The 56753-nt window shown below is 71.6% G+C and carries 53 protein-coding genes and 3 pseudogenes (2 of these 56 cut by a window edge); 40 read left to right on the top strand and 16 right to left on the bottom strand.

The window, feature by feature from the left end:
• The 17 genes from ABT245_RS20880 to ABT245_RS20960 all read left to right on the top strand — a co-directional run.
• Positions 1-308 carry the 3' portion of a hypothetical protein gene (locus tag ABT245_RS20880; RefSeq protein ID WP_351735649.1) on the top strand. It extends 289 nt beyond the left edge of the window, so the window shows 308 of its 597 coding nt (coding positions 290-597); its start codon lies off the left edge, out of view; it ends in the stop codon at positions 306-308.
• Between the two features lie 358 nt (positions 309-666).
• Positions 667-1089, top strand: a complete 423-nt coding sequence (rpsP, locus tag ABT245_RS20885; RefSeq protein ID WP_351735651.1) for a 30S ribosomal protein S16 — start codon at positions 667-669, stop codon at positions 1087-1089.
• Positions 1090-1094: 5 nt separating this feature from the next.
• Positions 1095-1334 carry an RNA-binding protein gene (locus tag ABT245_RS20890; protein WP_003973401.1) on the top strand — a complete coding sequence of 80 codons (240 nt, stop codon included), beginning with the start codon at positions 1095-1097 and terminating at the stop codon, positions 1332-1334.
• 92 nt (positions 1335-1426) lie between these two features.
• On the top strand, positions 1427-1990 hold the full coding sequence (gene rimM / locus ABT245_RS20895; protein WP_351735653.1) for a ribosome maturation factor RimM: 564 nt from the start codon (positions 1427-1429) through the stop codon (positions 1988-1990).
• Positions 1987-2820, top strand: coding sequence for a tRNA (guanosine(37)-N1)-methyltransferase TrmD (gene trmD, locus ABT245_RS20900; protein ID WP_351735655.1), 834 nt, complete (start codon positions 1987-1989; stop codon positions 2818-2820). The genes rimM and trmD overlap by 4 nt, the downstream gene beginning before the upstream one ends.
• A 136-nt stretch (positions 2821-2956) precedes the next feature.
• Positions 2957-3307, top strand: coding sequence for a 50S ribosomal protein L19 (gene rplS, locus ABT245_RS20905; RefSeq protein WP_121890862.1), 351 nt, complete (start codon positions 2957-2959; stop codon positions 3305-3307).
• Positions 3308-3352: 45 nt separating this feature from the next.
• A complete protein-coding gene (gene lepB, locus ABT245_RS20910; protein WP_351735658.1) occupies positions 3353-4051 on the top strand; it encodes a signal peptidase I in 699 nt (232 codons plus the stop codon).
• Positions 4044-5135 (top strand): signal peptidase I, encoded by a 1092-nt coding sequence (gene lepB, locus ABT245_RS20915; protein ID WP_351735660.1) that lies wholly within the window; start codon positions 4044-4046, stop codon positions 5133-5135. The genes lepB (ABT245_RS20910) and lepB (ABT245_RS20915) overlap by 8 nt, the downstream gene beginning before the upstream one ends.
• Complete coding sequence (gene lepB / locus ABT245_RS20920) at positions 5023-6003, top strand: signal peptidase I (protein ID WP_351735662.1); 981 nt, start codon at positions 5023-5025, stop codon at positions 6001-6003. Before lepB (ABT245_RS20915) ends, lepB (ABT245_RS20920) begins: the two co-directional genes overlap by 113 nt.
• A gap of 213 nt (positions 6004-6216) precedes the next feature.
• Positions 6217-6984 carry a signal peptidase I gene (gene lepB, locus ABT245_RS20925; protein WP_351735664.1) on the top strand — a complete coding sequence of 256 codons (768 nt, stop codon included), beginning with the start codon at positions 6217-6219 and terminating at the stop codon, positions 6982-6984.
• Positions 6974-7498, top strand: coding sequence for an NUDIX hydrolase (locus ABT245_RS20930; protein ID WP_351735666.1), 525 nt, complete (start codon positions 6974-6976; stop codon positions 7496-7498). Before lepB (ABT245_RS20925) ends, ABT245_RS20930 begins: the two co-directional genes overlap by 11 nt.
• A 56-nt stretch (positions 7499-7554) precedes the next feature.
• Positions 7555-7863 (top strand): DUF2469 domain-containing protein, encoded by a 309-nt coding sequence (locus ABT245_RS20935; RefSeq protein WP_003965949.1) that lies wholly within the window; start codon positions 7555-7557, stop codon positions 7861-7863.
• 182 nt (positions 7864-8045) lie between these two features.
• Complete coding sequence (locus ABT245_RS20940; RefSeq protein WP_351735668.1) at positions 8046-8453, top strand: YraN family protein; 408 nt, start codon at positions 8046-8048, stop codon at positions 8451-8453.
• Position 8454: 1 nt separating this feature from the next.
• Entirely contained in the window at positions 8455-10068 is a 1614-nt protein-coding gene (locus ABT245_RS20945; protein ID WP_351735670.1) for a YifB family Mg chelatase-like AAA ATPase, read from the top strand.
• Positions 10065-11225: a DNA-processing protein DprA gene (dprA, locus tag ABT245_RS20950; protein ID WP_351735672.1), complete on the top strand. Its 1161-nt coding sequence runs from the start codon at positions 10065-10067 to the stop codon at positions 11223-11225. The genes ABT245_RS20945 and dprA overlap by 4 nt, the downstream gene beginning before the upstream one ends.
• Positions 11226-11517: 292 nt before the next feature.
• Positions 11518-12360, top strand: a complete 843-nt coding sequence (whiG, locus tag ABT245_RS20955; protein ID WP_351735674.1) for an RNA polymerase sigma factor WhiG — start codon at positions 11518-11520, stop codon at positions 12358-12360.
• A gap of 118 nt (positions 12361-12478) precedes the next feature.
• A complete protein-coding gene (locus tag ABT245_RS20960) occupies positions 12479-13036 on the top strand; it encodes a TetR/AcrR family transcriptional regulator (protein ID WP_351735756.1) in 558 nt (185 codons plus the stop codon).
• A 417-nt stretch (positions 13037-13453) separates the two neighbouring features.
• On the opposite strand, the pseudogene ABT245_RS20965 reads toward ABT245_RS20960, so the two are convergent.
• Positions 13454-14083: pseudogene (locus tag ABT245_RS20965) on the bottom strand (murein hydrolase activator EnvC family protein); the annotation flags it as partial.
• Between the two features lie 565 nt (positions 14084-14648).
• Between ABT245_RS20965 and rpsB the strand changes: the two are divergent.
• From rpsB to ABT245_RS21015, 10 genes are all read left to right on the top strand, one after another.
• Positions 14649-15602: a 30S ribosomal protein S2 gene (gene rpsB / locus ABT245_RS20970; protein ID WP_351735676.1), complete on the top strand. Its 954-nt coding sequence runs from the start codon at positions 14649-14651 to the stop codon at positions 15600-15602.
• 159 nt (positions 15603-15761) lie between these two features.
• Positions 15762-16598, top strand: coding sequence for a translation elongation factor Ts (gene tsf / locus ABT245_RS20975; protein WP_351735678.1), 837 nt, complete (start codon positions 15762-15764; stop codon positions 16596-16598).
• Positions 16599-16787: 189 nt separating this feature from the next.
• Positions 16788-17546 carry a UMP kinase gene (gene pyrH / locus ABT245_RS20980; protein WP_351735680.1) on the top strand — a complete coding sequence of 253 codons (759 nt, stop codon included), beginning with the start codon at positions 16788-16790 and terminating at the stop codon, positions 17544-17546.
• Between the two features lie 145 nt (positions 17547-17691).
• Positions 17692-18249 (top strand): ribosome recycling factor, encoded by a 558-nt coding sequence (gene frr / locus ABT245_RS20985; protein WP_351735682.1) that lies wholly within the window; start codon positions 17692-17694, stop codon positions 18247-18249.
• The gene (locus ABT245_RS20990; RefSeq protein WP_351735684.1) at positions 18249-19433 is read left to right on the top strand and encodes a phosphatidate cytidylyltransferase; all 1185 of its coding nucleotides are present in this window, start codon (positions 18249-18251) and stop codon (positions 19431-19433) included. Before frr ends, ABT245_RS20990 begins: the two co-directional genes overlap by 1 nt.
• Before the next feature lie 157 nt (positions 19434-19590).
• Positions 19591-20697, top strand: coding sequence for a dual-specificity RNA methyltransferase RlmN (rlmN, locus tag ABT245_RS20995; protein ID WP_351735686.1), 1107 nt, complete (start codon positions 19591-19593; stop codon positions 20695-20697).
• 317 nt (positions 20698-21014) lie between these two features.
• A complete protein-coding gene (locus tag ABT245_RS21000; protein WP_351735688.1) occupies positions 21015-22088 on the top strand; it encodes a thiamine ABC transporter substrate-binding protein in 1074 nt (357 codons plus the stop codon).
• 53 nt (positions 22089-22141) lie between these two features.
• A complete protein-coding gene (locus ABT245_RS21005; RefSeq protein ID WP_351735758.1) occupies positions 22142-23779 on the top strand; it encodes an ABC transporter permease in 1638 nt (545 codons plus the stop codon).
• The gene (locus ABT245_RS21010) at positions 23779-24798 is read left to right on the top strand and encodes an ABC transporter ATP-binding protein (protein ID WP_351735690.1); all 1020 of its coding nucleotides are present in this window, start codon (positions 23779-23781) and stop codon (positions 24796-24798) included. The genes ABT245_RS21005 and ABT245_RS21010 overlap by 1 nt, the downstream gene beginning before the upstream one ends.
• 25 nt (positions 24799-24823) lie before the next feature.
• Positions 24824-25621, top strand: coding sequence for a maleylpyruvate isomerase family mycothiol-dependent enzyme (locus ABT245_RS21015; protein ID WP_351735692.1), 798 nt, complete (start codon positions 24824-24826; stop codon positions 25619-25621).
• A gap of 61 nt (positions 25622-25682) precedes the next feature.
• Here the strand turns inward: ABT245_RS21015 and ABT245_RS21020 are convergent, their stop codons facing one another.
• The 6 genes from ABT245_RS21020 to ABT245_RS21045 all read right to left on the bottom strand — a co-directional run bounded on the left by ABT245_RS21020 (position 25683) and on the right by ABT245_RS21045 (position 31399).
• Positions 25683-26387 (bottom strand): LAETG motif-containing sortase-dependent surface protein, encoded by a 705-nt coding sequence (locus ABT245_RS21020; RefSeq protein WP_351735694.1) that lies wholly within the window; start codon positions 26385-26387, stop codon positions 25683-25685.
• A 220-nt stretch (positions 26388-26607) separates the two neighbouring features.
• A complete protein-coding gene (locus tag ABT245_RS21025) occupies positions 26608-27015 on the bottom strand; it encodes a VOC family protein (protein WP_351735696.1) in 408 nt (135 codons plus the stop codon).
• A 104-nt stretch (positions 27016-27119) separates the two neighbouring features.
• Entirely contained in the window at positions 27120-28550 is a 1431-nt protein-coding gene (locus ABT245_RS21030; protein ID WP_351735698.1) for a hypothetical protein, read from the bottom strand.
• On the bottom strand, positions 28532-29272 hold the full coding sequence (locus tag ABT245_RS21035) for an ABC transporter ATP-binding protein (protein ID WP_351735700.1): 741 nt from the start codon (positions 29270-29272) through the stop codon (positions 28532-28534). Before ABT245_RS21035 ends, ABT245_RS21030 begins: the two co-directional genes overlap by 19 nt.
• A gap of 241 nt (positions 29273-29513) precedes the next feature.
• Positions 29514-30896, bottom strand: coding sequence for an aspartate aminotransferase family protein (locus ABT245_RS21040; RefSeq protein WP_351735702.1), 1383 nt, complete (start codon positions 30894-30896; stop codon positions 29514-29516).
• Positions 30881-31399 carry an Lrp/AsnC family transcriptional regulator gene (locus ABT245_RS21045; protein ID WP_351735704.1) on the bottom strand — a complete coding sequence of 173 codons (519 nt, stop codon included), beginning with the start codon at positions 31397-31399 and terminating at the stop codon, positions 30881-30883. The genes ABT245_RS21040 and ABT245_RS21045 overlap by 16 nt, the downstream gene beginning before the upstream one ends.
• Before the next feature lie 169 nt (positions 31400-31568).
• Between ABT245_RS21045 and ABT245_RS21050 the strand changes: the two genes are divergently transcribed.
• Both ABT245_RS21050 and ABT245_RS21055 read left to right on the top strand, forming a co-directional pair.
• Positions 31569-33017, top strand: coding sequence for a gamma-aminobutyraldehyde dehydrogenase (locus ABT245_RS21050; protein WP_351735706.1), 1449 nt, complete (start codon positions 31569-31571; stop codon positions 33015-33017).
• Positions 33018-33152: 135 nt separating this feature from the next.
• A complete protein-coding gene (locus ABT245_RS21055; RefSeq protein WP_351735708.1) occupies positions 33153-33284 on the top strand; it encodes a hypothetical protein in 132 nt (43 codons plus the stop codon).
• Here ABT245_RS21055 and ABT245_RS21060 read toward each other — a convergent pair.
• From ABT245_RS21060 to ABT245_RS21085, 6 genes and pseudogenes are all read right to left on the bottom strand, one after another.
• Complete coding sequence (locus ABT245_RS21060) at positions 33277-34146, bottom strand: carbohydrate ABC transporter permease (RefSeq protein ID WP_351735710.1); 870 nt, start codon at positions 34144-34146, stop codon at positions 33277-33279. The two genes, ABT245_RS21055 and ABT245_RS21060, sit on opposite strands and share 8 nt — an antisense overlap.
• Positions 34143-35102: a carbohydrate ABC transporter permease gene (locus ABT245_RS21065; RefSeq protein WP_351735712.1), complete on the bottom strand. Its 960-nt coding sequence runs from the start codon at positions 35100-35102 to the stop codon at positions 34143-34145. Before ABT245_RS21065 ends, ABT245_RS21060 begins: the two co-directional genes overlap by 4 nt.
• Positions 35096-36511, bottom strand: a complete 1416-nt coding sequence (locus ABT245_RS21070; protein ID WP_351735714.1) for an ABC transporter substrate-binding protein — start codon at positions 36509-36511, stop codon at positions 35096-35098. Before ABT245_RS21070 ends, ABT245_RS21065 begins: the two co-directional genes overlap by 7 nt.
• A complete protein-coding gene (locus ABT245_RS21075; RefSeq protein WP_351735716.1) occupies positions 36508-37488 on the bottom strand; it encodes a GNAT family N-acetyltransferase in 981 nt (326 codons plus the stop codon). The genes ABT245_RS21070 and ABT245_RS21075 overlap by 4 nt, the downstream gene beginning before the upstream one ends.
• Positions 37489-37667: 179 nt before the next feature.
• Positions 37668-38351, bottom strand: a complete 684-nt coding sequence (locus ABT245_RS21080) for a glycerophosphodiester phosphodiesterase (protein ID WP_351735718.1) — start codon at positions 38349-38351, stop codon at positions 37668-37670.
• Positions 38352-38387: 36 nt separating this feature from the next.
• Positions 38388-39568, bottom strand: a pseudogene (locus ABT245_RS21085) (adenosine deaminase).
• Positions 39569-39595: 27 nt separating this feature from the next.
• Between ABT245_RS21085 and ABT245_RS21090 the strand changes: the two are divergent.
• On the top strand, positions 39596-40987 hold the full coding sequence (locus ABT245_RS21090; RefSeq protein WP_351735720.1) for a DUF4190 domain-containing protein: 1392 nt from the start codon (positions 39596-39598) through the stop codon (positions 40985-40987).
• Positions 40988-41235: 248 nt separating this feature from the next.
• On the opposite strand, the gene ybiA is transcribed toward ABT245_RS21090, so the two are convergent.
• Positions 41236-41796, bottom strand: coding sequence for a riboflavin biosynthesis intermediates N-glycosidase (gene ybiA / locus ABT245_RS21095; protein ID WP_351735722.1), 561 nt, complete (start codon positions 41794-41796; stop codon positions 41236-41238).
• Positions 41797-42025: 229 nt separating this feature from the next.
• Here ybiA and ABT245_RS21100 point away from each other — a divergent pair, with 229 nt between their 5' ends.
• From ABT245_RS21100 to ABT245_RS21135, 8 genes and pseudogenes are all read left to right on the top strand, one after another.
• Positions 42026-43561 (top strand): gamma-aminobutyraldehyde dehydrogenase, encoded by a 1536-nt coding sequence (locus tag ABT245_RS21100; RefSeq protein ID WP_351735724.1) that lies wholly within the window; start codon positions 42026-42028, stop codon positions 43559-43561.
• A gap of 65 nt (positions 43562-43626) precedes the next feature.
• Entirely contained in the window at positions 43627-44874 is a 1248-nt protein-coding gene (locus ABT245_RS21105; RefSeq protein WP_351735726.1) for a polyamine ABC transporter substrate-binding protein, read from the top strand.
• A gap of 5 nt (positions 44875-44879) precedes the next feature.
• The gene (locus ABT245_RS21110) at positions 44880-46052 is read left to right on the top strand and encodes an ABC transporter ATP-binding protein (RefSeq protein WP_351735728.1); all 1173 of its coding nucleotides are present in this window, start codon (positions 44880-44882) and stop codon (positions 46050-46052) included.
• A gap of 2 nt (positions 46053-46054) precedes the next feature.
• Positions 46055-46984, top strand: coding sequence for an ABC transporter permease (locus tag ABT245_RS21115; RefSeq protein WP_351735730.1), 930 nt, complete (start codon positions 46055-46057; stop codon positions 46982-46984).
• Positions 46985-47785, top strand: a complete 801-nt coding sequence (locus tag ABT245_RS21120) for an ABC transporter permease (RefSeq protein ID WP_351735732.1) — start codon at positions 46985-46987, stop codon at positions 47783-47785.
• A 42-nt stretch (positions 47786-47827) separates the two neighbouring features.
• Positions 47828-49255, top strand: a complete 1428-nt coding sequence (locus tag ABT245_RS21125; protein ID WP_351735734.1) for an NAD(P)/FAD-dependent oxidoreductase — start codon at positions 47828-47830, stop codon at positions 49253-49255.
• Positions 49256-49651: 396 nt separating this feature from the next.
• Positions 49652-50104, top strand: coding sequence for a hypothetical protein (locus tag ABT245_RS21130; RefSeq protein WP_351735736.1), 453 nt, complete (start codon positions 49652-49654; stop codon positions 50102-50104).
• A gap of 86 nt (positions 50105-50190) precedes the next feature.
• Positions 50191-50642 (top strand): annotated as a pseudogene (locus tag ABT245_RS21135) (carbohydrate binding domain-containing protein); the annotation flags it as partial.
• A gap of 52 nt (positions 50643-50694) precedes the next feature.
• Here ABT245_RS21135 and ABT245_RS21140 read toward each other — a convergent pair.
• Together ABT245_RS21140 and gabT are read right to left on the bottom strand one after the other, a co-directional pair.
• Positions 50695-51300 (bottom strand): phosphatase PAP2 family protein, encoded by a 606-nt coding sequence (locus ABT245_RS21140; protein ID WP_502982156.1) that lies wholly within the window; start codon positions 51298-51300, stop codon positions 50695-50697.
• Positions 51301-51799: 499 nt separating this feature from the next.
• Positions 51800-53134 carry a 4-aminobutyrate--2-oxoglutarate transaminase gene (gene gabT, locus ABT245_RS21145; RefSeq protein ID WP_351735738.1) on the bottom strand — a complete coding sequence of 445 codons (1335 nt, stop codon included), beginning with the start codon at positions 53132-53134 and terminating at the stop codon, positions 51800-51802.
• Positions 53135-53414: 280 nt separating this feature from the next.
• Between gabT and ABT245_RS21150 the strand changes: the two genes are divergently transcribed.
• Positions 53415-55562 carry an ATP-binding protein gene (locus tag ABT245_RS21150; RefSeq protein WP_351735740.1) on the top strand — a complete coding sequence of 716 codons (2148 nt, stop codon included), beginning with the start codon at positions 53415-53417 and terminating at the stop codon, positions 55560-55562.
• 169 nt (positions 55563-55731) lie between these two features.
• Positions 55732-56753: the 5' portion of a PucR family transcriptional regulator gene (locus ABT245_RS21155; RefSeq protein WP_351735742.1), read on the top strand. It continues 640 nt past the right edge of the window; 1022 of the gene's 1662 nt are visible here — the first part of the coding sequence; it begins with the start codon at positions 55732-55734; its stop codon lies off the right edge, out of view.

Below are 56753 nucleotides of genomic sequence, written 5' to 3' on the forward strand. Positions count from 1 at the left end.
CGCACCCCAGCAGCGGTTTCTCGCTGGTCACGCTCAACCCCGAGGCGAAGCGGCGTTACCGCCCGACCATGGAGCGGCTCCAGCGCGCCCTCAAGGCCCATATGGCGGCCACCTCCGCGGACACCTCCCGCACGTTCCGGGGGCCGGCCGCCCGCCACGGGTCCTCGGGGGGCGGTGTCCGCGTCAAGGCCGTCTGCGACTGCGGGCGCAACGTCCGGGTGGTCCCGTCGGTACTGGCCCAGGCGCCGATCGTGTGCGGGGGCTGTGGCAAGCCGTTCCGGATCCCGGAGGTCGTGGGAGCGGCGTAATCCGCGGGCCGCGATGCACCGGCATCTCGTGGGTGCCGGAAGTGGCCTGGTCGGCCGTGGACAGTCGTGCCGGGGGCGGCACGGGTGGGCGTGGCCGGCCACCGCACGCACCGGGCAGCGCACCCGACGTGACTCACCTCCACGCCGGGTGTCTGTTCGGCGTGCCCTCGTGCCCTCGTGCCCTCCGGCCTGGCCGAGAGCGCCCCGCGGCGTGTGGCACAATGGCTAGCTGTACTCGACAGCCGCACAGGACCCCTCTCTCCTCCGGCTGACGCGTCCATCGGGCTACTCGGGCACTGCAACCCCACGCGGCATCTCGTTGTGCCCCACCACGTCAAATCCAGGAGAACCCACTCCCGTGGCAGTCAAGATCAAGCTGAAGCGTCTGGGCAAGATCCGTTCGCCTCACTACCGCATCGTCGTCGCCGACTCCCGTACCCGCCGTGACGGCCGGGCCATCGAGGAGATCGGCAAGTACCACCCGACGTACCACCCGTCGGTCATCGAGGTGGACGCCGAGCGTGTGGCGTACTGGCTCGGTGTCGGCGCGCAGCCGACCGAGCCCGTGCTCGCCATCCTGAAGAAGACCGGCGACTGGCAGAAGTTCAAGGGCGAGCCCGCTCCGGCGCCGCTGCTCGTCGCCGAGCCGAAGTCCACGCGTCCGTCGTTCGAGGCGCTCGGCGGCGAGGACGAGGGCAAGGGTGAGGCGATCACCCAGAAGAAGAAGGCCGAGAAGAAGGACGAGGCCGCCGCCGAGTCCTCCGAGTCGACCGGGGCCTGAGCAACATGCTCGAAGAGGCGCTTGAGCACCTCGTGAAGGGCATCGTCGACAACCCTGACGATGTGCAGGTCGCCTCGCGCAACCTGCGCCGCGGGCGTGTCCTGGAGGTCCGGGTGCACCCCGACGACCTCGGCAAGGTGATCGGCCGCAACGGCCGCACCGCACGCGCCCTGCGCACCGTCGTGGGTGCCATCGGCGGCCGCGGAGTCCGCGTCGACCTCGTCGACGTCGACCACGTCCGCTGACGCTTTTCGCAACCGGCTCGGGCCGGGGAAGGCCACTGGGCCCTCCCCGGCCCGCAGTCGTATGACAGGAGATCGACAGGAGAGTTGGACACGTGCAGCTGGTAGTCGCACGGATCGGCCGTGCCCATGGCCTCAAGGGCGAGGTCACCGTCGAGGTACGCACCGACGAGCCGGAACTCAGGCTGGCGCCCGGTGCCGTGCTCGCCACCGATCCCGCCTCCGCGGGACCGCTCACCATCGAGACGGGCCGCGTCCACAGCGGCCGTCTGCTCCTGCGCTTCGCGGGCGTCGAGGACCGCAACGGCGCCGAAGCCCTCCGCAACACCCTCCTGATCGCCGAGATCGACCCGGACGAGCTGCCCGAGGGCGAGGACGAGTACTACGACCACCAGCTGATCGACCTGGACGTGGTCACCGAGGACGGCACGCAGGTCGGCCGGATCGCCGAGGTCTCGCACCTGCCCTCGCAGGACCTGCTCATCGTCGAGCGGCCCGACGGCGGCGAGGTGCTGATCCCCTTCGTCGAGGAGATCGTCACCGAGATCGACCTCGCGGAGCAGAAGGCCGTCATCGCACCGCCGCCCGGCCTCATCGACGACCGCGCGGACGAAGCCGCCGAGGGACGCGGTGCCGAGTCGGGGGACGAGGGCGCATGAGGCTCGACGTCGTCACGATCTTCCCCGAGTACCTGGAACCGCTGAACGTCTCCCTCGTCGGCAAGGCACGCGCGCGCGGGCAGCTGAACGTGCATGTGCACGACCTGCGGACCTGGACGTACGACCGCCACAGCACGGTCGACGACACCCCGTACGGCGGCGGCCCGGGCATGGTCATGAAGACCGAGCCATGGGGGCACGCGCTGGACTCCGTGCTGGCCGACGGCTACGAGACCGGCTCCCACACGCCCGCGCTGATCGTGCCCACGCCGAGCGGCCGCCCCTTCACCCAGGAACTGGCCGTCGAACTCTCCGAACGCCCCTGGCTGATCTTCGCGCCCGCCCGCTACGAGGGCATCGACCGGCGCGTGACGGACGAGTACGCGACGCGGATGCCGGTGTACGAGGTGTCCATCGGCGACTATGTGCTGGCCGGCGGCGAGGCGGCCGTCCTCGTCGTCACCGAGGCGGTGGCCCGGCTGCTGCCCGGCGTCCTCGGCAACGCCGAGTCCCACCGGGACGACTCGTTCGCGCCCGGCGCGATGGCCGGCCTCCTGGAGGGCCCCGTCTACACCAAGCCGCCCGTCTGGCGCGGCCGTGACATCCCGGACGTGCTGCTCAGCGGCCACCACGGGAAGATCGCCCGCTGGCGCCGGGACGAGGCCCTGAAGCGCACGACGGCCAACCGTCCCGACCTCATCGAGCGCTGCGACCCCAAGGTCTTCGACAAGAAGGACCGCGAGATGCTCTCCGTCCTCGGCTGGGCACCGGACCCGGACGGGGAGCCGTACGGCCGATTTTGGCGCAGGCCACAGGGCATGGAACAATAGGCGGCTGTTGTGCGTCCGTCCGGCGTGCCGCCCCTGCCACAGGGGGACACGACGTCCGCCCCGACCCGCACGGCACACCTTTCGAACATCTAGTTGCCGTTGATGACCTGTGGCATCAGCGAAGAAAGCAGACGACATGTCTCACCTGCTCGACTCCGTCGACTCCGCGTCGCTGCGCAGCGACGTCCCGGCCTTCCGCCCGGGTGACACCGTCAACGTGCACGTCCGCGTCATCGAGGGCAACCGCTCCCGTGTGCAGCAGTTCAAGGGCGTGGTGATCCGCCGCCAGGGCTCCGGAGTCCGCGAGACCTTCACGGTCCGCAAGGTCTCCTTCTCCGTCGGCGTCGAGCGCACCTTCCCGGTGCACACCCCGATCGTGGAGAAGATCGAGCTGGTCACCAAGGGCGACGTGCGCCGCGCCAAGCTGTACTACCTGCGCGACCTGCGCGGCAAGGCCGCGAAGATCAAGGAGAAGCGCGAGAACTGAGCGCGCAGCGGAGTTCACGGCGGGGCCGGATAGCATCAGGCCCCGATGGACACCGAAGCACAGCCGACGCAACGCGACCGCACCTCCAGCCCCGGCACCACGGGCACGGAGGGACGGTCGCGTTTCGCGTTGGTGCCGCGGTTCACCGACTGGCTGCCCGGCGGACGGATCACCCTCACCCTCTTCGTCTGTCTGCTGTTCCTGCTGCTCCTCAACACGTTCGTGGCGCAGCCGTTCCAGATCCCGAGCGGATCCATGGAAGGCGGATTGAGGATCGGGGACCGCGTTGTCGTAAATAAGTTGGCGTACCGTTTCGGTGCCGAACCGCGGCGCGGTGACGTCGTCGTGTTCGACGGAACCGGGTATTTCGGGGACGCGGACTACATCAAGCGCGTTGTAGGTGTGGGCGGAGACCATGTGGTGTGCTGCGACAAGGAGGGGAGGATCGAAGTGAACGGCCGAGCGGTCGATGAGACGGCGTTCCTCTACCCCGGGGACGGCCCGTCCACCGTGCCCTTCGATGTCGTAGTGCCCCAGGGCAGACTGTTCGTCCTCGGCGACCACCGCAGCGACTCCAGCGACTCCCGCGACCACCTGGGCTCCCCGGGCGGCGGCATGGTCCCCGTCGGCGAGGTGATCGGACGCGCCGACTGGATCGTCTGGCCCTTCGGCCACTGGACCCGTCTGCACCGCCCGGCCGCCTACGCGCGCGTGCCCGCCGCCGCGGAGGACGCGCATGGGTAACCGGGGCAAGCCGCGCGGTGTGCCCAGCGGCGCCGCCGACAACCTGCTGCCCACCGGTGCCCGGCGCGCGGCCGGCTCCGGCGGCGGTCGTTCCCGCGCGGAGCGGCGCAAGCTCCAGCGCAAGGTCAAGCGCAGGCGCAGACGCGGCGCGGTGCGCGAGATACCGCTCCTGGTCGGTGTGGCCGTGTTGATAGCGCTGGTCCTGAAGACCTTCCTCGTCCAGGCGTTCGTGATCCCGTCGGGCTCCATGGAGCAGACGATCCGGATCGGCGACCGCGTCCTGGTCGACAAGCTCACCCCGTGGTTCGGCTCCGAGCCGCAGCGCGGGGACGTCGTCGTCTTCCACGACCCGGGCGGCTGGCTGGCCGACGAGCAGACCACCAAGAAGAACGACCCCGTCGGCGTCAAACAGGTCAAGGAAGGGCTCACCTTCATCGGTCTGCTGCCCTCGGACAACGAGAAGGACCTGATCAAGCGGGTCATCGGCGTCGGCGGTGACCATGTCAAGTGCTGTGACACGCAGGGCCGGGTGACCGTCAACGGCGTTCCCCTGTCCGAGACGGACTACCTGTACCCGGGCAACGCACCCTCCGCGACGCCGTTCGACGTCACCGTCCCCCAAGGGCGGCTGTGGGTGATGGGCGACCACCGCGACAACTCCGCGGACTCGCGCGCCCACCAGGACACCGACTACGGCGGCACGGTCGCCTTGGACTCCGTGGTCGGCCGGGCCATGGTCATCGGCTGGCCCATCGGCCACTGGTCCGGACTGACCGAACCTAAAACCTTCGCAAGCGTGTCGAACTCCGTGTCGGGGTCGACCGCTGCTCCCCGGCCGTCGCATAGGGTTGCCTCCGACGATCCGAACGGAATGATTCAGCTCCCGACTCCTGCGGAACTCCCGCTCGTTATGGGAGTGGTGGGCCTGCACCGTACCCGGAGCAGGCGGCGGCACGGAGTAAGGAGTTGGCGTGGGGGATGTGGCGGTCGGCGCACGGTCGGGACACGACGGCGAGGAACACCGCGGGCGCCCCGTGGAAGCAAACAGCCCTACCCCGGGCGGCGCCGTGACCTCGGGGAATGAGGCAGGGGCGGCGCAGGACGCCGCTGCCGACGGGGAGCCCCCGGTGGACGGCGCCGCGGGGCGGCGCGACTCGGCCCCAGGGCCGAAGAAGCCGCGCTCCTTCTGGAAGGAACTGCCGATCCTGATCGGTATCGCGCTGGTGCTGGCGCTGCTGATCAAGACGTTCCTGGTGCAGGCGTTCTCGATCCCGTCGGACTCGATGCAGAACACCCTGCAACAGGGGGACCGCGTCCTGGTCGACAAGCTCACCCCGTGGTTCGGCTCCGAGCCGGAACGCGGCGAGGTCGTCGTCTTCCATGACCCGGACAACTGGCTGGCGGGCGAGCCCACGCCCACTGCGAACGCCGTGCAGAAGGTCCTCAGCTGGATCGGCCTGATGCCGTCCGCGGAGGAGAAGGACCTGATCAAGCGGGTCGTCGGCGTCGGCGGCGACACGGTCGAGTGCAAGAACACCGGCCCGCTGCTGGTCAACGGCAAGGCGCTGAACGAGCCGTACGTCTACCCCGGCAACACCCCGTGCAGCATGGACGACCAGGGCGGCCAGTTCAAGGTGAAGATCCCCAAGGGCTATCTGTGGGTGATGGGCGACCACCGCCAGAACTCCCGCGACTCCCGCTACAACCAGTCCGACAAGAACCACGGCATGGTCCCGGTCGACAAGGTCGTCGGCCGCGCCATCGTCAAGGCCTGGCCGATCAACCGCTGGGGCACCCTGCCGATCCCGGACACCTTCGACCAGTCGGGTCTCGACCAGCGGTCCTCCGGCGCCGCCTCGCTGTCGGTGGCGCCCGAGGGCGTCGCGCTCGTGGGCGTGCTGCCGGTGGCGGTGTGGCGCCGGCGGCGGGCCGCGGCGAGCCGGACCCGCTGAGCGACCGCTCGGCCTGTACGTCTCGGGGACGGCCGGGCCCTTATGCCCGAGGTGGGCCGGGCCTCGACGCCCGTATGCCTGAGGTGGGCCGGGCCCCGAGGCCCGAGGTCGGCCCGGCCCTCGCGCCCGGGGAAGCCTGGGTCCGGTCCGCTGCCGACCGAGTCGGGAGGGAGGCTGGGCCCACTTCGGTACCGCCGGGTAGGGTGCGGGTCCATGGGTGGCGAGAGCACGACACATACGGCCCCGCGCGGCACCGGCGCCGAGCGGATCGGCAGCCCGCTCGGCCAGCGGCTGTCCGGAGTGGCCGTGGCACTGGGCCTGGTGCTGTTCCTCGGGGGATTCGCGTGGGGAGCGGTGGTCTACCGGCCCTACACCGTGCCCACGACCTCGATGGCCCCGACGATCGACGCCGGTGACCGGGTCCTCGCGCAGCGCGTCGACGGCGGTGAGATACGCCGGGGCGACGTCGTCGTCTTCCACGACAAGGGCTGGGTGACCAACTCCGACGTGGTCAAGCGGGTGGTCGCGGTCGGCGGCGACACCGTCGGCTGCTGCACGGACGGCAAGCTGACCGTCAACGGCAAACAGATCGAGGAGCCCTACCTCCCCGAGGGCAGCCTCGCCGAGATCACGGACTTCCCGACCGTCAAGGTCCCCGAGGGCCGCCTCTTCCTCCTCGGTGACGAGCGGCAGGGCTCGCTGGACTCCACCGCCCACCTCACCGACGCCGCCCGCGGCACCGTCGCCCGCAGTGCCGTGTCCGCCCGGGTCGACGCCGTGGCCTGGCCCATGAAGGGCATGCTCAAGCCCCCCACCGGCTTCGAGGCCCTTGGGGCCCTCTCCGCGCCGGGACCGCTGCGTACCATCGTCGTCCTGATCGTCGTCGGCGCGGTCCTCGTCCTCGGCGGCGCCGCCTACGGACCCCTCGCCAAGCGGCTGGGCCGCTCCCGTACCCGTCCGGAGCCCGCCGGTGTCCACTGAGGCCCGGGACGCGGGCGAGGACGCGTACACGGGCGGTCTGCGCAAGGTCGCCCGGCTGGTGCTGCTGGACCCCGCCGACCGCATCCTGCTGCTGCACGGCCACGAACCGGACGACCCGGCCGACGACTGGTGGTTCACCCCCGGCGGGGGCCTGGAGGGCGACGAGACCCGCGAACAGGCCGCGCTGCGGGAGCTGTCCGAGGAGACCGGCATCACCGATGTCGCACTCGGTCCTGTGCTGTGGCGGCGGCGGTGCTCCTTCCCGTTCGCCGGCCGCCGCTGGGACCAGGACGAGTGGTACTACCTGGCCCGTACGGAGCAGACGGCGACCGAGGCGGTGGCCCTGACGGAGCTGGAGCGGCGCAGCGTCGCCGGAGCACGTTGGTGGACGTGTCGGGAACTGGCCCGGTCGCATGAGACGGTGTACCCGACCAGACTTGCCGAGCTGCTCCGGACGCTGCTCGACGAAGGTCCCCCGGCCGGTCCCATAACCCTTGACACGGAAATCGTCTAGAGGCGCGCGGGACTGGCGCACAATGGGGGGATCGCACGGCTGAAGGGGAACATGCCATGAGCGCCGAGGACCTCGAAAAGTACGAGACCGAGATGGAGCTGAAGCTCTACCGGGAGTACCGCGATGTCGTCGGTCTGTTCAAATACGTGATCGAGACCGAGCGGCGCTTCTACCTCACCAACGACTACGAGATGCAGGTGCACTCGGTGCAGGGCGAGGTGTTCTTCGAGGTGTCCATGGCGGATGCCTGGGTCTGGGACATGTACCGCCCGGCCCGTTTCGTGAAGCAGGTGCGCGTCCTGACGTTCAAGGACGTGAACATCGAGGAGCTGAACAAGAGCGATCTGGAGCTGCCGGGCGGGTGAAGGTCGTGAGGTCTCCCCGCGGCAGAGGTTCGGGCCCCGCAGCTGAGGTTCGGTTCGGATCCCGCAGTTGAGGTTCGGATCCCCGCACGGGTGACGGGGTTGTCCACAACCGGCGGGTAACCCACCAAGATCCACTGCCTGCGGCCGGGTGCGCGACGGTGGGCGCCGGAGGTGGTGCCCACATGAACACCCAGCAGACACACCGGTCACAGCAGCCGCATAGGCCGCATCAGGCACGCAACGCACTCGGCAGGTACGGCGAGGACATGGCCGTCCGGCGGCTGACCGAGGCCGGCATGACCATCCTGGAGCGCAACTGGCGCTGCGGCAGGTCCGGCGAGATCGACATCGTGGCCCGGGACGGGGAGGCGCTCGTCGTCTGCGAGGTCAAGACGCGCCGGGGCGGGTGCTACGAGCATCCGATGGCCGCGGTGACACCGGAGAAGTCGGAACGCCTGCGGGACCTCGCGGAACGCTGGATCCAGAGCCACGGCGGCGCCCCGCCCGGCGGCGTCCGCATCGACCTGGTCGGAGTCCTCCTCCCCGACCGCGGCGCCCCCGTGGTCGAGCACGCGCGGGGGGTGGCCTGACATGGGATTCGCCCGTACGTGCTCCGTTGCCCTGGTGGGCGTCGAGGGCGTGGTGGTCGAGGTCCAGGCCGACCTGGAGCCGGGAGTGGCGGCGTTCACGCTGGTGGGGCTGCCCGACAAGAGCCTCACGGAAAGCCGCGACCGGGTCCGGGCGGCCGTCGTGAATTCTGGGGGGTCCTGGCCGTCCAAGAAGCTCACCGTGGGGCTGAGCCCGGCGTCGGTACCGAAGAGCGGCAGCGGTTTCGACCTGGCCGTGGCCAGCGCGGTTTTGGGAGCGGCCGAGCGGATCGACCCGCGGGTGCTCGCCGACATCGTGATGATCGGAGAGCTGGGCCTCGACGGTCGGGTCAGGCCGGTGCGAGGCGTGCTGCCCGCAGTCCTCGCCGCCGCGGACGCCGGGTACGAGCAGGTGGTGGTGCCCGAGTGCGCGGTGCCGGAGGCGTCATTGGTGCCCGGGGTCTCGGTGCTGGGCGTACGGAGCCTGCGGCAGTTGATCGCGGTACTCACCGATGAGCCGGTGCCCGACGAGGAACCCGTTCCGGGGGACATCCGGCCGGATCCGTTCCTGGCCGGTCTGGCCCTGCCAGGAACGGGTCTCGGAGCCGGCCTGACCGTCGGCGACCACGTGCCGGACCTCGCCGACGTGGCGGGACAGCGGGTGGCTCGCGCGGCGCTGGAAGTAGCCGCGGCCGGGAGGCACCACGTGTTCTTCAAAGGGCCCCCGGGCGCGGGCAAGACGATGTTGGCCGAGCGGTTGCCCGGTCTCCTGCCGGGGCTCAGTCGACAGGAATCACTGGAAGTTACCGCGGTGCACTCGGTGGCCGGTGTGCTGCCCCCGGGCCACCCCCTGGTCGACGTACCGCCCTACTGCGCGCCGCACCACTCGGCCACCACGGCCTCCCTCGTCGGCGGTGGGCACGGTCTCCCCCGTCCGGGGGCGGCGTCCCTGGCCCACCATGGCGTGCTTTTTCTGGATGAGGCGGCGGAGTTCCACAGCAATGTTCTGGACGCCCTGCGCCAACCGCTGGAATCGGGGCATGTCGTGATCGCCCGGGCGGCTGGGATGCTCAGGATGCCAGCGAAGTTCCTCATGGTGCTGGCGGCCAACCCGTGCCCATGCGGTCGGCACGGTATGGGCGAGGACATCTGCGAGTGCAGGCCTTCCTCGATCAGGCGCTACCAGGCGCGGTTGTCGGGCCCGCTGATGGATCGCGTGGACCTGCGGGTGACCGTCGAACCAGTCGCCAGGGCCGAACTGCTCCGGATGCACACCAGCGCCGAGTCGACGGCCGTCGTGGCCGACCGGGTCCGGCTCGCCCGGGAGCGGGCGGCCCGGCGCTTCGAGGGCCTGCCCTGGCGCACGAACAGTGAGGTGCCCGGACATGAGATGCGCACCCGGTGGCACGTGCAGCCAGGTGCGCTTGCGAAGGCGGAGGACGACCTGGACCGGGGGGTCCTGACCGCCCGAGGGCTCGACCGTGTGCTGCGTGTTGCCTGGACACTGGCCGATCTGGCCGGACGCGACCGGCCGTCGGTGAACGACGTGAACTGGGCCCTGCAACTGCGCACCGGCGTTCCACGGGGCGTGCCCATGGCCATCGGGGCACCGGCGTGACCGCGGACGCCGATCCGGACGACGACCTGCTCTCGCGGGTTCTGCTCACCCGGGTCGTCGAGCCCGGGGACGAGGTCGGGGGGCGGTGGTTGCGGGAGTACGGGGTGCGGGAGGTCGCCCGGCGGCTGCGGGACGGCGGGGAGCCGCTGCCCGGGGTCAGCGGAACGCGCTGGGCCGGGCTGCGGGCGCGCGCCGCGCGGGCAGAGCCGCGGCGGGACCTGGAGGGCGCGCGCGCCGCAGGGGTGCGGTTCGTCGCCCCCGGGGACGCCGAGTGGCCGGCCCAGCTCGACGACCTCGGGGACGCCCGGCCCCTGGGGCTGTGGCTGCGCGGCCGGCCAAGCCTGCGGATGTGGGCGCTCAGATCGGTCGCCGTCGTCGGCGCCCGGGCCTGCACCGCGTACGGCGCCCACATGGCGGCCACCCTCGCCGCGGGGCTCGCCGAGCACGGCTGGGTCGTGGTGTCCGGCGGCGCCTACGGCATCGACGGCGCCGCCCACCGGGGCGCCCTCGGCGCGGGCGGCGCCACCGTCGCCGTGCTGGCCTGCGGCGTCGACCGGCCCTACCCCCGCGGCCACGCCGAACTGATCGACAGGATCGCGGAACAGGGGCTGGTGGTGGGGGAGTTGCCGCCCGGCGACCATCCGACGCCGAGCCGGTTCATCCTGCGCAACCGGGTGATCGCGGCACTCACCCGGGGCACGGTCGTCGTGGAGGCCGCCCACCGCAGCGGCTCCCTGGTCACCGCGCGCGCGGCACTGCGCCTCGGGCGGTTCACCATGGGCGTGCCCGGACCCGCCACCAGCGCGCTCTCCGCGGGTGTGCACGAACTGCTGCGCGCGGAGGGCGTACTGGTCACCGATGCGGCGGACGTCATCGAGCTGGTGGGGGACATGGGCGAGCTGGCCCCGGCCCGGAGTGGCCCGGTGCTCCCGCGCGACCTGCTGGAACCCGGCGCCCGGCGGGTCCTGGCCGCCCTGCCGGCGCGCCGGGCGGCACAGCCGCGGGAGATCGCGTCGGGCGCGCAGACCACACCGGACGAGGCGATCGCGAGGCTGTACGAACTCAGAGCACTTGGATACGTCGAACGACACGGCGATGGCTGGAAGTTGACACGCCAGGCGGTGATATCGGTCCGGGCCGGCCGGGCCGGCTGCTGACCGAGCGTGTTCGGCCGTCCGGGGGAATCCCGACGTCCTTGGGATTTCCCGGAGTTGACCCGCCACACCCGTCACGCACCGCGATGTGCCGGGGCCGCCCGGGCGCCCCCTGAAGCGGGTCCGTCCACGGGGGGAGCCCCGAGGTTCGCACACCGCGACTCCTCAGTCACGCTACGCTCACGAGGACCCCGGCGCAGACCGGCCCAACTCGATACCAGACCGACAGCCCCTCTAGGCACCTCTCCCCACAGCACTTCACGGCACTTCACGGCAGAACGGCACAAGGCGACGAATGCCCCAGCACACCTCCGGGTCCGACCGGGCGGCCATCCCCCCAGCCGCCCGCGACGGTGGCAGCGCGCGGCCGCCCGCTCCCTCGACGCTCGACGAGCTGTGGCGGTCGTACAAGGCGACGGGGGACGAGCGGCTGCGGGAGCAGCTGATCCTGCACTACTCACCGCTGGTGAAGTACGTGGCGGGCCGGGTGAGCGTGGGGCTCCCGCCGAATGTGGAGCAGGCGGACTTCGTGTCGTCCGGTGTGTTCGGACTGATCGACGCGATCGAGAAGTTCGACATCGGCCGGGAGATCAAGTTCGAGACGTACGCGATCACGCGGATCCGGGGCGCGATGATCGACGAGCTGCGGGCGCTGGACTGGATTCCACGCTCGGTGCGGCAGAAGGCGCGAAACGTGGAGCGGGCGTACGCGACGCTTGAGGCGCGGTTGCGGCGTACGCCGTCGGAGGGCGAGGTGGCGGCGGAGCTGGGGATCGGGATCGACGAACTGCACTCGGTCTTCGGTCAGCTGTCCCTGGCGAACGTGGTGGCGCTGGAGGAACTGCTGCATGTGGGGGGTGAGGGCGGGGACCGGCTGAGCCTCATGGACACGCTGGAGGACACCGCGGCGGACAACCCGGTGGAGGTGGCCGAGGACCGGGAGCTGCGGCGGTTTCTGGCGCGGGCGATCAACACGCTGCCCGACCGGGAGAAGACCGTGGTGACGCTGTACTACTACGAGGGTCTGACGCTGGCCGAGATCGGGAACGTGCTGGGGGTGACCGAGAGCCGGGTCAGTCAGATCCACACCAAGTCCGTGCTCCAACTGCGGGCGAAGCTGGCCAGTTTCGGCCGGTGAGCTGCCCGGCCGGCGAGCGGGCGGGGCGGCGCGGACGCTCTCCGCGGCACCGTGCGACTCCCGTCCGGGCGGGCGCGTCCGTACAGTGGTGGACGTGCCTAGGATTCGAGCGGCCTCCGTGGCCGAGCACCGGTCGATGCAGCGAGCCGCCCTGCTGGACGCGGCTCGGAGCCTGCTGTCCGAGGGCGGTACGGAGGCGCTGACCTTCCCGGCCCTCGCCGAACGCACGGGTCTTGCCCGGTCGTCCGTGTACGAGTACTTCCGTTCGCGGGCCGCCGTCGTCGAGGAATTGTGCGAGGTCGACTTCCCCGTGTGGGCTGCCGAGGTGTCGGCGGCGATGCAGCGGGCGGACTCGGCCGAGGGCAAGGTCGAGGCGTATGTGCGCACGCAGCTGGCGCTGGTCGGGGACCGGCGGCACCGGGCCGTCGTGGCGATCTCGGCGAGCGAGCTGGACGCCGGGGCGCGGGAGAAGATCCGAGCCGCGCACGGCGGGCTCGTCGCGATGATCGCCGAGGCGCTGGAGCAGATGGGCCACGCCCAGCCACGGCTGGCGGCGATGCTGCTACAGGGCGTGGTGGACGCGGCGGTCCGACGCATCGAACTCGGCGCGGCCGAGGACCCCAGGGACATCACCGCCGCGGCCGTGACGATGGCCCTACGGGGCGTACGGGGCTGAGCCCGGCCGGGGCGGGCCAGAGCTGGGCGGGTCGCGGTGGGTTGAGTCGGGTTGAGTCGGGTGCGGCCCAGGGCCGCGGGAGATGACCGACGCGCCGGTGACGGTGGCCTTGCGGGGTGTGCGGGGCTGAGTCTGGCCGGGTGGGCCAGGGCGGGGCGGGCCGCGGTGGGTCGAGCTGGGCGGGGCCGAGGGTCGTGCGGAGATGACCGACGCGGCGCTGGCGGTGGCCTTGCGGGGCGAGGCGGAGTCTGGCCGGGGCGCCGGGGCCGGGTGGGAGTCGGGTGCGGTGGGTTGAAATCGGGTGTGGCCGAGGAGCGTGCGGAGATCAGCTACGCGCGGTGACGGTGGACCTGCGGGGTGTGGAGGGTTGAGCGTTCGGCGAGGGGCGGGTGGCGGTGGGGGCGGTTTCCAGGCCGGTGGGGAGTTCAGGACCGGTAGGAGCCTTGATGGGCCTCGGTGCAGCAGCCATGGGGGGAGCAGCAGGAGGGGGTTCAGATAGGTGTCCCCGCTGAGCAGCCCCCAGTGGACACAGGTGCCGGCGGTGCAGTGCGAGCCGACGGGTTCCACCCGTCCCACCACCTCGCCCGCCGCCACCTCGTCGCCCGTGCGCACCGACGGGTCGACCGGCTCGTAGGTCGTACGCAGGTCCGTGCCCGCCAGCTCGATCGAGACCACACCCCGCCCGGCCACCCGGCCGGCGAAGGACACCCGGCCCGCCGCGACCGCCCGTACCGGAGCACCGGGTGGCGCGCCCAGATCGACACCCCGGTGTCCGGCTCCGTACGCCGTGGCCGGCGGCTCCCAGCCCCGTACCACGACGGGCCGCGTCCCCACCGGCCAGAACCGGGCGAGCGCCGGGACCGTGGCCGGCGGGGGCGCGACAGGAGGCGGAGCGGGCGGCGGCGCGGGCGGCGGGGAAGCGGCAGGCGGGCGCGCGGGGGCCGCCGGCCGCGGCGGTTGGGCCTGGGCAGGCAGGGCGGTGCTGCCCAGGGCCGACACCGCCGCCGACGCGAGGGCTGCAGGCGGCGGTTGCGCCCGGGCCGACAGGGCAGTGCTGCCCAGGGCCGGCACCGCCGCCGACGCGAGGGCTGCAGGCGGCGGTTGGGCCTGGGCCGGCAGGGCTGTACCGCCCAGGGCCGGCACCGCCGCCGGTGCTACCACCGCCCACGCCCCCAGCACCCCCACCCACGCCCGCACCCACACTCGCCCCCACGCCCGCACCCACACTCGCCCCCACGCCCGCACCCACATTCGCCTCCACGCCCGTCCGGCCCCAACTGCTCGCCGGTGCCAGGCGGTCCGCACCGCACGCATCGCTGACATCGCACTCATGCGAGAACCGTCCCGCACCCGCGCCGATCATGGCCGGGACCCGTGGACTACTCACCGGTTGTGGACAGCGGCGTCACCCGGTGCCCCGCCGGTCCCGTACACTTCTGGTGGCGACCCGGGTCACCGGGTCGACTTCGCACGCCCCGACACACACGGGCCGGCAACGGTCCGACGGTGTCAGCGCCCCTCGGTCCTCCTGTGGCAACGGCGCATGTGGGCGTCAGGCGCGGAAGCCGTCCGGCATCCGCGGCACAACCGAGAAACCCAAGGAGATACGGCCATGGCCGTCGTCACGATGCGGGAGCTGCTGGAGAGCGGCGTCCACTTCGGTCACCAGACCCGTCGCTGGAACCCGAAGATGAAGCGCTTCATCTTCACCGAGCGCAACGGCATCTACATCATCGACCTGCTCCAGTCGCTGTCGTACATCGACCGCGCCTACGAGTTCGTCAAGGAGACCGTCGCCCACGGCGGCACGGTCATGTTCGTCGGCACCAAGAAGCAGGCGCAGGAGGCCATCGCCGAGCAGGCCACCCGCGTCGGCATGCCGTACGTCAACCAGCGCTGGCTGGGCGGCATGCTCACCAACTTCTCGACCGTCTACAAGCGTCTGCAGCGCCTGAAGGAGCTTGAGCAGATCGACTTCGAGGACGTCGCGGCCTCCGGTCTGACCAAGAAGGAGCTTCTCGTGCTCTCGCGCGAGAAGGCCAAGCTGGAGAAGACCCTCGGTGGTATCCGCGAGATGCAGAAGGTGCCCAGCGCCGTCTGGATCGTGGACACCAAGAAGGAGCACATCGCGGTCGGTGAGGCCCGGAAGCTCAACATCCCGGTCGTCGCCATCCTCGACACCAACTGCGACCCCGACGAGGTCGACTACAAGATCCCGGGCAACGACGACGCGATCCGCTCCGTCACCCTGCTCACCCGTGTGGTCGCCGACGCCGTCGCCGAGGGCCTGATCGCCCGTTCGGGTGTCGCGACCGAGGGCAAGGGCGAGAAGGCCGCGGGCGAGCCGCTGGCCGAGTGGGAGCGCGACCTGCTCGAGGGCGAGAAGAAGGCCGCGGAGGCTCCCGCCACTGATGCTCCGGCTGCGGAGGCTCCCGCCGCTGAGGCCCCGGCTACGGAGGCTCCCGCCGCTGAGGCCCCGGCCGCTGAGGCTCCGGCTGTGGAGGCCCCGGCCACTGAGGCTCCCGCCGCCGCTGAGGCTCCGGCCGCCGAGGGCGAGCAGGCCTGACCCCGTCAGCGCCAGCGTTGACGGCGGGAGCGGCGACATGAAGTCCGCTCCCGCCGTTCACCCGTAGGTCAGCACCGAGTCGGGGATCTGCCTCTACATGTAGATCGCAGACCGTGCAGATCTTCGATTCTCCAGACTTCGAGAAAGATTCACAGACTCATGGCGAACTACACCGCCGCCGACGTCAAGACGCTCCGCGAGCTCACGGGCGCCGGCATGATGGACTGCAAGAAGGCGCTGGACGAGGCCGAGGGCAACGTCGAGAAGGCCGTCGAGGCGCTCCGTATCAAGGGCCAGAAGGGCGTCGCCAAACGCGAGGGCCGCTCCGCCGAGAACGGCGCCGTGGTCTCGGTCATCGCCGACGACAACTCCTCCGGCGTCCTCGTCGAGCTGAAGTGCGAGACGGACTTCGTCGCCAAGGGCGAGAAGTTCCAGTCCGTCGCCAACGCCATCGCCGAGCATGTCGCGAAGACCTCCCCGGCCGGCATCGAGGCGCTGCTCGCCTCCGAGATCGAGGCCGGCAAGACCGTCCAGGCGTTCGTGGACGAGGCCAACGCCAACCTCGGCGAGAAGATCGTCCTGGACCGCTTCGCGCAGTTCACCGACGGCTTCGTGACCGCGTACATGCACCGCACCATGCCCGACCTGCCCCCGCAGATCGGTGTCCTGGTCGAGCTCGACAAGCCGAACGCCGAGATCGCCAAGGGCGTCGCCCAGCACATCGCCGCCTTCGCGCCCAAGTACCTCTCCAAGGAGGACGTCCCGGCCGAGGTCGTCGAGTCCGAGCGCCGTATCGCCGAGGAGACCACCCGCGCCGAGGGCAAGCCCGAGGCCGCGATCGCCAAGATCGTCGAGGGCCGTCTGAACGGCTTCTTCAAGGACGCGACGCTGCTCGGCCAGCCGTACGCTCTCGACAACAAGAAGTCGGTCCAGAAGGTTCTGGATGAGGCCGGTGTCACCCTGAAGCGCTTCACGCGCATCAAGGTCGGCATCTGAGTCCGTACCGCGATCGACACGCGACCCCGATAGGGTCGACAGCAGTCGTCCGCGCACACCGCCGCACCCGGGCACGCGGCGGACGGCAGCAGATCTGACGAGGAGGCCATTGCCGCGCATGGGAGCGAGGAGCGAACCCATCGGCAATGGCCTTCTTCGCATGCGCACCACGTGAAAGAGGCGGATCCCATGACCACCAAGCCCCAGAAGAGCGACGACGGCAAAGTTCGCGGCCGGTTTCTGCTGAAGCTGTCCGGAGAGGCATTCTCCGGTGGCGGGGGCCTGGGTGTGGATCCCGACGTGGTGCACAAGATCGCCCGTGAGATCGCCGCCGTCGTCCGGGACGGTGCGCAGATCGCGGTCGTCATCGGCGGCGGCAACTTCTTCCGCGGCGCCGAGCTCCAGCAGCGCGGCATGGACCGGGCCCGCTCCGACTACATGGGCATGCTCGGCACGGTGATGAACTGCCTCGCCCTCCAGGACTTCCTGGAGAAGGAGGGCATCCAGTCCCGGGTGCAGACCGCGATCACCATGGGCCAGGTCGCCGAGCCGTACATTCCGCTGCGTGCGGTGCGGCACCTGGAGAAGGGCCGTGTGGTGATCTTCGGCGCGGGTATGGGCATGCCGTACTTCTCCACCGACACCACCGCGGCCCAGCGCGCTCTGGAGATCGACGCCGAGGCGCTGCTGATGGGCAAGAACGGAGTGGACGGGGTCTACGACTCCGACCCGAAGGCCAACCCGGACGCCGTCAAGTTCGACTCCCTCGGCTACGGCGAGGTCATCACCCGCGATCTCAAGGTCGCCGACGCCACCGCCATCACGCTGTGCCGCGACAACAAGCTGCCCATCCTTGTCTTCGAGCTTCTCGCGGAGGGCAATATCGCCCGTGCCGTCAAGGGTGAGAAGATCGGCACACTCGTGGGTGACCAGGACGGTCGGCACTGACCGGAGAATCACCCGGGCCCTGACCGGGGGATGGACAATGACCTGCCCGGTCGGGAACCGTGCAGGAAGAAGACGCGACGCAGCCGGCCGTGGGCCCCGACAGGGAACCGCAGCCGGGCCTACTCAAGACACGCAGGAGCAAGTGGTGATCGAAGAGACCCTCCTCGAAGCCGAGGAGAAGATGGAGAAGGCCGTCGTGGTCGCCAAGGAGGACTTCGCCGCGATCCGCACCGGCCGTGCGCACCCCGCCATGTTCAACAAGATCGTGGCCGACTACTACGGCGCGCCGACGCCGATCAACCAGCTGGCCTCGTTCTCCGTGCCGGAGCCGCGCATGGCGGTCGTCACCCCGTTCGACAAGAGCGCGCTGCGCAACATCGAGCAGGCGATCCGCGACTCCGACCTGGGGGTCAACCCCAGCAACGACGGCAACATCATCCGTGTGGTGTTCCCCGAGCTGACCGAGGAGCGCCGTCGCGAGTACATCAAGGTCGCCAAGGGCAAGGCGGAGGACGCCAAGATCTCGATCCGCTCTGTGCGGCGCAAGGCCAAGGAAGCCATCGACAAGCTGATCAAGGACGGCGAGGTCGGCGAGGACGAGGGCCGTCGTGCGGAGAAGGAGCTGGACGACACCACGGCGAAGTACGTCGCCCAGGTGGACGAGCTCCTCAAGCACAAGGAAGCGGAGCTGCTTGAGGTCTGATGAACGACTCTTCCTGGGGGGCGCCGCCACAAGCCGGGTACTGGGGGCCCGCCGAGCACGGCCCCGGTCAGGGGTACGGCCGGGGGGCCGCCCCGGCGGGTCCCGCGTACGATGCGCATGACGCGCAGCAGACTCGCCCCATGCCCATCGTCCCCGATGACGTACCCGCGCAGGGCGGAGACCAGGACCGGGACCGGGGGGCCGCTCGGCTGAGCGGCCCCCCGGCCCGCGACGAGACGTTCCGCAGCGGTGCGTACCACGACGGTGCGTACTACACCGAGACCCCGTCGGCGCATCCCCACGGGGCGGCGCCGCAGAATCCGGAGCCCATGCCCGACGCCCGACAGCCCGCTCCCGCACCGCAGAAGAAGAGTGCGGGCCGGGACCTGGGTGCCGCCATAGGCGTCGGCGTCGGGCTCGGTGTGGTCATCCTCGCGTCCCTGTTCATCGTCAAGGCCGTCTTCGTCGGCGTCATAGCGGTCGCCGTGGTGGTCGGGCTGTGGGAGCTGACCAACCGGCTTCAGGAGCGCAAGGGCATCAGGGCACCCCTGGTCCCGCTGGCGCTCGGCGGCGCCGCGATGATCGTCGCCGGTTATGTCCGGGGCGCCCAGGGCGCCTGGGTGGCCATGGCGCTGACCGCGCTTGCGGTCCTCGTGTGGCGCATGACGCAGCCCCCGGAGGGCTATCTCAGGGACGTCACGGCGGGCGTGTTCGCGGCGTTCTACGTGCCGTTCCTGGCCACGTTCGTGGCGATGATGCTGGACGCCGACGACGGCCCGCGCCGCGTCCTGACCTTCCTGATCCTCACGGTCGTCAGCGACACCGGCGCATACGCGGTCGGCTGGCGCTTCGGCAGCCACAAGCTCGCCCCGCGGATCAGTCCCGGCAAGACCCGCGAAGGGCTGCTCGGCGCGGTGCTGTTCGCGATGGTCGCCGGCGCCCTGTGCATGCAGTTCATGATCGACGACGGCGCCTGGTGGCAGGGACTGCTCCTCGGCCTCGCGGTCGCGGCCAGCGCCACCCTCGGCGACCTCGGCGAGTCCATGATCAAGCGGGATCTGGGCATCAAGGACATGGGGACGCTGCTCCCCGGTCACGGCGGCATCATGGACCGCCTCGACTCACTGCTGCCGACGGCGCCCGTGGCGTGGCTGCTGATGGTGCTGTTCGTCGGATCCGCGTGAACGCTCCGCTGACGGGGCTATGACGGGTCGTCGTCTGTCCGCGGCTGTGTCCCGGCCGGTCGCGCAGCTCCCCGCGCCCCTGCCGGGACGGGGTGCTGTGCGCCCCCGACGCCGCCGGACGCAACCGCCGGAGCGCTCATGCGACACTCGTAGGACCATGCCTAAGCCCGGAGAACTCACTTTTGTCGCGCCGCGCGGTGCTCAGCGGCCGCCGCGGCATCTCGCCGATCTGTCGCCCGCCGAACGCAAGGAGGCCGTCGCCGCGATCGGCGAGAAGCCGTTCCGGGCGAAGCAGCTCGCGCAGCACTACTTCGCGCGGTACACGCACGACCCCGAGCAGTGGACCGACATTCCCGCCGCCTCGCGGGCCCGGCTGCGCGAGGCGCTGTTCCCCGAGCTGATGACGGTCGTACGGCATCTGTCGACCGACCAGGGCACCACCCGCAAGACCCTGTGGCGGCTGTTCGACGGGACGCTCGTCGAGTCGGTGCTCATGCGCTACCCGGACCGGGTGACCATGTGCATCAGCTCGCAGGCGGGGTGCGGGATGAACTGCCCGTTCTGCGCCACCGGGCAGGCCGGGCTGGACCGGAACCTGTCGACCGCCGAGATCGTGCACCAGATCGTGGACGGCATGCGTTCGCTCAGGGACGGCGAGGTGCCGGGCGGCCCCGCCCGGCTGTCCAACATCGTCTTCATGGGCATGGGCGAGCCGCTCGCCAACTACAAGCGGGTCGTGGGCGCCATCCGGGCCCTCACCGATCCCGAGCCGGACGGGCTCGGGCTGTCCCAGCGCGGCATCACCGTCTCCACCGTCGGACTCGTCCCGGCCATCCACCGGTTCGCCGACGAGGGCTTCAAGTGCCGCCTCGCCATCTCGCTGCACGCGCCCGACGACGAACTGCGCGACACCCTCGTCCCCGTCAACACGCGGTGGAAGGTACGCGAGGTGCTCGACGCCGGCTTCGGGTACGCCGCGAGGTCCGGGCGCCGGCTGTCCATCGAGTACGCGCTGATCCGGGACATCAACGACCAGGCATGGCGCGGCGACCGGCTCGGCCGGCTGCTCAAGGGCAGGCCCGTGCACGTCAACCTGATCCCGCTCAACCCGACGCCGGGCTCCCGATGGACCGCGTCCAGGCCCGAGGACGAGAAGGCCTTCGTGGCGGCCATCGAGGCGCACGGGGTGCCGGTGACCATCCGGGACACCCGCGGTCAGGAGATCGACGGCGCCTGCGGTCAGCTGGCTGCCACCGAGCGATAGCCGGACGGTAGTCTGAGGGCGTCCAGTACGTCACACCTTCATATCGTCAACCTCACCTTCCGGACCCTCAGGTTCCAAAGCCTCAACTCCGAAGCCTCGGCTTCGTAACCCTCACATTCCGAAACTTCATATTCCGACAGGGGAGCGCCACAGCGCTGAGAGTGCGGCACACGGGCCGCAGACCCTCCGAACCTCGCCCAGGTCATTCTGGGTAGGGAGATCGGTTCTCACTCAAGCTGTTGCGCCCTGCCCGGACATCCCTCGCGGAGTCCGGGCAGGGCCGCGTCTCTTCCTGGTCAACCCCAGGAGGAATCCAGTTGCACACCAAGACCCTGGTGGCCGCCGCGGCCGGGCTCGCACTTCTCACGCTGTCCGCGTGCGGGTCCACCGGCGACGGGGGCGCCGCGGACTCCAAGTCCGTCACCCTCGTCAGCCACGACTCGTGGGCCGTCTCGAAGAAGGTCCTCAAGGATTTCGAGGAGCAGTCGGGTTACACCGTCAAGGTCCTCAAGGACGGCGACGCCGGACAGGCCGTCAACAAGGCGATCCTGACCAAGGACAACCCGCAGGGCGACGTCTTCTTCGGCGTCGACAACACCCTGCTGTCGCGGGCCCTGGACAACGGGCTGTTCCAGCGTTACGAGGCCCGGGGCTTTGACCGGCTGCGGCCCGAGTTCCGGTCCGGCACGTCCGGGCACCGCGTCACGCCCATCGACACCGGCGACATCTGCGTCAACTACGACAAGGCGTACTTCGAGCGGCACCGGCTGACCCCGCCGCAGACCTTCGACGACCTGGTCGAACCCGCGTACAAGAACCTCCTCGTCACCGAGAACGCCGCCACCTCCTCGCCCGGCCTCGGCTTTCTGCTCGGCACCGCGGCCAGGTACGGCGACGGGGGCTGGCCGAAGTACTGGAAGAAGCTCAAGGCCAACGGCGTCAAGGTCGTGGACGGCTGGGAGCAGGCCTACGACGAGGAGTTCTCCGGTTCGGCCGGCGGCCGGAAGGCGGGCGGCGACCGGCCGCTCGTCGTGTCCTACGCCTCCTCGCCGCCCGCCGAGGTCGTCTACGCCGACCCGAAACCGGCCGCCGCGCCCACCGGAGTGGCCGCCGGCACCTGCTTCCGGCAGACCGAGTACGCCGGACTGCTCACCGGCGCCCGCAACAACGCGGGCGGCAAGGCCCTCCTTGACTTCCTGATCGGCAAGGAGTTCCAGGAGGACATGCCGCTCAACATGTACGTCTATCCGGTGCGCGCGGACGCGAAGGTGCCGCAGGAGTTCGTGAAGTACGGCCCGCAGGCCAAGGATCCCCAGACCCTGGCGCCCGACCGGATCGCCGCCAACCGTGACCAGTGGGTCAAGTCGTGGACCTCGCTCGTACTGAAGTAGCCGAGGCGGCCCCGGGCGGGCGGCGTACGGGGAGCGTGGCGCGGCTCGCGCTGATGGCCGGGCCGGTCGCGTTCTTCGCCGTCTTCTTCGCCTGGCCCGTGGCCGCCATCGTCGCCCGCGGGCTGAAGCCGGACGGCGCCTGGCAGTTGGGGCGGATCGCGGACGTCGTGACCCGCCCCGACATCCGGCACGTGCTGTGGTTCACCACCTGGCAGGCGCTCGCCTCCACGGCGCTCACCCTGCTGGTGGCGCTGCCCGGAGCGTATGTCTTCGCGCGCCTCGACTTCCCCGGCAAGCGGATCCTGCGGGCCGTGGTCACCGTGCCGTTCGTGCTGCCGACCGTCGTGGTCGGCACGGCCTTCCTCGCCCTCGTCGGGCGCGGCGGGCTCCTCGACGACCTGTGGGGCGTACGGCTGGACACCACGGTGTGGGCGATCCTGCTCGCGCATGTCTTCTTCAACTACGCCGTCGTCGTCCGCACCGTCGGCGGCCTGTGGTCCGGGCTCGACCCGCGCCAGGAGGAGGCCGCGCGGATGCTGGGCGCCGGGCCGCTGACCGCCTGGCGCAAGGTGACCCTGCCGGCGCTGGCCCCGGCGGTGGCCGCCGCCGCGCTGATGGTCTTCCTGTTCACCTTCACCTCCTTCGGCGTGGTGCAGATCCTCGGCGGCCCCACGTTCGCCACGCTCGAAGTGGAGATCTACCGGCAGACGTCCCAGATCTTCGACCTGTCCACGGCCGCGGTCCTCACCCTCGTCCAGTTCGCGGCGGTGGGCGCGGTCCTCGCCGTGCACGCCTGGACGGTACGGCGACGGGAGACCGCGCTGCGCCTGGTCGACGCCTCGCTGACGGCGCGCCGGCCGCGCGGGGCGGGCCAGTGGGCGCTGCTCGCCGGCGTCCTCGTCACCGTCATGGCGCTCGTCCTGCTGCCGCTCGCGGTGCTGGTGCAGCGCTCCGCCGACGCCCCCGGCCTGCGCTACTACCGGGCCCTGACCCACGAGGACGGCGGCACGTTCCTGGTGGCGCCGATCGCCGCGGTCGGCAACTCGCTGCGGTACGCGGTCGTCGCCACCGCCATCGCGGTGCTGATCGGCTCCCTGGCCGCCGCCGCGCTGTCCCGGCTGCCGTCTTCCCGGCCTCGCGCGACCGGGGGCCTTCCCCTCGCGGACCGGATCGTCCGGGGCTTCGACACACTGCTGATGCTGCCGCTCGGCGTCTCGGCCGTCACCGTCGGCTTCGGATTCCTGATCGCCCTCGACGAACCGCCGTTGGATCTGCGGCAGTCCTGGATCCTCGTCCCGCTCGCGCAGGCCCTGGTCGGCGTGCCCTTCGTGGTCCGGACGATGCTGCCCGTGCTGCGGGCCGTCGACGGGCGGCTGCGGGAGGCTGCGGCCGTGCTCGGGGCGTCGCCCTGGCGGGTGTGGCGGGAGGTCGACCTGCCGCTGGTACGGCGGGCGCTGCTGGTCGCGGCCGGGTTCGCGTTCGCCGTGTCGCTCGGGGAGTTCGGCGCGACCGTGTTCATCGCACGGCCCGACAACCCCACGCTGCCGGTCGCCGTGGCCCGGCTGCTCGGCCGGCCCGGAGACCTCAACTACGGCCAGGCGATGGCCCTTTCCACGATTTTGATGGTGGTGTGCGCGGCGGCGCTGCTGGCGCTCGAACGGCTGCGCCCGCACCGGAGCGGGGAGTTCTGATGCTGCTGAGCCTCACGTCCGCGACCGTCCGCCTCGGCGGGCGGACCGTGCTCGACGCCGTGGACCTGGAGGTGGCCGAGCACGAGATCGTGTGTGTGCTCGGGCCCAGCGGCAGCGGCAAGTCGACGCTGCTTCGGACCGTGGCCGGGCTGCAGCCCCTGGACTCCGGGCGGGTCGTGCTCGACGGGCGGGACCAGACGGGCGTACCCGCGCACCGGCGCGAGGTCGGTCTGATGTTCCAGGACCACCAGCTGTTCCCGCAGCGGGACGTGGGCGGCAATGTGGCGTTCGGGCTGCGGATGCGCGGCGCCTCGAAGGAGCGGCAGCGGTCCGGCGTACGGGAGTTGCTGGAACTGGTCGGGCTGCCGGGTGCCGCCGGGCGGGCCGTGGACCGGCTCTCCGGGGGCGAGCAGCAGCGGGTGGCGCTCGCCCGGGCCCTTGCGCCGGGGCCGCGGCTGCTGATGCTGGACGAACCGCTCGGCCAGCTGGACCGCTCGCTGCGGGAGCGGCTGGTGGTGGAACTACGGGAGCTGTTCGACCGGTTGGGCACCACCGTGCTCGCCGTCACCCACGACCAGGGGGAGGCCTTCGCGCTCGCCGACCGGGTGGTGGTGATGCGTGACGGCCGGATCGCCCAGTCCGGTACGCCGCTTGAGGTGTGGCAGCGGCCCGCGGACGAGTTCGTGGCCCGTTTCCTCGGCTTCGAGAACGTCGTCGGCGCACAGATCACCGGGGCGGTGGCGGACACCCCGTGGGGGAAGCTCCCGGTGCCCGAGCCCGCGCCCCAGGGCCGGCGCACCCTGCTGGTGCGGCCCGCCGGTGTGCGGCTCGGGCCGGCGGGCGAGGGGCTGCGCTGCACGGTGACCGCCCGCACCTTCAGGGGCACCCATGTCGCCGTCCACCTCCAACCGGCGGACGGGCCACGCCTGGAGGCGGCGTGCGCGCTGCGGTCGGCCCCCGAGGCCGGGGCCGAGGTCGGGGTGGGCTTCGACGTGGCGGAAACAGTCGTGTTGGGCTGAGGGCCGTGGATCTAGGGTGAGCGCCATGCCCCCTCTTGCCCATGACCGTTACATCGACGAGATCGCCCGCCAGGTCGCGCAGACGCGGGACGTGGTGACCTCCGGCGCCGATCTGTCCGCGCCCGTGCCCACCTGCCCCGACTGGCGTCTCGAGGAGCTGGTGTGCCACCTCGGCGGCGCCCTGCGCTGGGTCGCCGCGACCATCGCAGGCCGGGCTCAGGAGCGCATTCCCAACGACGAGGTCCCGGAGATCGCGGGACCGGGGCCGGGCAGCGCCCCCGCCGTCCTGGACGCGTGGTTCGCGCACAGCGGCCGGCTGGTGGTGGACGCGCTGCGCGAGGCCGGACCCGACACCGAGGTGTGGGCCTGGGCCGACGACCGCTCCTCGGGTTTCTGGGCCCGCCGGATGGCACACGAGATCACCGTGCACCGCGCGGACGCCACCCTGGCGGCCGGACTGCCCTACGAGGTCGCGCCGGACATCGCCGCCGACGCGATCGACGAGTGGCTGGAACTGGTGGAGTGGGTGCAGCACAACATGGCGCACGATCCGGCGCGCGACATGCGCGGCCCGGACCGGAGCATCCATCTGCACGCCACCGACGCCCCGCCCGGACTCGACGCCGAATGGCTGATCCGGCTCGATGAGAACGGCGTGCGGCACAGCCGCGGCCACGCACGGGCGACGGTCGCCCTGCGCGGCCCGCTGACCTCCGTGCTGCTCGCCTTCTACCGCCGACTGCCGCTGGACAGCCCGGAGCTGGAGGTCGTGGGCGAGCGAGGGGTGCTGGAGTTCTGGCTGGAGCGGACGGCGTTCGGCTGAACGGCCGTGGCCCGCCCCCGCAGCGCGGGGACGGGCCACGGCACAATGCCGAACCGGGGTGTCAGCGACCGCTGTTCGCCCCGCGACGGCGCATACCGAAGAACACCGCGCCACCGCCGACGACGACGAAGGCGGCGGCCGCACCGGCGATCAGACCGGTGTTGGAGTTCGCACCCGTCTCGGCGAGGTTCGAGTCACCGGCCGCCGGGGACGGCGCGTTGCTCGACGTGTCCGCCGGGGCGGTGCTGGTGCTCTCCGAGGCCGACGGGGTCGGGGTCTTGGACTCGGCCGGGGTGGACTCGGACTCCGACGGCGACGGAGTGGCCTTTGGCGGCGTCGGCGTCGGGGTCGGGGTGTCCTCGGTCTTGCAGGCCGTCGACGGGGTGGTGAGGTTGGGCTTGATGTCCTCGTCCACCAGGTTGCCGGCCTTGACGTGGATCCGGTACGTCGCGTTGGGCTTCCAGTCCTCGGTGAACGAGACGGTGGTGCCCTCGCGCGAGCCCTTGATCTCCTGGGGCTCGCCGACCTGCTTCTCGTCGGCACCGTTGTTCTCCAGGAACACGGTGATGACAGCGGCCGTACCGGAGGCGTCCTTGTCGGTGACGACGATGACGCCGTTGGTACCGTCGCACTTGGCTTCGGCGGAGAACTCACGGATGTTGCATGCGAGCGCGGAGTTGGTGACGCCCAGTGCGAGCGCCACGGTCGCGGAGGCAACACCCAGAATGCGCACGGAACGACGTGCGCTACGGCGAGTTATGGACACGTTTGTCCTTTACAGAGTGCATCTGCGGGGGGCTTACGGGGGTGATGAGGCAGCGACGAAGTCCCGCTTCAGCACCCCCTTGAGACTCACAGGTCTATAAGCGTTCCGTAAGCACTGTCAATGCAGAAGCCCCTTAAGGGCGTTGGCTTTGCACTCTTGTTAACTCCCAGGAGGTTTCAACGACTTGAGAACCGATTCGATCCAGCCGACCGGCGCGATGTCAGCCCTGCACCGCCGCCGGATCCATCCACACGACCTCCCAGGTGTGGCCGTCGAGGTCGTCGAAGGCACGGCCGTACATGAAGCCGTGGTCCTGGGGGGTGCCGCTCGCCGTGCCGCCCGCCGCGATCGCCCGGTCCACCAACTCGTCGACCTTCTCGCGGCTTTCGGCGCTCAGACACACCAGCACCTCGCTGGCCTCGGTCGAGTCGACGATCTCCTTCGAGGTGAAGGTGGCGTAGCGCTCCTTGCTGAGCAGCATCGCGACGATGGTGTCGCTGATGACGACGCTGGCGCAGTCGTCCCCACTGAACTGCGGGTTGATCGTGTACCCCAGCTCGGTGAAGAACTTCTTCGACGCCTCGACGTCGGCGGTGGCCAGGTTCACGAAGATCATCTGCTGGTACATGGGGCCTCTTCCCTCGGGTGCGTGCCGTTCGAGGGGTAGACCGGGGGCCGCCGGGAAACTCATCGGCGGCCGCGGGACCGCTGCCGTACCGCCGTGCGGGTCCCTCAGCGGCCGAGCGGGAGCGCCACCAGGTCGGCCACCGCCACGGTGAGCGGAGCGAACAGGGCGAGCAGGGCGCCCGCGCGCAGGGCCGCGGCGCCGCGCAGCAGGGTCGCGGGCGCGCCGAGCCGCACCAGGGCGGCGATGGTGTCGGCGCGGCGCTGCCGGGCCTCCACGGCCGCCGTCAGCAGCGTCGCCGTGGTGCAGCCGGTGACCAGGAGGACGCCGTAGGTGGTGAGCGGGCCGGAGGAGGGGACGACGGAGGAGACCGAGGAGACCGCGGGGAACACGGTCAGGGCGAACGCGCCCGAGACGACCGCGCAGACGACGCCGAGCGGGCGGCCGATACGGCCGGCCTCCGCCATCAGCGCCCGGCCGGCGAGCAGCCGCAGCGCGCCCGGCCTGGCCACCTGTAGCAGCCGGCCGCACAGATGGGTGAGGCCGGGGCCGGCCAGGACCAGCCCCACGGCGGTCAGGGCCCAGCCGATCAGCACGCCGGGCAGGGCGGGGCCGGGGCCGGCGGACCGGTCGCCGTACGCCTCCACGGTCAGACCGACGGCGAGGACCGCGATGCCCCAGGGCAGGCCCGAGGGCGCGCGCCGCGGATCGGTGAGGGCCTGCGTCCAGCCGGAGCCCGCTGGCGCGTGCTCGGCCGGGGCGCCGTCGGCCGGATCGGGCTGTGCGGGCTCCCACGTGCCGTCCACCGGGGCGGGCCGGTCGTCCCCGCGGCCGGGCGGCTGCTCGGTGCCGCCCCGGTGCGGGACGGGCACCGTGCCGACGACCCGGGTCGCGACGGCCGGCCGGGCGGTGCCGTCCGCCGGCCGGGCGGCGAACCCGGTGTGCGCCCCCAGGGCCTCGGGCGACCGCGCCCGCCCGTAGGAGCCGAAGCGGCCGTACGTCCATGCCGCGTGCCGCTCGGGGCCGGCGCCCCGGGGCCGCAGCACCAGGGCCACCGTGCCCGACGCGATCAGCGGCGTCGGCAGCAGGAGTGTGAGGGCGGCCGGCAGGGGCAGCGGCTCGCCCGCGGCAAGGAGCTGTCGCGCGGCCCCGTCGAAGGGCATGCCCGTCAGGTCGCCGCGCAGATGGAGGAAGACCAGCAGGGCCACCGCCGAGCCCAGCGTGCAGGACAGGGCCGTGGTCAGGACCGAGATCGCCATCAGCCGGCCCGGTCCGAGACCGAGGGCCGAGAGCCCGGGGCGGGGTCTGGTGCCCGGGTCGGTGCGGGCGACCGCCACCGCGAACTGGACGGTGGCGGCCAGCGGCACCGCGCACCAGGCCAGGCCGCGCACCGACTCCGTCGGGTTCTCGGGGTGCGCCAGGGCCTGGGCGAGGATGCTCAGCAGCAGGAAGCCCGTGCCCGCCGCGGCCGTCGCCACCAGGAGGCGGCGCAGATGGACCGCGGGACGGGCGCCGCGGGTCAGACGGAGAGCGAGCACGCCGCCCGGCCTTCCGACTCGGTGACCGGCGGCAGATGCACGGTGGTCACGCGCCGTCCGTCGAGCAGGGCCACCGTGCGGTCGGCGAGGGCCGCGGTTTCCGCGTCGTGGGTGGCGAGGACGACGGTGATGCCGTGCGAGCGGGCCGCCGTCGTCAGCGTACGCAGCACCTGGGCGCGGTCGGCGCGGTGCAGGGGGGCCGTGGGCTCGTCCGCGAACAGCACCGTGGGGGCCGGGGCGAGCGCCCGGGCGATCGAGACCCGCTGGCGCTCGGACTGCCGCAACTGGTGCGGATGCCGATGGGATCTGTGGCCGACGTCGAGCCGCTCCAGCCACTCCAGGGCGGCGGTCCTGGCGCGGCGGCGGCTGGTGCCGCGCAGCATCAGGGGCAGGGCGGTGTTCTCCCACACGTTCAGCTCCGGGAGCAGGGCCGGCGCCGGGTCGATCCAGCCGAACCGGTCGCGGCGCAGCCGTTCCCGGGCCAGCGGGCCCATGGTGTGTACGGGCGCGCTGTTGAACCAGACCTCGCCGCGCCGGACCGGCACGAGTCCGGACAGACAGCGCAGCAGGGTCGTCTTGCCGCTGCCGCGCGGCCCGCTGACGGCGATGATCTCGCCCTCCCGCACACCGAGCGAGACACCACCGAGGGCGGGCGAGCCGTCCTTGTGGGTGAAGTGCAGGGAGCGTGCCCAGAGCACGTCGTTGTCCGGCGGGGCCTCCATGGGCGTACACCTCGGTTCTGATCCGTTTTCCCGGCGGCTGGTCCCCCTTCCGGGGGAACGAAGGCCGGGCCGATCGGTCACTGGCACGCTAGGCAGCCGCCACGGGGTGGCCGGACAGCACACGGCCCCGGGCCGCCGTTCTTCATTCGAACGGGCGACACCGGGGCCGTCGATCAGCTGATCAGCGGCGCGGTGATGCGGACGGAGCCGCACCGCCGCGCCGGGGCTCGGGGCTCGGGGCTCAGAGCTTGGTCCACGCCTCCGTCAGCGTGGCGCGCAGGATCTGCTCGATCTCGTCGAAGGTCTCCTGGTCGGAGATCAGCGGCGGGGCGAGCTGGACGACCGGGTCGCCGCGGTCGTCGGCCCGGCAGTACAGGCCGTTGTCGAAGAGCGCCTTGGAGAGGAAGCCGTACAGGACGCGCTCGGTCTCCTCGTCGTTGAAGGTCTCCTTGGTGTTCTTGTCCTTGACCAGTTCGATGCCGTAGAAGAAGCCGTTGCCGCGGACGTCGCCGACGATCGGCAGGTCGTGCAGCTTCTGCAGGGTGGCGAGGAACGCGGGCTCGTTGTCCAGCACGTGCTGGTTGAGGCCCTCGCGCTCGAACAGGTCGAGGTTGGCGAGGCCCACCGCGGCGGAGACCGGGTGGCCGCCGAAGGTGTAGCCGTGCAGGAAGGTGTTGTCGCCCTTGTAGAACGGCTCGGCCAGGCGGTCGGAGATGATGCAGGCGCCGATCGGGGAGTAGCCGGAGGTCATGCCCTTGGCGCAGGTGATCATGTCCGGTACGTAGCCGAACTTGTCGCACGCGAACATCGTGCCGAGCCGGCCGAAGGCGCAGATGACCTCGTCGGAGACCAGCAGCACGTCGTACTGGTCGCAGATCTCGCGCACCCGCTGGAAGTAGCCGGGCGGCGGCGGGAAGCAGCCGCCGGCGTTCTGCACCGGCTCCAGGAAGACCGCGGCGACGGTGTCCGGGCCCTCGAAGAGGATCTGCTGCTCGATCTGGTCGGCGGCCCAGCGGCCGAACGCCTCCGGGTCGTCGCCGAAGATCGGGGCGCGGTAGATGTTGGTGTTGGGCACCTTGTGCGCGCCCGGCACCAGCGGTTCGAAGGGGGCCTTCAGGCCGGGCAGGCCGGTGATGGACAGGGCGCCCTGCGGGGTGCCGTGGTAGGCGACCGCGCGGGAGATCACCTTGTACTTGGTGGGCTTGCCGGTCAGCTTGAAGTACTGCTTGGCGAGCTTCCAGGCGGTCTCGACGGCCTCGCCGCCGCCGGTGGTGAAGAAGACCTTGTTCAGGTCGCCCGGTGCGTAGTCGGCCAGCCGCTCGGCCAGCTCCACGGCCTTGGGGTGGGCGTAGGACCACACCGGGAAGAACGCCAGCTCCTGGGCCTGCTTGAAGGCCGTCTCGGCGAGTTCCGTGCGGCCGTGACCGGCCTGGACCACGAACAAGCCCGCGAGACCGTCGAGATAGCGCTTGCCCTTGTCGTCGTAGATGTAGGTGCCCTCGCCCCGGACGATGGTCGGGACGGGGGAGTTCTCGTACGAGGACATGCGGGTGAAGTGCATCCACAGGTGGTCGTACGCGCTGCGGCTCAGGTCCTTTGTGCTCACGGTTATCGGGTTCCCCACATGTAGGTCTGCTTCTTGAGCTTGAGGTAGACGAAGCTCTCGGTGGAGCGCACCCCGGGCAGGGCCCGGATGCGTTTGTTGATGACGTCCAGCAGGTGGTCGTCGTCCTCGCAGACGATCTCGGCGAGGATGTCGAACGAGCCCGCGGTCATCACCACGTACTCGACTTCCGACATGGCGCTCAGCGCATCGGCCGCGGACTCCACATCGCCCTCGACGTTGATCCCGACCATCGCCTGCCGGCGGAAGCCCACGGTGAGCGGGTCCGTGACGGCGACGATCTGCATCACGCCCTGGTCGAGCAGCTTCTGGACGCGCTGGCGCACGGCCGCCTCGGACAGGCCCACGGCCTTGCCGATGGCGGCGTAGGGCCGACGGCCGTCCTCCTGGAGCTGCTCGATGATGGCGAGGGAGACGGCATCCAGGTGGGGGGTGCCGTTCCTGGGCTCGCGGGACGAGTCCCTCTGGTCTGCGCTTCGACTGGCCACGCCCTCACTGTGCACGACGTCTCAACAGTTCCGCAAGGCTTCTCCAATGAAATTCGTTGTTTACGCCAGCGAGACGTGCGGATTTCGCAGTTCTGGGCCGAACGGGGGTGTTGAAAACGTCGGCTCCCGGACTAGGGTGGATTTCTCAGTGACTGGACAGATCCGACCTGACAGGAGGCCGACAGTGAGCACCGAGCTGGGGCGGCTGCGCAAGCTCCGCAATTACGTCGACGGCGAGTTCCGGGACGCCGCCGACGGACGGACCACCGAGGTCGTCAACCCCGCGACGGGCGAGGCGTACGCGACCGCGCCGCTGTCCGGCCAGGCGGACGTGGACGCCGCGATGGCGGCGGCCGCCGCGGCCTTCCCCGGCTGGCGCGACACCACGCCCGCCGAGCGGCAGAAGGCCCTACTGAAGATCGCCGACGCGTTCGAGGAGCGCGCCGAGGAACTGATCGCGGCGGAGGTGGAGAACACGGGCAAGCCGGTCGGCCTGACCCGCTCCGAGGAGGTCCCGCCGATGGTCGACCAGATCCGCTTCTTCGCGGGCGCCGCGCGGATGCTGGAGGGCCGCTCGGCCGGCGAGTACATGGAGGGCTTGACCTCGATCGTGCGCCGTGAGCCGGTCGGCGTCTGCGCGCAGGTCGCGCCGTGGAACTACCCGATGATGATGGCCGTGTGGAAGTTCGCCCCGGCGCTCGCCGCGGGCAACACGGTCGTCCTCAAGCCCTCGGACACCACCCCGGCCTCCACCGTGCTGATCGCCGAGATCCTCGGTTCGATCCTGCCCAAGGGCGTCTTCAACGTCATCTGCGGCGACCGTGACACCGGCCGCCTCATGGTCGAGCACCCCACCCCGGCGATGGCCTCCATCACCGGCTCCGTCCGCGCCGGCATCTCCGTCGCCGGGTCCGCGGCCAAGGACGTCAAGCGGGTCCACCTGGAACTGGGCGGCAAGGCGCCGGTCGTCGTCTTCGAGGACACCGACATCCCGAAGGCCGTCGAGGGCATCTCCGTCGCGGGCTTCTTCAACGCCGGCCAGGACTGTACCGCCGCGACCCGCGTCCTCGTCCACGAATCCATCCACGACGAGTTCGTCGCCGCGCTGGCCAAGGCCGCCGCCGACACCAAGACCGGGCAGCCGGACGACGAGGACGTCCTCTACGGCCCGCTGAACAACCCCAACCAGCTCCAGCAGGTCTCCGGCTTCATCGAGCGGCTGCCCGCGCACGCCAAGGTCGAGGCCGGCGGGCGGCAGGTCGGCGAGCAGGGCTACTTCTACGCCCCGACCGTCGTCTCGGGCCTCAAGCAGGACGACGAGATCATCCAGAACGAGGTGTTCGGACCGGTCATCACCGTCCAGTCCTTCACCGACGAGGAGCAGGCCGTGCGGTGGGCCAACGGCGTCGAGTACGCCCTCGCCTCCTCCGTCTGGACCAAGGACCACGCCCGCGCCATGCGGATGTCCAAGAAGCTGGACTTCGGGTGCGTGTGGATCAACACGCACATCCCGCTGGTCGCCGAGATGCCGCACGGCGGCTTCAAGAAGTCCGGCTACGGCAAGGACCTTTCGGCGTACGGCTTCGACGACTACACACGGATCAAGCACGTGATGACGTCACTGGACGGCTGACGGGCGCTCCGCCTCGGAGCCCGCGGACTTCGGTCCGCGGCGCCGCCCGGCCGGGCGCGCGGTCTCCCGCGCCCGGCCGGGCGGCTGTCTGCGGCGCCGTCATGGCCGGTCGCGCGGTTCCCCGCGGCCAAGGACGTGCTCGCCGCCGACGAGGACGAGGACACCGCGGTCCTGGCCGACAACCCGCTGATCTTCCCCGGCGACGCGATGCGCCGGCGCCTCGCCGCCGCCCGCGACGTCGACTCCGCGCAGGGAGCGGTCACTTGAGGCCGCTGAGCATAATGCCGCGGATGTAGTACTTCTGGAGCAGCAGGAAGAGGATCAGGACCGGCAGGACGCTGAGGACGAGACCGGCCATGACGACGGGCATCGTGCGGGTCGGGTCGATGTGGTCCTGTAGGAGCTGGATGCCGACGGGCAGGGTCATCACATCCGGTTCGGCGGTCGAGACGAGCAACGCCCAGATGTACTCGTTCCAGGCGTCGACGAAGGTCAGCAGCCCGAGCGTCACCACGACCGGCTTGGTCTGCGGCACCACGATCCGCCACCACACGGCGAACTCACCCGCCCCGTCGATGCGCGCGGCCTCCAGGACCTCGTCCGGGATGGAGAGCATGAACTGGCGCATCAGGAAGATCCCGAAGCCGTTGACGAGGAACGGCACGGTGAGCGCCACGATGCTGACGGTCAGGCCAGCCCCGCCGCGCCCCAACAGGTCGTTGCCGCCCGCCAGCGGCCAGTGCACCAGGATCAGGAAACGCGGGACGAAGAACAGGAACGGCGGGAACATCATCGTCGACAGCACGAGCCGGAAGACGAAGTCCCGCCCGGGGAAGCGGAGTTTGGCGAGCGCGTAGCCGGCCAGCGACGAGGTGAGCAGCACCGACCCGGTGATCACGGCGGTGGCGACGACGCTGTTGCGGAAGAGCACCGGCAGGTCGAGCTGCTCGATGGCCGCCCGGTAGTTGGACAGGTCGAACGCCTTCGGCAGGAACCGGTACGGCAATGTGCCGGACTCGCCCGGCCCCTTGAACGACGTCATCACCATGTCGAGGAACGGCACCACCGTGAGCACGGCGCCGGTCCCCACCACCAGATACGACAGCCACGGGAACCGGCGGCGGATCACGCGTCCTCCCCGCCGCGCCGGAAGATCCACAACTGCCCCAGGGTGACCACGAGGACCACGGCGAACAGCACGAAGGCGGCGGCGCTTGCCGCGCCCCAGTCGCCGTACGAGAAGGCCTGCCGGTACATCTCCAGCGCGGCCACATCGGTCGCGTCGCCCGGCCCGCCCCTGGTCATCACGATGATCAGCGCGAACGACTGGAGGCCGGTGATGAACTGGGTGACGCACACGAGCAGCAGGGACGGCCGCAGCAACGGCAGGGTGATCCTCCAGAAGACGGTGACGGGCCCGGCGCCGTCGAGCGCGGCGGCCTCGTAGTACGACTCGGGAACGGACTTCAGCCCGGCGGTCAGGACGAGGATCGCCGTGCCGAGCGAGGCCCAGGCCTGTACGAGCACGACGGAGGGCAGCGCGGTGTCCGGGTCCTGGAGGAACGCCACCGAGCCGAACCCCAGGGCGTTGAGGACGCCGTTGACCAGGCCGCCCGGCTCGTACATGTACTTCCATACGTTGCCGACGGCGACGACGGTCGTGACGATCGGCAGAAAGTACAGGGTGCGCCACAGCCCCTGGAACCGCAGTCTGTCGATACAGGTGGCCACGAGCACGGAACCCGCGAGCGCGAGGGCCACGGTGCCGAGGGCGAACAGCAGCGTGTTGGTGAGGACCGGCGCCAGGAACGTCGATCCGTCCGCGAACAGGCCGGTGAAGTTGTCCAGACCGACCGGATCGATGGCACCGAGGTCGAACCCGGCCCAGCGGGACAGCGACAGCAGCAGCGCGAAGCCGAGCGGAAGCATCAGGAACACGGCGAAGAACAGCAGCGTCGGCGCGAGGAAGAGATAGGCGACGACGGCCTGGCGGCGCCGGGCGCGGGCGCGGCCGTCGACGGCGGACGGCGCGGACCGTCTGCCGTACGCCCGCTCGGTCGTCTCCGGCACCAGAGCGTTCACCATGAGCGCGACACCTCCTGGTCGACCTGCCGGCGGGTGGTGCGCAGCGCCTCGTCGACCGACTGCTGACCGGTCCAGAGCGCCTCGATGTTCTTGCGCAGCAGCGACTTGGCCTGCTGCGCGCCCGGCACGTTCGGCTCGGGCACCGCGTACGCCAGCGCCTCCAGGAACGGGCGCAGATTCGGATCGCGGCCCGGGCCGACGCTGCTGCCTTCACCGCCTGCGCGTGCCCCCGCGCCTGCACCTGTGTGCGCCTCTGGCCCTGCGCCGCCGCCCAGGAGGGCCCGCATGTCGTCGGCGCGGCCGGTCAGCGAGCCGACCGACACCTGCAGCAGGCTCATCCGGGTCGCCGTCGCGCCCTTCGCGGCGTTCTTCACGCTCACCTTCTCGGCGTTGAGCCAGCGCAGGAACTCCCAGGCCTCACGCGGGTGTTCACTGGCCGTGTTGACGCCCAGCAGGAACCCCGTGCAGAGCGTGGCCGGTTCGGCGCCCGCGGCGGGGACGGGCACGGGCGCGACGCCCACATCGCGGTAGTCCTCGCCCATCAGGGCCTTCAGGGTCCCGGTCCACCAGCCGGCGCCGACCACCATGGCCACCTGCCCGGACGGGAACGCCCTGTAGACGTTGACGCCGGGGGCGCTCGCGCCCCTGCCGACGAGGCGGTGCTCCAGGTCGAACACGGCCCGGCCGGCCGGCGAGTCGATGGCGGTGCGCCTGCCGTCCGCGGCGACGAACCTTCCGCCGGCCGTGCTCAGCAGGGCGAGCGTCTGGCCGACGGTGGTGGAGTCATCGTAGGTCGAAAGACCGAAACCCTGGACCAGCGTGTTGCCGTACCGGTCCCGCCTGGTGGTGCGGTAGGCCGTCTCCTCCAACTCCCGCCAGGTGCGCGGAGGCCCGTCGACACCGGCCTCGCGCAGCAGCCGCTTGTTGTAGTAGAGGGCGTACGTCTGCGCCTCGGTGGGGTAGCCGTAGACCGTGCCGCCCACCGACGAAGCGCCGACCGCGGCCTTGCTGTAGCCGCGCCTGATCTCCGCGGCGTGCCCGGACGGAGCCGGCCGCAGCACACCGGCCCGGACCAGCTGGCCGTTCCACAGGCAGTACGGATGGACGATGTCGGCGCCCTGGCCCGCGGCCTGCCGGACCATGAACGTGGTCAGCAGATCCGTGAACTCGACCGCCGTCGTGCGCACCTTGACCCGCTCGTGCGTGGCGTTCCACTCGTCGACCGGGTCCTGAAGGGCCTTCTTGAGCGCGCCGCTCGCGTAGTGGGAGAGCAGGGTGAGGACGATCGGATCCCCGGGGCGTCCGCTGCCCCGGTGCGGCGCGGCGCACCCGGAGGCGAGCAGCGCCGAGGGGAGCGCGAGCGCGAAGTGACGCCGGCTCAGGCCGCCGGTGCGGCGCCTCGGCGTCATCGGGCGGCCTCCCGGCGCAGCACGCGGAACAGCCGGGTCGTGCGGAAACCGGCGTCGCGGTACAGATGGCCCGCCGGGGACCGCTCACCCGTCCACAGGAACCACGCCGAGTGCGCGCCGCGCGCCCGCATCCGCTCCAGGACCAGGTGCAGCAGGACCTTGCCGTATCCCGTGCCGCGCCTGTCCTCCAGCACACCGAACGGGCCGAACCGCTCGTCCACCGACTCGTACGCGCCGTGCATCGCCCAGCCCACCAGGCGGCCCGTGGGGTCCCGGGCGACGACGAGCCGGTCGAGCGGCGTGCCCGCGGCCAGACACTCCCGGATCGCGCGCGCCCAGTCCGGGCTGAAGTGCTGCCCGGCGAGCGCCACCAGATCCACCAGGTCGTCGTCGGACGGCGTGCCGAACCGGTGGCCGTGCGCCGTCAGTTCGGCCAGACGGCGCGCCGCGTCGGCGGGGAAGCGGTAGCCGACCAGGCCGCGGTCCATCGCCGCCGCCTCGTACAGCGTGCGAAAGCCAAGCGACTCAAGGAGCCCGGCCGCCTCCGGGTACGCCTCGGCGTCCAGGCCGGGCAGGACGTAGTGCGGGGTGTACGAGGAGAAGTCCACCCGGGTGCGGCCGTGGCCGTGCAGCCAGTCGAGAGCGTCGGTCAGCAGCCGGCGGCCGAGGCCGCGCCCGCGGGCGGCCGGGTCGACGAAGAAGAACGGGATCCAGCCCTGCTGCGGCTCCAGGTCGGTGCCGGTCAGCGGCGTCAGCCGGCGCACCGCGTAGGCCGCGCCGACGACACGCCGGCCGTCGACCGCGATGCGAAGCCCCGCCGGATCGAAGTTGGCGTCGAGCAGTACCAGGGAGCGGAAGCGGTCCGCCGTGATCGGGTCGGCCGGTGCGCTCAGGCGCCACGCCTCCACCACCTGCGGACCGTCACCCACGCGAAAGCCACGGATCACGGCCCCGGAACGCGTCGTGCGATCGGTCATGGACGGGGACGCCCTTCCCCGCGCGGGCCCCCTGCGCGTACGGCCGTGCTCATCCTTCGCCCCCGTCCGCCGGTGACATCTCGAAACGGCGGCTGGAAATTTACTTGTATGTCATGGAATTCCGCAATTACTGACCAAGGGTTCTCTCCCCGTGAGCCGGGTCGGACGGCCGGGAGCGCTCAGCCCTGGCGGAGGGTGCAGAGGGCGTCGACGCGGTTCGTGGTGATCGAGTCGACGCCCAGGTCGAGGAGGCGGCGCATGGCGCGGCGTGTGTCGGGGGTCCATACGGACAGCAGATGACCGCCGTGGTGGACGCGGGCGGCGAGGTCCCGGCCGACCAGGCTGAAGCGGTAGTTGAGCCAGCGCGGGCCCACCGCCGCCAGCAGGGCGGGCCGCGGCGGCGCGAGCGTCGTCCAGGTCAGGGCGATCTCGGCGGCCGGGTCGGCGGCGCGGACGGCCAGCATCGCCTGCGCGCCCGCGCAGTAGTAGACCCGGTCCCGCGCCCCGGCCGCGTGGACGACCTCCACGATCCGCCGCGCGGCCCGGCGTCCGGCCAGGCCCGGCAGGTCGACCATCACCCGGCTGTCGTCCGTCGCGGCCAGTGCCTCCTCCAGCGTCGGCACGCCGCCCGCGGTGAGTTTGCGCACCTCGGCGGCGGACAGCGAGCCGAGCGGCCGGTCCTGCCCCCACAGCCGCTCCAGCGTCGCGTCGTGCAGCAGCACGGGTACGCCGTCACGGGTGAGCCGTACGTCGATCTCGACCGCGTCCGCGCCCCGCCGGAGCGCGGAACGCAGCGAGTCGATCGTGTTCTCACGGAAGCGATAGGGGTCGCCGCGGTGCGCGACGGCGGTCACGGTCTGCATGGACCCCATTGTGCGGATGAACACCGCGCGATGGGTTCAGCGGGCGAGCCACTTTGCTGTACAGGTGTCGATCTCGGCGGCGATCCGGGCCTTGCCCGCCGGGTCGAGGAAGGACGCCTCCACCGCGTTCTTGGCGAGGTCGGCGAGGCCGCGCTCGTCGAGGCCGAGCAGCCGGGCGGCCACCGCGTACTCGTTGTTCAGGTCGGTACCGAACATCGGCGGGTCGTCCGAGTTGACGGTGACCACGACGCCGGCCTCGACGAACTCCCTGATCGGGTGCTCGTCGAGGGTGCGGACCGCGCGGGTGGCGATGTTGGAGGTCGGGCAGACCTCCAGTGGGATGCGGTGGTCGGCGAGGTGCGCGAGCAGCTTGGGATCGCGGGCCGAACTGGTGCCGTGCCCGATCCGCTCGGCGCGCAGTTCGGTCAGCGCGTCCCAGACCGTCTCGGGGCCGGTCGTCTCACCGGCGTGCGGCACGGAGCGCAGCCCGGCGGCGACGGCCCGGTCGAAGTACGGCTTGAACTGCGGCCGGGGCACGCCGATCTCGGGTCCGCCGAGCCCGAAGGAGACCAGGCCCTCCGGGCGCAGCCGGTCGTCGGTGGCGAGCCGGACCGTCTCCTCCGCGGCATCGAGGCCCGCCTCGCCGGGGATGTCGAAGCACCAGCGCAGCACCGTCCCGAACTCGGCCTCGGCCGCCTTGCGGGCGTCCTCGATCGCGTCCATGAAGGCACGCGCGTCGATGCCGCGGCGGGTCGAGGAGAACGGCGTGATGGTCAGCTCGGCGTACCGCACCTGCTGCCGGGCCAGGTCGCGGGCCACCTCGTAGGTGAGGAGGCGGACGTCCTCCGGGGTCCGTACGAGGTCGACGACGGACAGATACACGTCGATGAAGTGGGCGAAGTCCGTGAAGGTGAAGTACTCGGCCAGCGCCGCCCGGTCGGCGGGGACCTTGGAGTCGGCGTGGCGGGCGGCGAGTTCCGAGACGATGCGCGGGGAGGCGGAGCCGACGTGGTGGACGTGCAGTTCGGCCTTGGGCAGTTCGGCGATGAAGGCCCGCAGGTCGCGGTCGGCGGGTGCGGCGCTGTCGGTCAAGAGATCCCTCCCCGGGAAGGGCGCCGGCGGACCGGGGCCCGGGCGCGGGTGATCGGCTGATCGGTGACTCGGGGGTCATCGTAAGCCGTGCCCGGGGCGGCACCGGCCTGCCCGTAACATGTCAGCACGCCGATGAGAGGGGACCGTGCGACATGTCCGACGAGGCACCGCGGAACGCCGCGGAGAGCGGAGCGACACCCGGCCACGCTGCCTCGCCCGACACCCCGTCCACGACACTTGGCGCGCCCGCCGCCGACGGCGCGGCCGCGGATGGTGGCGTTGCGGGCGGTGGGGGCACGGGTGGAGGCGCGGCCGTCGACGGTGACGCGGACGTGGTGTCCTGGCCGGCACCGGCCGGTTCGGATCCCCGGTCCGGGCCCGCGCCCGGGTCCACGGCTCCGGCCGGTTCGGATCCCCGGTCCGGGCCCGCGCCCGGGTCCACGGCTCCGGCCACGGGGGTCTGGCCCGAGCCGGCCGGTGCCACCGCGGGGCCGTGGGACGCGGGCGCCGGATCCGCCCCGGGTCCTGCGTCGTCCGCGACCCGAGAGACGGCCACCGCGCCGTGGGCCCCGCCCATCGAGCGGGCGCCCGCGGCCACCCCGGCGGACGCCGCCGCACCGGGGTCCGGCACCGCCACGCCCCGGCCGGGCGCGGACCCGTGGGCGGCTCCGGCGGACGCCGCCCCCGCACCCGGCGCCCTGGCGAGCGGGCCCGGAGACACGGTCGTCGCGGGCGGCCCCGGCACGCCGCCCTACCAGGTGCCGCCCTCGTCCCACGGCCAGCAGGTGCCGCCCTCGTCCCACGGCCAGCAGGTGCCGCCCTCGTCCCACGGCCAGCAGGTGCCGCCCTCGGACCACGGCCAACAGGTGCCGCCCTCGGCCCACGATCAGCAGGTGCCGCCCTCGGACCACGGCCAACAGGTGCCGCCCTCCGTTCACGATCAGCAGACGGTCGTCTCGTTCCCGGAGGCGAGTGCGGCGCCGCCCTGGGCCGGGCCCTCCGGTACCCCGTCGGCGGCCCCACCGTCGAACCCGTTCGCCGCGCCAGGGGCGGCGGCGTCGTCCATGGGCGGCTCGGACAATCCGTTCGCCCCGCCGCGTCAGGAGTCCCCGGCGGGCGCCCTCTTCGCACCGCCCGCCGCGCAGCCGCAGGGGGCGCCGGTTCCGCCGCCGCCCATCGCACCCGGCGGCCCCGGCCAGGTTCCGTACGGCTACCCGGGCGGTCCCGCGGGCTACGGCTACCCCGCGCCGCCCGCCGCCGGCCCCGGCCACTACGGCTGGTCCGGCATGCAGCCGATACCGAGCAACGGGCTGGGCACGGCCGGATTGGTGCTGGGCATCCTGGCGGCGATCGGCTTCTGTATGTGGCCGGTGGCGATCCTGCTGGGCGCGCTGGCCGTGATCTTCGGCGCGATCGGCCGCGGCAGGGCCCGCCGCGGCGAGGCGACAAACCCCGGCCAGGCCCTGGCGGGCATCATCTGCGGCGCGACCGGCATCGTCCTCGCCCTCGTCCTGCTCGCCTTCATCATCGCCACGTCCACCTGACCCGTCTGACCCACCCGGCCCCCACGACACGGCTCGCGCGGGCCCGCCTCTACGGCGTGGTTCGTGCGAGCCTGCCCCTGCTCCGTGGTTCGTGCGAGCCTGCCCCTGCCGCGCGGCTCGCGCGGCCCCGTGTCGTCACTCGCGCGTGCGTCGCTCACGCCGACACACGGACGACCGGCACACGGTGGCTGAACCGAGGACGGGGCACCCCGCCGGGACCCGCGCCCGACGGCCTTCGGGACGTGGGTTCAGTTGCCGGATGCGAGCCGATCGCGGGCGCTCATCAAGGCGAAGCCCAGGAGGTTCGGGCCGCGCCAGCGGGCGGGGTCGGTGGCCGCCTCGTCGTCCGCCGTGAGGCCGATGCCCCACACACGGTCCACCGGGCTCGCCTCCACCAGGACGCGCTCCCCGGTGTTCAGCAGGAACTCCCGCAGACCGGCATGCGCGCCGAACTTGTGCACGCTGCCCTCGACCACGATCCGGAAGCGCTCCCGCTCCCACACCCCCTCGTCGAAGCCCCGCACCAGCCGCCCCGCCTTCTTGGCCTGCGAGGGGTGCCCCGCGGCCAGCACCCGGCGCTCCGCCTCCGCGTCCCCGAAGAGTCTCGCCTTCTCGGCCATCATCCAGTGTTCGGCCGTCGCGTACTCCACCGCGTCCACCATGAACGGTGAGGGCCACCACTGGCTGAGACAGCTCGCTCCGAGCCGCCCGTCCGCTCTCGGCCGGTGCCCCCAGAAGTGCAGGTACTTCACGCGCGCCCCCGCGCGGACCTCCCTGATCAGCGTCTCCACCGAATCGATCATCGCCATGCACGCCAGTGTGGCAGGCACCACTGACAGCCCGTCCTCGGTACGGGAGCACTCCGTCCTCGGCACCCGAGGCCGACTCGACCGCTGGTCGACAGATTCCGTCGCGTAACCAAAAGGCAACAACGGAATCACTTGTTGGAGTCCCTTCCCTCTGTCAGGATCGGCACTCACATCGAGCCGGAGCTACGCCACCCGCCCTCCGGACGGGGCGACGGCGGAGGAGAGCGACATGGACAAACCGGGCACCGTCACCCCGGAACGATTTCCGGCACAGGAGCGCTTCGCGGACGGGGCGCAGTACGTCGCCGGACGTCTGACGAAGGGGACGTCGGGCCGTACCCACCGCGTGGTCGATCCGGCCACCGGCACGGACGTGTACCGCTATGAACTGGCCGGCCCCGAGGACGTGGACGCCGCGGTCGCCGCCGCCCGCGCGGCCTTCCCGGCCTGGGCCGCCGCGACCCCGGGCGAGCGCTCCGACGCCCTGCACCGGTTCGCCGCCGTCCTCGCGGACCGCGCCGAGGAGTTCGCCCGCGCCGAGTGCCTGCAGTGCGGCAAGCCGCTCAAGCTGACCCGTGAGTTCGACGTGCCCGGGACCATCGACAACACGGCGTTCTTCGCGGGCGCCGCCCGGCATCTGCAGGGACAGTCCGCCGGCGAGTACTCCGGCGACCACACGTCGTACGTCCGCCGGGAGCCCATCGGTGTCGTCGGCTCCATCGCCCCCTGGAACTACCCGCTCCAGATGGCGGCCTGGAAGATCCTGCCGGCGATCGCCGCGGGCAACACCATCGTGCTCAAGCCCGCCGAACCGACCCCGCTGACCTCGCTGCTGTTCGCCGAGGCCGCGACCGCCGCGGGCATCCCGGACGGCGTCGTCAACATCGTCACCGGCACCGGCAGGGAGGCGGGGGAGCGCCTGGTCGGTCATCCCGATGTGGCGATGACCTCCTTCACGGGTTCCACGGCGGTCGGCAGGCGTGTCGCCGAGATCGCCACCGCCACCGTCAAACGCGTCCACCTGGAACTCGGCGGCAAGGCGCCCTTCGTCGTCTTCGACGACGCCGACCTCGACGCCGCCGCCAACGGCGCGGTCGCCGGTGCTCTCATCAACACCGGGCAGGACTGCACGGCCGCCACGCGCGCGTACGTGCAGCGCCCGCTGTACGAGGCGTTCGTGGAGAAGACCGCCGCCCTGATGGAGAGCGTCCGGCTCGGCGACCCGTTCGCCCCCGGTACCGATCTCGGCCCGCTGATCTCGCACGCCCAGCGCGACCGGGTGGCCGGCTTCGTCGACCGGGCCCGCGGCTACGCGCGCGTGGTGACCGGCGGTGCGGCCCCCCTGGGTGATCTGGCCGACGGCGCGTACTATCGGCCCACCCTGATCGCCGACGCGCCCCAGGACAGCGAGGTCGTCCAGTCCGAGATCTTCGGTCCGGTGCTGGTCGTCCTGCCGTTCGACGGTGACGACGAGGGGATCCGGCTGGCCAACGACACCCCGTACGGCCTCGCCGCCTCCGCGTGGAGCCGGGACGTCTACCGGGCGAACCGGGCGACCCGTGAGATCAAGGCGGGCTGTGTCTGGGTCAACGACCACATCCCGATCATCAGCGAGATGCCGCACGGGGGATTCAAGCAGTCCGGCTTCGGCAAGGACATGTCCGCGTACTCGTTCGAGGAGTACACGCAGGTGAAGCATGTCATGTTCGACAACACGGCGGTCGCGAGGAAGGACTGGCACCGCACGATCTTCGGGGACCGATAGAGCCGACAGGTCCGGCCGCCGACCACGGCCGGCCGCACCATCCCTCCCGAAAGGGCACCATGCGCATGGAGCAGTACGAGCCCGACCGCCCCAGCCCGGCCCAAGTGGCCGCCATGCGGCGCAGCTTCCGCAACGGCAGGGCCGCCCTGTCCCGCCGTTCGCTGCTGCGCACCTCCGCGGGCGGCGCGCTCGCGGTGGGCGGACTCGCGACGCTGAGCGCCTGCGGGATTCCCGCGGCGGGCAAGACGCAGGGCGGCACATCCGCCGAGGACCGCTCGGAGCGGGAGAAGGTTGTCAACTTCTCCAACTGGCCCGAGTACATGGACGTCGACGACAGCGGAAAGACCCATCCGACGCTCGACGCGTTCGCCCGGCGCACCGGCATCAAGGTGAAGTACACCGAGGACATCAACGACAACAACGAGTTCTTCGGCAAGATCAAACCGCAGCTCGCCGCGGGCCAGGACACCGGGCGCGATCTGATCGTCCTCACCGAATGGCTGGCCGCCCGGTTGATCCGCCTGGGCTGGGTCCAGAAGCTGGACCCGGCCAACCTGCCCCATGCCTTCACCAACCTGTCGCCCCAGTTCCGCGACCCCGACTGGGACCCGGGACACGCCTACTCCTACCCCTTTCAGGGCATCTCGACCGTCATCGCGTTCAACAAGAAGGCACTTGACGGCATCGAGGTGAAGTCGATCTCCGACCTGCTCGACAACCCCAAGCTCAAGGGACGGGTCGGCTTTCTGTCGGAGATGCGCGACAGCATCGGCATGACCATGCTCGACATGGGCAAGGACCCGAGGAAGTTCACCGACGACGACTTCGACGCGGTGGTCGCCCGGCTGCAGAAGGCCGTCGACAAGGGCCAGATACGGCGCTTCACCGGAAACGACTACACGGCGGACCTCACCAAGGGCGACCTGGCCGCCTGCGTGGCCTGGGGCGGCGACATCATCCAGCTCCAGGCCGACAACCCGGACGTCGACTACGTCCTCCCGGCCCACGGCTACATCACGGCGACCGACAACTTCCTGATCCCGAACAAGGCGCGGCACAAGACGAACGCCGAGCGGCTGATCGACTTCTACTACCAGCCGCAGGAGGCCGCGGCGCTCGCCGCCTACATCAACTACGTGTCTCCCGTCGACGGCACGAAGCCCTATCTGGAGAAGATCGACAAGTCCGCGGCGGACAACCCGCTGATCCTGCCCGACAAGGCCATGCAGGCCAGGGGCCATGCCTTCCGCATGCTGACGCAGCAGGAAGAGACGGCCTACGAAGGTAAGTTCGCGAAGCTCACAGGGGCGTGACAAGGATGAACACCACAGACAGCAGCGGCGACGTCCGCCTCGTGGGGATCGGCAAGACCTACGACTCCTTCACCGCCGTGCACCCGCTGGACCTGACCGTGCCGCAGGGCTCCTTCTTCGCCCTGCTCGGCGCCTCGGGCTGCGGCAAGACCACCACCCTGCGCATGATCGCGGGCCTGGAGGAGCCGACCTCGGGCAGTGTGCGCCTCGGCGAGCAGGAGGTGACCCATCTGCCGCCCTACAAGCGGCCGGTGAACACCGTCTTCCAGTCCTACGCCCTCTTCCCGCACCTGGACATCTTCGAGAACGTCGCCTTCGGCCTGCGCAGACGCGGCATCAAGTCGGTGAAGAAGCAGGTCGAGGAGATGCTCGACCTGGTGCAGCTGGGCGAGCAGGCGCGCAAGAAGCCGCACCAGCTCTCCGGCGGCCAGCAGCAGCGCGTGGCCGTGGCCCGCGCCCTGATCAACCACCCCAAGGTGCTGCTCCTGGACGAGCCGCTGGGCGCCCTCGACCTCAAGCTGCGCCGCCAGATGCAGCTGGAGCTGAAGCGGATCCAGACCGAGGTCGGCATCACCTTCATCCATGTCACCCATGACCAGGAGGAGGCCATGACCATGGCCGACACGGTCGCGGTGATGAATGCGGGCCGCGTCGAACAACTCGGCTCGCCCGCCGACCTGTACGAGAACCCGCAGACCACGTTCGTGGCCAACTTCCTCGGCACCTCCAACCTCATCGAGGCCGAGGTGGACACCCGGGGCGGCGGCGACATCGTCCTCAAGGCGGGCGGCGAAAAGCTGGTGCTGCCCGAGGCACGATGTTCCGCCTCGGCGCGGACCGGCGACAAGGTGCTGGTCGGCATCCGCCCGGAGAAGATCTCCCTCACACACATCGACGACGCGGGCGAGATCCCCGAGGGCCGCAACCACATCACCGGCAGGATCGCGGACGCCAGTTTCATCGGCGTCTCCACGCAGTACGTCGTGGACAGCCCCGTATGCCCCGAACTCGCGGTGTACGTCCAGAACGTCGAGCGGGACGGCCGGCTCGTGCCCGGCGCCGAGGTGGTCCTGCACTGGAGCCCCGCCCACACGTTCGGTCTGGACGCGGCCCAGTCCCTGCTTGCCGGGACGACGGGCTCCGCCGGCGTGGAGACCGTCGAGGAAGGGGCCGCGTAGCGATGTCGACGCTCACCGAGGCGCCGCCGCCTCCAAGCCCCACCGCGACCGAGCGGAAGGCCCCGCGCAAGCGCGGTCGCTGGACGCCGTACTGGCTGCTGCTGCCCGGCATGCTCTGGCTCGTGATCTTCTTCGCGCTGCCCATGGTCTACCAGGCGTCCACGTCCGTGCAGACGGGTTCCCTGGAGGACGGCTACAAGGTCACCTGGCACTTCGCCACCTACTGGGACGCGCTCGGCGCGTACTGGCCGCAGTTTTTGCGCTCGGTGTTCTACGCCGCCGCGGCGACCGTGCTGTGCCTGCTGCTCGGCTATCCGCTGGCGTATCTGATCGCCTTCCGCGCGGGCCGCTGGCGGAACCTGATCATGGTCCTGGTGATCGCGCCGTTCTTCACCAGCTTCCTGATCCGCACGCTCGCCTGGAAGACGATCCTCGCGGACAGCGGGCCGGTCGTCGGCGCGCTCGACTCGCTGCACGTGCTGGACGTCACGAACTGGCTCGGCTGGACCGCGGGGGACCGGGTGCTGGCCACACCGCTGGCGGTGGTGTGCGGTCTGACGTACAACTTCCTGCCGTTCATGATCCTGCCGCTGTACACCTCGCTGGAACGCATCGACGGCCGGCTGCACGAGGCGGCCGGCGACCTGTACGCCAGGCCCTTCACCACCTTCCGCAAGGTGACCTTCCCGCTGTCCATGCCGGGCGTGGTCTCCGGCACCCTGCTGACCTTCATCCCGGCGGCCGGCGACTACGTCAACGCCGAACTCCTCGGCTCCACCGACACCCGCATGATCGGCAACGTCATCCAGACGCAGTTCCTGCGGATCCTCGACTATCCGACGGCCGCGGCGCTCTCCTTCATCCTGATGGCCGCGATCCTTTTCATGGTCACCTTCTACATTCGCCGGTCCGGGACGGAGGATCTGGTCTAAATGCCCTTCGTCAACTGGCTCAAGCGCCATCTCGTCGTGATCGCCGGGCTGCTGACCCTCGGCTATCTGCTGCTGCCGAACGTCATCGTCACGGTGTTCTCGTTCAACAAGCCGAACGGGCGCTTCAACTACGCCTGGCAGCAGTTCTCCACGGACGCCTGGAAGGACCCGTGCGGCGTCGCCGACATGTGCGGCTCGCTCTCCCTCAGCCTCCAGATCGCCGTGTGGGCGACGGTCGGCGCCACCGCCCTCGGCACGATGATCGCCTTCGCACTGGTCCGCTACCGCTTCCGTGCCCGCGGCGCCGTCAGCTCGCTGATCTTCCTGCCCATGGCCATGCCCGAGGTCGTCATGGCGGCGTCGCTGCTCACCCTCTTCCTCAACATGGGCGCGCAGCTGGGGTTCTGGACGATCCTGATCGCCCACATCATGTTCTGCCTCAGCTTCGTCGTCACCGCGGTCAAGGCCCGGGTGATGTCGATGGACCCGCGTCTGGAGGAGGCCGCCCGCGACCTGTACGCGGGGCCCGTGCAGACCTTCGTCCGGGTCACGCTGCCCATCGCGGCCCCCGGGATTGCCGCGGGTGCGCTGCTGTCCTTCGCGCTCTCCTTCGACGACTTCATCATCACCAATTTCAACGCGGGCTCGACGGTCACCTTCCCCATGTTCGTGTGGGGCTCGGCGCAGCGCGGAACGCCCGTTCAGATCAATGTCATCGGTACGGCCATGTTCCTGATCGCCGTACTGTTCGTCCTGGTCTCCATGCTCATCGGCAACCGCCGCAACAGGCAGAGGGCATAAAGCCCTCGCGGAACACCCAGAATTTCGTAGGGAGTTGACATCATGGCCCCGAGCGCCATGAGCCGTACCCACCAGTGGACCGCGTCCCTTTCCGATGCCCAGCCGGTCCCGTACTGGCTGGACGACCCCGGCAGGCCCCGTCCCGAGCCCGCCCTCACCGGCACCGAGACCTGCGACCTGCTGGTGGTCGGCGGCGGCTACAGCGGGCTGTGGACCGCACTCATCGCCAAGGAGCGCGATCCGGGCCGGGACGTGGTGCTGGTCGAGGGCCACGAGGCGGGCTGGGCCGCCTCGGGCCGCAACGGCGGCTTCTGCGCCGCCTCCCTCACCCACGGGCTGAGCAACGGCCTGACCCGCTGGCCGGACGAGATCCACCGGCTGGAGGAGCTGGGCGCCCGCAATCTCGACGAGATCGAGAAGGCGGTCGCCCGCTACTCCCTGGACTGCGAGTTCGAGCGCACCGGCGAGATCGACGTCGCCACCGAGCCCTACCAGGCCGAGGAACTGCGGGACTGGCACCGGGAACTGGGCGACAAGGGCCTCGCCGACGGCATCGATTTCCTGGACGCCGACGCGGTCCGGGAACAGGTCGACTCGCCGACCTTCCGGGCGGGCCTGTGGGACCGCCGGGGCGTGGCCGTACTGCACCCCGCCAAGCTGGCCTGGGGCCTCAAGCGCGCCTGCCTGGGGCTCGGGGTCCGGGTGTACGAGCACACGCCCGCGCTGACCCTGCGGCCGTACGGCGCCCAGATGGCGGTGCGCACCCCGTACGGCGCGATCCGCGCCCGGCACATCGCGCTCGGCACCAACGTCTTCCCGAACCTGGTCCGAAGGGTGCGCGCCTACACCGTCCCGGTCTACGACTACGCCCTGATGACGGAGCCGCTGACGCCCGGACAGCTGGCGTCGATCGGCTGGCGGGGCCGGCAGGGCCTCGCCGACAGCGCCAACCAGTTCCACTACTTCCGGCTGACCGCGGACAACCGGATCCTGTGGGGCGGCTACGACGCGATCTACCCGTACGGCGGCCGGGTGCGGGCCGAGTACGACCACCGCCCGCAGACGTACGCCAAGCTCGCCGGGCACTTCTTCACCTGCTTCCCGCAGCTGGCGGGCGTCCGTTTCACCCACGCGTGGGGTGGCGCGATCGACACCTGCTCCCGCTTCTCGGCGTTCTTCGGCACCGCCCACCAGGGAAAGGTGGCGTACGCGGCGGGCTTCACCGGCCTCGGTGTCGGCGCCACCCGGTTCGGCGCCGATGTGATGCTGGACCTGCTGGCCGGGGAGCGCACGGAGCGCACCGCGCTGGAGATGGTCCGCAGGAAGCCGGTGCCGTTCCCGCCCGAGCCGTTCGCCTGGACCGGCATCGCGCTCACCAAGTGGTCGCTGGCCCGCGCGGACAGCCACGCCGGGCGCCGCAACGTGTGGCTGCGCGCGCTGGACCGGTTGGGGCTGGGCTTCGACAGCTAGTGCTGCGACCGGAAAGGTTCACCAGCTCGCGACGCCCGGCACGGCACTCCCCCAGCCTTCGGCCGGGAGGTGCCCCCACGCCGCGTTGTCGCATCACCCGAGTACATCCAGTACGCGGGAGATGCTCCGCCTTGCGATGCACCGCACCGGACGCCGCGAGCTTTCCGGCAAACCTTTCCGGCCACAGCACTGGCCGCTTCGCCGGGCCGGGCCGTTGTGGGCGGTCGGTTGTCTGCGGGTGGGGGTGTTCGCTCAGTTCTCCGCGCCGCTTCGGGGCCTTGTCGGGGGTGTGATCCAGTTCACTCGGGATGGGGTGGGGAATCTGCGTAATGCTCGGCGGAGTCCGCTGTCTCCCTCGTGACGCCATCGGTGTTCACGACAGAGGGAGGTCTTGCGATGACTGGGGCGAAGACGGCCGTGGAGTGGCTGGCATCCGTCGCACCGGACCCCGAGTCCTGCCGCTGGGAATGGGAGCGCAGCCCCCACGGGATCGCGCTGCTGCCCGCAGGCAAGGCCTGGGACGTGCTCATCCTGCCCGGCCGGCTCGGCTTTCCGACGCTCGACGTACTCACCCGTGTCCTCGATCAACCCGGCCCGGTACTGGTCGACTTCGGGGACAACCGGGTGGGCTTCTTCGTGCCGCCGGGCACCGCCGCGCGCTGGCTCGGCACCGGCATCCGCACGGCCGGGAAGGGCACCTGGATCGTGGTGCCGTACCCCGGCCGGGCGACCCGCGGGGTGCGCTGGCTGGTGGCTCCGGACGGCTCCGGGACGCTCACCGACCCGGCGCTGCTGGAACTGGCGATGCACGAGGCGGCGGCGGGGGCGGTGGTGCACCGCGACGGGTAGCGGGCGGCCCGCCCACCGCCGGAGGTCCTGACAACTCTGGGGCAAGTTGGGCGCGTTCCGCCCTCCCGTCCCCGGTCCGGAGGCACTTGCGGACCGCCCCCATCGCACCAGCCCCCCTCGCCGCGCTCACGGCCGCCCTGCTGGCCGTACCCGCGATCACCGTGCTCGTCGGCCGCCCATGCGGCCGACGCGGACCTCGCCCGCAACGGCGGCTTCGAGTCCTGGACGGCTGGACCTGCACCGCGGGCACGGCCGTCGGCTCACCCGTGCACAGCGGCGCCGCGGCGCTGCGGGCGACCCCGGCCGGCAGCGACCACGCCCAGTGCGCGCAGACCGTGACCGTGCGGCCGGACGCGCAGTACACCCTGTCCGGCTGCGTCCGCGGCGCCTACGTCTACCTCGGCGCCGCCGGCACCGGCACCACCGACGTCTCCACCTGGACCCAGTCCGCCCCCGACTGGCAGCGCCTGACCACCACCTTCCGCACCGGCACCACCGAGGTCACCTCTACATGCACGGTGGGTACGGCGTCGGCGCCTGCGCCCCCCGCGGCACCTGGCCCGCACCGCGCGGTCTGATGACGTGGTCCATCAACTGGGACCGGTTCGGGAACCGGGAGTTCCAGAAGGCCTTCGACTCCTGCTTCGGCTGACCGGGCCGTCGCCCCGGCGGGCGAGCCGCCACAGCACCCACAGCAGCAGGGCGCCCAGGCACCAGCCGGCCAGCACGTCCAGCGGCCAGTGGTAGCCGTGCCGCACCAGACCGAAGCCGACCGCGAGATTCACGGCGGCGCAGCCGAGGACCAGGGTGCGGCGGGCACGGGCACCCCTCAGCAGGGGCAGCAGGAGCAGCGTCGCGGCACCGTAGGCGACGGCGGCGGTGACGGTGTGGCCCGAGGGGTAGTAGCCGAGCCCCGGCGGCACGGCCGGCGTGCCGGGGCGGGCGGTCCAGTCCTTCAGGGGCACGACAAGCGCCGGCACGAGGAGCATCAGCACGGCCGCCGCGGCGGGCGCCGCCCACCAGCGCTGCGCGCCCGCCCGGCGGGTCCGCCAGGACACCGCCACGAGGACGGCCGCGAGCACCGGGACCGCGACCTGGACATTGCCGAGATCGGAGAGGAGTCCGGAGAGCCGGTCCGGGTGCCGCAGGGCCCGGCTCAGCCGCTCGTCCGCGCGCACCAGCGGGCCGTCGGCCACGACCTGCCAGGTGATCAGGGCGAGGAGCAGGGCCGGGAGGCCCGCAGGAAGGAGGAAGGAGGTCGGCCGCCCCGGAACAGGGGGGGTAGTTCCGAGGCGGCCGACCGGATCGGAACGCCGCGCGCCCCGGGGGGTTTGGGGCGAGCGACCGTCCGATCGGTGAGGAGAACCGGGGCCCAGGGCCCCGGGTGTGTGCGCGAGGGCACGACCAGGTCGAAGCTGGGGAGGCCCCGGCCTGGGATCGCCCACAGTCCCCTGTGGGCGGGGTGTATCTCTCATCCGGTGAGAATCTACGGGAGAGGACGGCCCTGAGACAGACCGAACGGCCCCCCGTCATCCACCTCGCACACCTTCTTCACACGGCCTGACGGCCGCGGCCGCGGCCCCGGCCCCGGCGCCGCGACGGGCGACAGGGCCGGGGCCGATGCGGCTCATATGCCGCGGAACCCGTGCCTGAGCTGGGCGTTCGCTGGGTGCGTCGATGGCGCCGCCGGCCGGATCAGATGCGCGTGAACGCCTGCTCGATGATGTCGAGACCCTCGGTCAGCAGGTCCTCGCCGATCACCAGCGGGGGCAGGAAGCGCAGCACGTTGCCGTAGGTGCCACAGGTCAGGACCAGCAGGCCCTCCTGGTGGCAGGCCCGCGCGAGTGCGGCGGTCGCCTCCGGGTTCGGCTCCTTGGTGGCGCGGTCCTTGACCAGCTCGATGGCGATCATGGCGCCGCGTCCGCGGACGTCGCCGATGATGTCGAACTTCTCGGCCATGGCAGTCAGTCGGCCCTTCATGACCGACTCGATGTCCTTCGCCCTGGCGTTGAGGTCCAGCTCCTTCATCGTCTCGATGGCGCCGAGCGCGGCGGCGCAGGCGACCGGGTTGCCGCCGTAGGTGCCGCCGAGGCCGCCCGGGTGCGCCGCGTCCATGATCTCGGCGCGGCCGGTGACGGCGGCCAGCGGGAGACCGCCCGCGATGCCCTTGGCGGTGGTGATCAGGTCGGGCACGACGCCCTCGTCCTCGCAGGCGAACCACTGGCCGGTGCGGCAGAAGCCGGACTGGATCTCGTCGGCGACGAAGACGATGCCGTTGTCGGCCGCGAACCGGCGGATCGCGGGCAGGAAGCCCTTCGCCGGCTCGATGAAGCCGCCCTCGCCGAGCACCGGCTCGATGATGATCGCGGCGATGTTGTCCGCGCCGACCTGCTTGGACATCTCGTCGATGGCCTGCGCGGCGGCCTCCGGACCCGCGTTCTGCGGGCCGGTCGGCCAGCGGTAGCCGTAGGCGACGGGGACACGGTAGACCTCGGGGGCGAACGGGCCGAAGCCGTGCTTGTACGGCATGTTCTTCGCGGTCAGCGCCATGGTCAGATTGGTCCGGCCGTGGTAGCCGTGGTCGAACACGACGACCGCCTGCCGCTTGGTGTACGCGCGAGCGATCTTGACCGCGTTCTCGACGGCCTCGGCGCCGCTGTTGAACAGCGCGGACTTCTTGGCGTGGTCACCCGGGGTCAGCTCGGCCAGCGCCTCGGCGACGGCCACGTAACCCTCGTACGGGGTGACCATGAAACAGGTGTGGGTGAAGTCGGCGAGCTGGGCGGAGGCGCGGCGCACCACGGCCTCCGCGGAGGCGCCGACGGAGGTCACGGCGATGCCGGAACCGAAGTCGATGAGGCTGTTGCCGTCGACGTCCTCGATGACGCCCCCGCTCGCGCGGGTGACGAACACCGGCAGCACGGAACCCACGCCCTGGGCGACCGCGGCGGAACGGCGGGCCTGCAGTTCCTGCGACTTCGGGCCGGGGATGGCGGTGACGACGCGACGCTCCTGCGGAAGTGCGGACATGGGGGCTCCCTGATGATCTTGCGTACCGGGCGGTCTGCCGGGCGGTGCCGGGCGGTGCGTTTGCGGACGCTTGCCTTCTTTCTTCGCAGGCTAGGGCCGAGGCAGGACGGTGGGCATGCTCCATGTGGGCGTTGTCACGGGACGCGGTTGTCCGCGGTGGACATGGCGGGCCGGACCCGAGGTCCCGGGCCTCGGCCGCGTAAGCGGTGAACTCCCCTTGCAAGGGCGTTAGATTGGCTCGCTGATGGTGGTCGGAACGGCTGGTCAGGGGGCAAGGGCGATGGACAGCGACGGGACGCAGGACGCGCGCGGCACACACGCGAATCCCGTACCGCGTCCGGCGGTGCCACAGGACGGCTCCCCGGTGCCGCGGGAGGGCCCCGCGCTGCCCCCGCGCCCCACCCTGCCACCGGGGGTGCCGCCGCGGCCGGACGGTTCGGCGTTCCTGTCCTGGCTGCGCGCACCCCGCCCCGACGTACCACCCGGCGTCTGGCGCTTCGGACACCGGCCGCGCCCCGCTGAGGAGCCCGAACAGACCCCGGCACGCCAACTGCTGAGCGGGGCGTTGATCGCGTTCCTGGTGGGCTGGCTCGTCTGGTCGCTGCTGTGGAACGGCTACCTCGGTGGCTGGTGGGTGCTGCCACTCGAACTGTTCACCCCGGGCTCCTGGCGGCACAGCGACAACCGCGTCGGGAACGCGATCCTCTGGTACGGCTACTACACCCTGATCGCCGTCGCCATCATGCTCGTCGTGGGCAGACTCGGCCGCTGGGGCGAGGTCTGGCGCCGCTTCGGCCCGCCCGCCTGGAGCCGGGCCGTCCCGGTCGCCGAGCGACCGCCCGCTCCCGAGGAGGACCCCGCGCAGTGGCCCCAACTGCGGGCCGCCGGAGCGGTGGACGCCGCCGAACGGCTCGGCGCGGAGGCCAGGGCCGGGCTGATGCGGGACGTCGACCTGGCCCGGATCGCCCGCGCCTGGCAGGGCGTGCACAGCGGCCGGCACAGCCTGACCGCCTTCTCGGCCGCCGTGGTCGAGCACGGCGCCGCCGCCTGCCCGCACCCGTCCGGCGCGCGCGACCTGCCGGGGCGGCAGGCGCGGCACGACCTGATCACCGGGCAGGTGCGGCTCGGCACGACCGCCGACGATCCGCGCAACCCGTACCAGTACCGCGGCAGCGGCCTCGCCCTCGGGCCCGAACTGCTGGGCACCTCGCTGCTGGCCGTGGGCCCGGCCGGCGCCGGCAAGACCGGCGGCATCGTGCGCCCGCTCGCCGAGTCGCTGTGCCTGCACGCGCTCGCCGGCCGCGCCTGCGTCGTGGTGGTCGGCGCGGCGGGCGCCGGACTCGGCCCGGCCGACGCCTACGACGTCGTCGTACGGGTCGCCCACCCCGACTCGGTCTACGACCTGGACCTGTACGGCGGCACCGGCGACCCGGACGAGGCCGCGGCCATCCTCGCCGAGGCCCTGGTCGGCGACCTCGCCGACCCGCACCCCGGCAGTGACAGCCGCCGCTCCACCACCGTCCTCGCCCAACTGCTCGGCCCGTTCCGCGCGGTGCACGGCCGCTTCCCCTCCGTACCGGAGCTGCGCCGGCTGCTCGACGGCACGCCGGGGCCGCTGGCCGCGCTGCGCAAGGCCGTGCAGGAGACCGGACAGGAGTCGCTGCTGCGCGAACTCGACGCGCGGGAGCGGCAACTGGGGCACCCCGGCGATGTGGGCGCGGTGCTCGCCGACCGGATCGCGCTGCTCGACCGGCCCGCCTTCGCCGGGTTCTTCGACACCTCGGGCGGATCCCGGCCGTTCTCGCTCAAGGCCCTCGACCACCCCGTACGGGTCCGCATCGATCTGCCCGAGCGCGGGCACGCGGACGCCTCGCGGCTCCTGGCCCGGCTGGTGCTCGCCCAGTTCACGGCGAGCGTCGCGGTACGGGAGGACCGGTCGCTGTTCGCCTGCCTGGTCCTGGACGACGCCACGGGCGTGGTGACCCCGGAGGCGGTGCGCGGCATCCAGCGGCTGCGGTCGGGCAACGCCGGGGCCGTGCTCACCCTGCGCACCCTGGACGACGTGCCCCGGCCGCTGCGCGGTCCGCTGCTCGGGTCGGTGGGCTGCCGGATGGCGCTGTCCGGGCTGACGCCCTGGGACGGTCAGGACTTCGCCGAGGTGTGGGGCAAGGAGTGGACCGAGGCGCGTGACGTGACCGACCGGCAGATCATCGCCGAGACCCCGGCGGGCAAGGCCGTGCACATGGTGCGCCGGGTGATCACCGGCAAGGCGCCGACCGCGCGGGCCGTCACCGTCCGGCAGGTCGAGCGGGAGCGCTGGTCCGCCTCGGAGCTGGCGCACGCGCTGCCGCCGGGGCACGCGGTGCTGTCCCTGACGACGGTGCGGGGCGAGCACGCCCCGCCGTTGCTGGTGGACCTCCGCGGCTGAGGAGCGTCGGGGACGAGCGGCCGGTACGTCCATCGGATCAAGGGCCGACCGTACGGTCAGGCAGAATCGGCATAGGCTGTTCATACGCGGCGGCCAAAAGATCACAATGATCGCCCGATCTCCGCATGATCGTCCGATGTCACTCGACTGCCACTGACCTGAAGGCCCTATGCCCCCGACGCTCGCCTCGCTCGTCCACCACTCCGCGCTCAAACTCACCGTGCGCGCGGGCGAGGACCGCCTCGACGTGCCCGTCCGCTGGGCGCACGTCAGCGAGCTGGCCGACCCCGTGCCGTACATGGAGGGCGGGGAACTGCTGCTGATCACCGCGCTGAAGCTGGACGCGGAGGACCCCGAGGCGATGCGCCGGTATGTGCGGCGGCTGGCGGGCGCCGGGGTCGTCGGGCTCGGCTTCGCCGTCGGCGTCAACTACGAGGAGATCCCCAAGGCCCTCGTCGACGCGGCCGCACAGGAAGGGCTGCCGCTGCTCGAGGTGCCGCGCCGCACCCCGTTCCTCGCGATCAGCAAGGCCGTGTCCGCCGCGATCGCCGCCGACCAGTACCGGTCGGTGACCGCCGGGTTCGCCGCCCAGCGGGAACTGACCCGGCAGGCCCTGAACACCGGCCCCGAGGGACTGCTCAGCGCGCTCGCCGCGCAGGTCGACGGCTGGGCCGCGCTGTACGACGCCTCGGGCGCGGTGGTCGCCACCGCGCCCGAGTGGGCGGGGCGGCGGGCCGCCCGGCTCACCGCGGACGTGGAGCGGCTGCGGGACCGGCCCGCGCCCGCCTCGTCGGTGGTCGGCGGTCCGGACCACGAGGACCGGGTCGAACTGCACACGCTCGGCACCGGGCGGCGCCCGCGGGGCGCCCTCGCCGTGGGCACCGCCGCGCCCCTCGGCACCGCCGAACGGTACGCGGTGCACTCCGCCATCGCCCTGCTCACCCTCACCACCGAACGCTCCCGCTCGCTGCACGCGGCGGAGCAGCGGATCGGCGGGGCCGTGCTGCGCATGCTGCTCGCCGGGCAGCCGGACCACGCCCGGGCCGTCGCGGGGGACCTGTACGACGGGCTCCTCGACGCGCCGTTCCGGCTGATCGTCGCCGAGTCGGCCTCCGGAACGGCCGCGCGGGCGCACGCCGACGGGCACGCGCGCGTGCCCCTGACCAAGCCGGGCTCGGTCGCCGCGCTCGC

It is taken from the genome of Streptomyces sp. NPDC001508 (genome assembly GCF_040298665.1).
Classification (GTDB): Bacteria; Actinomycetota; Actinomycetes; order Streptomycetales; family Streptomycetaceae; genus Streptomyces.

Bases quoted from the DNA above. Each gene is read 5' to 3' on its own strand.
- ABT245_RS21025 (WP_351735696.1), bottom strand. From the start codon at position 27,015: ATGTACCAGCAGATGATCTTCGTGAACCTGGCCACCGCCGACGTCGAG.
- ABT245_RS21070 (WP_351735714.1), bottom strand. From the start codon at position 36,511: ATGACGCCGAGGCGCCGCACCGGCGGCCTGAGCCGGCGTCACTTCGCG.
- tsf (WP_351735678.1), top strand. From the start codon at position 15,762: ATGGCGAACTACACCGCCGCCGACGTCAAGACGCTCCGCGAGCTCACG.
- ABT245_RS21015 (WP_351735692.1), top strand. From the start codon at position 24,824: ATGCCCCCTCTTGCCCATGACCGTTACATCGACGAGATCGCCCGCCAG.
- ABT245_RS21120 (WP_351735732.1), top strand. From the start codon at position 46,985: ATGCCCTTCGTCAACTGGCTCAAGCGCCATCTCGTCGTGATCGCCGGG.
- pyrH (WP_351735680.1), top strand. From the start codon at position 16,788: ATGACCACCAAGCCCCAGAAGAGCGACGACGGCAAAGTTCGCGGCCGG.
- ABT245_RS20935 (WP_003965949.1), top strand. From the start codon at position 7,555: ATGAGCGCCGAGGACCTCGAAAAGTACGAGACCGAGATGGAGCTGAAG.
- ABT245_RS21130 (WP_351735736.1), top strand. From the start codon at position 49,652: ATGACTGGGGCGAAGACGGCCGTGGAGTGGCTGGCATCCGTCGCACCG.
- ybiA (WP_351735722.1), bottom strand. From the start codon at position 41,796: ATGGCGATGATCGATTCGGTGGAGACGCTGATCAGGGAGGTCCGCGCG.
- ABT245_RS21100 (WP_351735724.1), top strand. From the start codon at position 42,026: ATGGACAAACCGGGCACCGTCACCCCGGAACGATTTCCGGCACAGGAG.
- rpsB (WP_351735676.1), top strand. From the start codon at position 14,649: ATGGCCGTCGTCACGATGCGGGAGCTGCTGGAGAGCGGCGTCCACTTC.
- ABT245_RS21075 (WP_351735716.1), bottom strand. From the start codon at position 37,488: ATGACCGATCGCACGACGCGTTCCGGGGCCGTGATCCGTGGCTTTCGC.
- ABT245_RS21105 (WP_351735726.1), top strand. From the start codon at position 43,627: ATGGAGCAGTACGAGCCCGACCGCCCCAGCCCGGCCCAAGTGGCCGCC.
- ABT245_RS21005 (WP_351735758.1), top strand. From the start codon at position 22,142: ATGGCCGGGCCGGTCGCGTTCTTCGCCGTCTTCTTCGCCTGGCCCGTG.
- ABT245_RS20940 (WP_351735668.1), top strand. From the start codon at position 8,046: ATGAACACCCAGCAGACACACCGGTCACAGCAGCCGCATAGGCCGCAT.
- ABT245_RS21115 (WP_351735730.1), top strand. From the start codon at position 46,055: ATGTCGACGCTCACCGAGGCGCCGCCGCCTCCAAGCCCCACCGCGACC.
- whiG (WP_351735674.1), top strand. From the start codon at position 11,518: ATGCCCCAGCACACCTCCGGGTCCGACCGGGCGGCCATCCCCCCAGCC.
- ABT245_RS21110 (WP_351735728.1), top strand. From the start codon at position 44,880: ATGAACACCACAGACAGCAGCGGCGACGTCCGCCTCGTGGGGATCGGC.
- ABT245_RS20890 (WP_003973401.1), top strand. From the start codon at position 1,095: ATGCTCGAAGAGGCGCTTGAGCACCTCGTGAAGGGCATCGTCGACAAC.
- ABT245_RS20945 (WP_351735670.1), top strand. From the start codon at position 8,455: ATGGGATTCGCCCGTACGTGCTCCGTTGCCCTGGTGGGCGTCGAGGGC.
- lepB (WP_351735658.1), top strand. From the start codon at position 3,353: ATGGACACCGAAGCACAGCCGACGCAACGCGACCGCACCTCCAGCCCC.
- rplS (WP_121890862.1), top strand. From the start codon at position 2,957: ATGTCTCACCTGCTCGACTCCGTCGACTCCGCGTCGCTGCGCAGCGAC.
- ABT245_RS21150 (WP_351735740.1), top strand. From the start codon at position 53,415: ATGGACAGCGACGGGACGCAGGACGCGCGCGGCACACACGCGAATCCC.
- ABT245_RS21010 (WP_351735690.1), top strand. From the start codon at position 23,779: ATGCTGCTGAGCCTCACGTCCGCGACCGTCCGCCTCGGCGGGCGGACC.
- ABT245_RS21065 (WP_351735712.1), bottom strand. From the start codon at position 35,102: ATGGTGAACGCTCTGGTGCCGGAGACGACCGAGCGGGCGTACGGCAGA.
- rlmN (WP_351735686.1), top strand. From the start codon at position 19,591: ATGCCTAAGCCCGGAGAACTCACTTTTGTCGCGCCGCGCGGTGCTCAG.
- ABT245_RS20990 (WP_351735684.1), top strand. From the start codon at position 18,249: ATGAACGACTCTTCCTGGGGGGCGCCGCCACAAGCCGGGTACTGGGGG.
- ABT245_RS21035 (WP_351735700.1), bottom strand. From the start codon at position 29,272: ATGGAGGCCCCGCCGGACAACGACGTGCTCTGGGCACGCTCCCTGCAC.
- ABT245_RS21125 (WP_351735734.1), top strand. From the start codon at position 47,828: ATGGCCCCGAGCGCCATGAGCCGTACCCACCAGTGGACCGCGTCCCTT.
- gabT (WP_351735738.1), bottom strand. From the start codon at position 53,134: ATGTCCGCACTTCCGCAGGAGCGTCGCGTCGTCACCGCCATCCCCGGC.
- lepB (WP_351735660.1), top strand. From the start codon at position 4,044: ATGGGTAACCGGGGCAAGCCGCGCGGTGTGCCCAGCGGCGCCGCCGAC.
- lepB (WP_351735664.1), top strand. From the start codon at position 6,217: ATGGGTGGCGAGAGCACGACACATACGGCCCCGCGCGGCACCGGCGCC.
- trmD (WP_351735655.1), top strand. From the start codon at position 1,987: ATGAGGCTCGACGTCGTCACGATCTTCCCCGAGTACCTGGAACCGCTG.
- ABT245_RS21080 (WP_351735718.1), bottom strand. From the start codon at position 38,351: ATGCAGACCGTGACCGCCGTCGCGCACCGCGGCGACCCCTATCGCTTC.
- ABT245_RS21090 (WP_351735720.1), top strand. From the start codon at position 39,596: ATGTCCGACGAGGCACCGCGGAACGCCGCGGAGAGCGGAGCGACACCC.